The organism is Streptomyces sp. TRM68367 (assembly GCF_014495685.1).
Lineage (GTDB): Bacteria > Actinomycetota > Actinomycetes > Streptomycetales > Streptomycetaceae > Streptomyces.
Genome location: NZ_JACTVI010000049.1, coordinates 1,635 through 59,305, shown reverse-complemented (window position 1 = coordinate 59,305; position 57,671 = coordinate 1,635). Strand labels below are relative to the sequence as shown.

At 70.8% G+C, this 57,671-nt stretch carries 44 protein-coding genes, 1 tRNA gene and 6 pseudogenes (1 of these 51 only partly in view); 26 read left to right on the top strand and 25 right to left on the bottom strand.

Annotated features, from left to right (window positions below; all coding sequences use genetic code 11):
• A protein-coding gene (gene dnaK, locus H8R17_RS27195) for a molecular chaperone DnaK (protein WP_187825847.1) crosses the window boundary here: on the top strand, window positions 1-335 show its 3' portion. The gene continues 1,564 nt to the left of window position 1, outside the view; the window shows 335 of its 1,899 coding nt (coding positions 1,565-1,899); its start codon lies beyond the left edge, outside the window; the stop codon is at window positions 333-335.
• Between the two features lie 43 nt (window positions 336-378).
• Here dnaK and H8R17_RS27190 read toward each other — a convergent pair whose 3' ends face one another.
• The gene (locus H8R17_RS27190) at window positions 379-861 is read right to left on the bottom strand and encodes a nitrate reductase molybdenum cofactor assembly chaperone (RefSeq protein WP_187825846.1); all 483 of its coding nucleotides are present in this window, start codon (window positions 859-861) and stop codon (window positions 379-381) included.
• 104 nt (window positions 862-965) lie between these two features.
• Window positions 966-1,829 (bottom strand): Scr1 family TA system antitoxin-like transcriptional regulator, encoded by an 864-nt coding sequence (locus H8R17_RS27185; RefSeq protein ID WP_187825845.1) that lies wholly within the window; start codon window positions 1,827-1,829, stop codon window positions 966-968.
• 226 nt (window positions 1,830-2,055) lie between these two features.
• Between H8R17_RS27185 and H8R17_RS27180 the strand changes: the two are divergent.
• A pseudogene (locus tag H8R17_RS27180) lies at window positions 2,056-2,464 on the top strand (hypothetical protein).
• Here the strand turns inward: H8R17_RS27180 and H8R17_RS47450 are convergent.
• Window positions 2,427-2,549, bottom strand: a pseudogene (locus H8R17_RS47450) (transcriptional regulator); the annotation flags it as partial. The pseudogenes H8R17_RS27180 and H8R17_RS47450 sit on opposite strands and share 38 nt — an antisense overlap.
• A gap of 123 nt (window positions 2,550-2,672) precedes the next feature.
• On the opposite strand from H8R17_RS47450, the gene H8R17_RS27175 reads away from it, so the two are divergent.
• From H8R17_RS27175 to H8R17_RS27165, 3 genes are all read left to right on the top strand, one after another.
• Window positions 2,673-2,978 (top strand): 4a-hydroxytetrahydrobiopterin dehydratase, encoded by a 306-nt coding sequence (locus H8R17_RS27175; protein ID WP_187825844.1) that lies wholly within the window; start codon window positions 2,673-2,675, stop codon window positions 2,976-2,978.
• A 4-nt stretch (window positions 2,979-2,982) separates the two neighbouring features.
• Window positions 2,983-3,732 carry a class I SAM-dependent methyltransferase gene (locus H8R17_RS27170; protein WP_187825843.1) on the top strand — a complete coding sequence of 250 codons (750 nt, stop codon included), beginning with the start codon at window positions 2,983-2,985 and terminating at the stop codon, window positions 3,730-3,732.
• Window positions 3,733-4,048: 316 nt separating this feature from the next.
• Complete coding sequence (locus H8R17_RS27165) at window positions 4,049-5,923, top strand: rhamnogalacturonan lyase (RefSeq protein ID WP_187825842.1); 1,875 nt, start codon at window positions 4,049-4,051, stop codon at window positions 5,921-5,923.
• A 72-nt stretch (window positions 5,924-5,995) separates the two neighbouring features.
• On the opposite strand, the gene H8R17_RS27160 is transcribed toward H8R17_RS27165, so the two are convergent.
• Together H8R17_RS27160 and H8R17_RS27155 are read right to left on the bottom strand one after the other, a co-directional pair.
• Entirely contained in the window at window positions 5,996-8,644 is a 2,649-nt protein-coding gene (locus H8R17_RS27160) for a cellulose binding domain-containing protein (protein WP_187825841.1), read from the bottom strand.
• Between the two features lie 274 nt (window positions 8,645-8,918).
• Window positions 8,919-11,834: a glycoside hydrolase family 48 protein gene (locus H8R17_RS27155; protein WP_187825840.1), complete on the bottom strand. Its 2,916-nt coding sequence runs from the start codon at window positions 11,832-11,834 to the stop codon at window positions 8,919-8,921.
• A gap of 400 nt (window positions 11,835-12,234) precedes the next feature.
• On the opposite strand from H8R17_RS27155, the gene H8R17_RS27150 reads away from it, so the two are divergent.
• Together H8R17_RS27150 and H8R17_RS27145 are read left to right on the top strand one after the other, a co-directional pair.
• On the top strand, window positions 12,235-13,953 hold the full coding sequence (locus H8R17_RS27150) for a glycoside hydrolase family 6 protein (protein WP_187825839.1): 1,719 nt from the start codon (window positions 12,235-12,237) through the stop codon (window positions 13,951-13,953).
• 245 nt (window positions 13,954-14,198) lie between these two features.
• On the top strand, window positions 14,199-15,065 hold the full coding sequence (locus tag H8R17_RS27145; protein WP_187825850.1) for a trans-aconitate 2-methyltransferase: 867 nt from the start codon (window positions 14,199-14,201) through the stop codon (window positions 15,063-15,065).
• Window positions 15,066-15,100: 35 nt separating this feature from the next.
• On the opposite strand, the gene H8R17_RS27140 is transcribed toward H8R17_RS27145, so the two are convergent.
• From H8R17_RS27140 to H8R17_RS27125, 4 genes are all read right to left on the bottom strand, one after another.
• Window positions 15,101-15,784 carry a glycoside hydrolase family 75 protein gene (locus H8R17_RS27140; RefSeq protein ID WP_187825838.1) on the bottom strand — a complete coding sequence of 228 codons (684 nt, stop codon included), beginning with the start codon at window positions 15,782-15,784 and terminating at the stop codon, window positions 15,101-15,103.
• A gap of 169 nt (window positions 15,785-15,953) precedes the next feature.
• Window positions 15,954-16,790 (bottom strand): aldo/keto reductase, encoded by an 837-nt coding sequence (locus tag H8R17_RS27135; RefSeq protein WP_187825837.1) that lies wholly within the window; start codon window positions 16,788-16,790, stop codon window positions 15,954-15,956.
• A 105-nt stretch (window positions 16,791-16,895) separates the two neighbouring features.
• Window positions 16,896-18,722, bottom strand: a complete 1,827-nt coding sequence (locus H8R17_RS27130) for a long-chain fatty acid--CoA ligase (protein WP_187825836.1) — start codon at window positions 18,720-18,722, stop codon at window positions 16,896-16,898.
• Between the two features lie 335 nt (window positions 18,723-19,057).
• Complete coding sequence (locus tag H8R17_RS27125; RefSeq protein ID WP_187825835.1) at window positions 19,058-19,936, bottom strand: LysR substrate-binding domain-containing protein; 879 nt, start codon at window positions 19,934-19,936, stop codon at window positions 19,058-19,060.
• A 175-nt stretch (window positions 19,937-20,111) separates the two neighbouring features.
• Here H8R17_RS27125 and H8R17_RS27120 point away from each other — a divergent pair, with 175 nt between their 5' ends.
• Window positions 20,112-21,155 (top strand): bile acid:sodium symporter family protein, encoded by a 1,044-nt coding sequence (locus tag H8R17_RS27120; RefSeq protein WP_316959546.1) that lies wholly within the window; start codon window positions 20,112-20,114, stop codon window positions 21,153-21,155.
• On the opposite strand, the gene H8R17_RS27115 is transcribed toward H8R17_RS27120, so the two are convergent.
• Together H8R17_RS27115 and H8R17_RS27110 are read right to left on the bottom strand one after the other, a co-directional pair.
• Window positions 21,091-22,323, bottom strand: a complete 1,233-nt coding sequence (locus tag H8R17_RS27115) for a DUF4185 domain-containing protein (protein ID WP_187825833.1) — start codon at window positions 22,321-22,323, stop codon at window positions 21,091-21,093. The genes H8R17_RS27120 and H8R17_RS27115 overlap by 65 nt on opposite strands.
• An 11-nt stretch (window positions 22,324-22,334) precedes the next feature.
• Window positions 22,335-22,580: pseudogene (locus tag H8R17_RS27110) on the bottom strand (LamG-like jellyroll fold domain-containing protein); the annotation flags it as partial.
• Between H8R17_RS27110 and H8R17_RS27105 the strand changes: the two are divergent.
• Complete coding sequence (locus tag H8R17_RS27105; RefSeq protein ID WP_187825832.1) at window positions 22,501-22,734, top strand: hypothetical protein; 234 nt, start codon at window positions 22,501-22,503, stop codon at window positions 22,732-22,734. The pseudogene H8R17_RS27110 and the gene H8R17_RS27105 sit on opposite strands and share 80 nt — an antisense overlap.
• 116 nt (window positions 22,735-22,850) lie before the next feature.
• Here the strand turns inward: H8R17_RS27105 and fdhD are convergent, their stop codons facing one another.
• The 5 genes from fdhD to H8R17_RS27080 are packed head-to-tail and all read right to left on the bottom strand — an operon-like array spanning window position 22,851 to window position 29,335.
• Window positions 22,851-23,735 carry a formate dehydrogenase accessory sulfurtransferase FdhD gene (gene fdhD, locus H8R17_RS27100; protein ID WP_187825831.1) on the bottom strand — a complete coding sequence of 295 codons (885 nt, stop codon included), beginning with the start codon at window positions 23,733-23,735 and terminating at the stop codon, window positions 22,851-22,853.
• Between the two features lie 17 nt (window positions 23,736-23,752).
• Window positions 23,753-24,613: a 2Fe-2S iron-sulfur cluster-binding protein gene (locus H8R17_RS27095; RefSeq protein ID WP_187825830.1), complete on the bottom strand. Its 861-nt coding sequence runs from the start codon at window positions 24,611-24,613 to the stop codon at window positions 23,753-23,755.
• Window positions 24,610-26,442 carry an NAD(P)H-dependent oxidoreductase subunit E gene (locus H8R17_RS27090; protein ID WP_187825829.1) on the bottom strand — a complete coding sequence of 611 codons (1,833 nt, stop codon included), beginning with the start codon at window positions 26,440-26,442 and terminating at the stop codon, window positions 24,610-24,612. Before H8R17_RS27090 ends, H8R17_RS27095 begins: the two co-directional genes overlap by 4 nt.
• Before the next feature lie 5 nt (window positions 26,443-26,447).
• On the bottom strand, window positions 26,448-28,367 hold the full coding sequence (locus tag H8R17_RS27085; RefSeq protein WP_187825828.1) for a molybdopterin oxidoreductase family protein: 1,920 nt from the start codon (window positions 28,365-28,367) through the stop codon (window positions 26,448-26,450).
• Window positions 28,364-29,335, bottom strand: coding sequence for a 2-dehydropantoate 2-reductase (locus tag H8R17_RS27080; protein WP_187825827.1), 972 nt, complete (start codon window positions 29,333-29,335; stop codon window positions 28,364-28,366). The genes H8R17_RS27085 and H8R17_RS27080 overlap by 4 nt, the downstream gene beginning before the upstream one ends.
• A gap of 205 nt (window positions 29,336-29,540) precedes the next feature.
• On the opposite strand from H8R17_RS27080, the gene H8R17_RS27075 reads away from it, so the two are divergent.
• The 4 genes from H8R17_RS27075 to H8R17_RS27065 all read left to right on the top strand — a co-directional run bounded on the left by H8R17_RS27075 (window position 29,541) and on the right by H8R17_RS27065 (window position 32,902).
• Window positions 29,541-30,878 carry an OFA family MFS transporter gene (locus tag H8R17_RS27075; RefSeq protein WP_187825826.1) on the top strand — a complete coding sequence of 446 codons (1,338 nt, stop codon included), beginning with the start codon at window positions 29,541-29,543 and terminating at the stop codon, window positions 30,876-30,878.
• Window positions 30,847-30,981 (top strand): hypothetical protein, encoded by a 135-nt coding sequence (locus tag H8R17_RS47445; RefSeq protein ID WP_262505539.1) that lies wholly within the window; start codon window positions 30,847-30,849, stop codon window positions 30,979-30,981. Before H8R17_RS27075 ends, H8R17_RS47445 begins: the two co-directional genes overlap by 32 nt.
• A gap of 160 nt (window positions 30,982-31,141) precedes the next feature.
• Window positions 31,142-32,089: a beta-ketoacyl-ACP synthase III gene (locus H8R17_RS27070; protein ID WP_187825825.1), complete on the top strand. Its 948-nt coding sequence runs from the start codon at window positions 31,142-31,144 to the stop codon at window positions 32,087-32,089.
• 135 nt (window positions 32,090-32,224) lie between these two features.
• Window positions 32,225-32,902 carry a GntR family transcriptional regulator gene (locus H8R17_RS27065; protein WP_187825824.1) on the top strand — a complete coding sequence of 226 codons (678 nt, stop codon included), beginning with the start codon at window positions 32,225-32,227 and terminating at the stop codon, window positions 32,900-32,902.
• Between the two features lie 81 nt (window positions 32,903-32,983).
• On the opposite strand, the gene H8R17_RS27060 is transcribed toward H8R17_RS27065, so the two are convergent.
• Complete coding sequence (locus H8R17_RS27060) at window positions 32,984-33,400, bottom strand: PaaI family thioesterase (protein ID WP_187825823.1); 417 nt, start codon at window positions 33,398-33,400, stop codon at window positions 32,984-32,986.
• A 257-nt stretch (window positions 33,401-33,657) separates the two neighbouring features.
• Here H8R17_RS27060 and H8R17_RS27055 point away from each other — a divergent pair, with 257 nt between their 5' ends.
• The 7 genes and pseudogenes from H8R17_RS27055 to H8R17_RS27025 form a co-directional block, all read left to right on the top strand.
• A complete protein-coding gene (locus H8R17_RS27055) occupies window positions 33,658-34,839 on the top strand; it encodes an ROK family transcriptional regulator (RefSeq protein WP_187825822.1) in 1,182 nt (393 codons plus the stop codon).
• A 138-nt stretch (window positions 34,840-34,977) separates the two neighbouring features.
• Window positions 34,978-36,495, top strand: a complete 1,518-nt coding sequence (locus H8R17_RS27050) for a sugar ABC transporter ATP-binding protein (protein WP_187825821.1) — start codon at window positions 34,978-34,980, stop codon at window positions 36,493-36,495.
• A complete protein-coding gene (locus tag H8R17_RS27045) occupies window positions 36,492-37,511 on the top strand; it encodes an ABC transporter permease (protein ID WP_187825820.1) in 1,020 nt (339 codons plus the stop codon). The genes H8R17_RS27050 and H8R17_RS27045 overlap by 4 nt, the downstream gene beginning before the upstream one ends.
• A 17-nt stretch (window positions 37,512-37,528) precedes the next feature.
• Window positions 37,529-38,581 (top strand): substrate-binding domain-containing protein, encoded by a 1,053-nt coding sequence (locus H8R17_RS27040; protein WP_187825819.1) that lies wholly within the window; start codon window positions 37,529-37,531, stop codon window positions 38,579-38,581.
• A 51-nt stretch (window positions 38,582-38,632) separates the two neighbouring features.
• Window positions 38,633-39,925 carry a Gfo/Idh/MocA family protein gene (locus tag H8R17_RS27035; RefSeq protein ID WP_187825818.1) on the top strand — a complete coding sequence of 431 codons (1,293 nt, stop codon included), beginning with the start codon at window positions 38,633-38,635 and terminating at the stop codon, window positions 39,923-39,925.
• 13 nt (window positions 39,926-39,938) lie between these two features.
• Window positions 39,939-40,937, top strand: coding sequence for a sugar phosphate isomerase/epimerase (locus H8R17_RS27030; RefSeq protein ID WP_187825817.1), 999 nt, complete (start codon window positions 39,939-39,941; stop codon window positions 40,935-40,937).
• 171 nt (window positions 40,938-41,108) lie between these two features.
• A pseudogene (locus tag H8R17_RS27025) lies at window positions 41,109-41,926 on the top strand (ThuA domain-containing protein); the annotation flags it as partial.
• A 136-nt stretch (window positions 41,927-42,062) separates the two neighbouring features.
• Here the strand turns inward: H8R17_RS27025 and H8R17_RS27020 are convergent.
• From H8R17_RS27020 to H8R17_RS27000, 5 genes are all read right to left on the bottom strand, one after another.
• Complete coding sequence (locus tag H8R17_RS27020; RefSeq protein ID WP_187825816.1) at window positions 42,063-43,463, bottom strand: OFA family MFS transporter; 1,401 nt, start codon at window positions 43,461-43,463, stop codon at window positions 42,063-42,065.
• Between the two features lies 1 nt (window position 43,464).
• On the bottom strand, window positions 43,465-44,853 hold the full coding sequence (locus H8R17_RS27015) for an OFA family MFS transporter (protein ID WP_187825815.1): 1,389 nt from the start codon (window positions 44,851-44,853) through the stop codon (window positions 43,465-43,467).
• A gap of 123 nt (window positions 44,854-44,976) precedes the next feature.
• Entirely contained in the window at window positions 44,977-47,121 is a 2,145-nt protein-coding gene (locus H8R17_RS27010) for an acetate--CoA ligase family protein (protein WP_187825849.1), read from the bottom strand.
• A 4-nt stretch (window positions 47,122-47,125) separates the two neighbouring features.
• Entirely contained in the window at window positions 47,126-48,367 is a 1,242-nt protein-coding gene (gene frc / locus H8R17_RS27005; RefSeq protein ID WP_187825814.1) for a formyl-CoA transferase, read from the bottom strand.
• 12 nt (window positions 48,368-48,379) lie between these two features.
• Complete coding sequence (locus tag H8R17_RS27000) at window positions 48,380-50,062, bottom strand: thiamine pyrophosphate-binding protein (protein ID WP_187825813.1); 1,683 nt, start codon at window positions 50,060-50,062, stop codon at window positions 48,380-48,382.
• 167 nt (window positions 50,063-50,229) lie between these two features.
• On the opposite strand from H8R17_RS27000, the gene sucC reads away from it, so the two are divergent.
• From sucC to H8R17_RS26985, 3 genes are all read left to right on the top strand, one after another.
• Window positions 50,230-51,360: an ADP-forming succinate--CoA ligase subunit beta gene (gene sucC, locus H8R17_RS26995; RefSeq protein ID WP_187825812.1), complete on the top strand. Its 1,131-nt coding sequence runs from the start codon at window positions 50,230-50,232 to the stop codon at window positions 51,358-51,360.
• Window positions 51,361-51,374: 14 nt separating this feature from the next.
• Window positions 51,375-52,271 carry a succinate--CoA ligase subunit alpha gene (gene sucD, locus H8R17_RS26990; RefSeq protein WP_187825811.1) on the top strand — a complete coding sequence of 299 codons (897 nt, stop codon included), beginning with the start codon at window positions 51,375-51,377 and terminating at the stop codon, window positions 52,269-52,271.
• A 191-nt stretch (window positions 52,272-52,462) separates the two neighbouring features.
• Window positions 52,463-54,004: an aldehyde dehydrogenase family protein gene (locus tag H8R17_RS26985; RefSeq protein ID WP_187825810.1), complete on the top strand. Its 1,542-nt coding sequence runs from the start codon at window positions 52,463-52,465 to the stop codon at window positions 54,002-54,004.
• A 171-nt stretch (window positions 54,005-54,175) separates the two neighbouring features.
• Here H8R17_RS26985 and H8R17_RS26980 read toward each other — a convergent pair whose 3' ends face one another.
• Window positions 54,176-55,507: a DUF2254 domain-containing protein gene (locus tag H8R17_RS26980; RefSeq protein WP_187825809.1), complete on the bottom strand. Its 1,332-nt coding sequence runs from the start codon at window positions 55,505-55,507 to the stop codon at window positions 54,176-54,178.
• Between the two features lie 141 nt (window positions 55,508-55,648).
• Here H8R17_RS26980 and H8R17_RS26975 point away from each other — a divergent pair.
• Together H8R17_RS26975 and H8R17_RS47440 are read left to right on the top strand one after the other, a co-directional pair.
• A tRNA-Leu gene (locus tag H8R17_RS26975) sits at window positions 55,649-55,733 on the top strand.
• A gap of 57 nt (window positions 55,734-55,790) precedes the next feature.
• Window positions 55,791-55,922, top strand: coding sequence for a hypothetical protein (locus H8R17_RS47440; protein ID WP_262505538.1), 132 nt, complete (start codon window positions 55,791-55,793; stop codon window positions 55,920-55,922).
• A 232-nt stretch (window positions 55,923-56,154) separates the two neighbouring features.
• Here the strand turns inward: H8R17_RS47440 and H8R17_RS47435 are convergent.
• Window positions 56,155-56,340: pseudogene (locus H8R17_RS47435) on the bottom strand (mini-circle protein); the annotation flags it as partial.
• Window positions 56,341-56,378: 38 nt separating this feature from the next.
• Window positions 56,379-57,008 carry a cyclopropane-fatty-acyl-phospholipid synthase family protein gene (locus H8R17_RS26970; RefSeq protein WP_187825808.1) on the bottom strand — a complete coding sequence of 210 codons (630 nt, stop codon included), beginning with the start codon at window positions 57,006-57,008 and terminating at the stop codon, window positions 56,379-56,381.
• A 124-nt stretch (window positions 57,009-57,132) separates the two neighbouring features.
• On the opposite strand from H8R17_RS26970, the pseudogene H8R17_RS26965 reads away from it, so the two are divergent.
• Window positions 57,133-57,671, top strand: a pseudogene (locus H8R17_RS26965) (IS256 family transposase); the annotation flags it as partial.

The window sequence follows — 57,671 nt, the reverse complement described above, 5'->3', positions numbered from 1 at the left end:
CCGAGAGGTTCCTCCGGGACAACGAGGAGCGCGTCCCCGCCGACACGAAGTCCGAGGTCGAGTCGGCCGTCGCCGAGCTGAAGTCCCAGCTGGAGCAGCAGGCCGACACCGCCGCCCTGCGCACGGGCGTCGAGAAACTCGCCTCGGTCAGCCAGCGCATGGGCCAGGCCATGTACGAACAGGCCCAGCAGACCCCCACCGAGGGCACCGGGCCACAGGAACAGCACACCCCGCCACAGGAAGAGGAGGGCGTGGTCGACGCGGAGATCGTGGACGACGAGAAGGACGCCAAGGACGCCAAGGACTCCAAGGACTCCAGGGGCGGCGCCGCGTAGCGCCCCCACCACGAGAACTACGCGCGTCCACGGGGCGATCGGCTCACGGCGGTGTCTCTCCGGGGTCGGTGTGTGCGGCCGGCAGCGTGGCGCATACGGCGTCCAGGACCGTTGCGTACGGTGTGCCGTAGTCGGTGAGCCGGGTGCGGAGCTGCTTCAGGGGCTCGCGGTGCTCGGTGAGCAGGGCGGTCTCGCCGGTGCGGGACGTGAACTCCAGCACCGCGGGCAGGAAGTCGGGCCGCTCGCCGTCGGTGAACGCGAGGCCGTGCGCGCGGTACAGGTCCTCGAAGGAACTCAGTGATCTGCCGCCCCACCGGCACAGGTACAGACTGTGCCGGTCCCCGGACTCGAAGACCCGCACGTAGTGGGCGGCGAGTTCGCGCGGCGGGGTGACGGCCGCGTGGTCGGTGAACTCCCGCAACTGCGGGGCGGCTTCCCGCAGCAGCGGCAGCCGGGCGCGCAAGTCCTCACCGGGGTACGTCAGGCACAGCGCGGCCGCCTGGTACAGCACCTCGAAAACGGGCATCAGGCCTCCTTTGCTCGCCCCGTCCCTCGACGCTAGGGGCGAGCGCGGAAGCGCACCTTCCGGCGGCGCCCGTACGGGTCAGGGCCCTCGCCGGCCGGTACGGCTCAAAAGCCGTCGCGGCACTCCAGCAGCAGCTCCTGGGTGCGCTGCACGGAGGCGGCGCGGGCCGTCATGTGGTCCAGGACCTCCAGGTGCGCGGAGACCTCCCTGCGCGAGTCCAGGTACAGGGCGCCGCTCAGGTACTCCGTGAAGACCATGTCGGGCAGCTCGGGCTCGGCGAAGCGGAACAGCGTGAACGGCGCGTACGTCCCCGGATGCGGACCGTCCGCGAACTCGGCGACCTGGAGAGTGACGCGGTCGCGCGCGGCGTACTCCAGGAGCTTGTCCATCTGGTCGCGCATGACCTTGCCGCCGATGCTCACCGGGCGCCGCAGCACCGTCTCGTCCATCACCACCCACAGGTGGGGCGGGTCGTCCCGGTCCAGCAGGCGCTGCCGCTCCATGCGCAGCGACACGTGCCGCTCCACCGACTGCGACCCCGTCTGCCCGACGGTCCCGGCCTCCAGCACGGCACGCGCGTACTCCTCGGTCTGCAGCAGCCCCGGCACGAAGTGGGGCTCGTAGGAGCGGACGATCCGGGCGGCGCCCTCCAGGCTCACGTACAGGCTGAACCAGTCCGGCAGCACGTCGTGGTACCGCTGCCACCAGCCCGGCCGGTTCGCCTCCTCGGCGAGGTCGACGAACGCCGTCACCTCGTCCTCGGCCACTCCGTACGCGGTCAGCAGGATCTGCACGTACGGGATCTTCAGCGCGACGTCGGCCGTCTCCATGCGCCGCACGGTCGCGGGCGCCACCCGCAGGACCCGCGCGGCCTCCTCGCGGGACAGGCCGACCGCCTCCCGCAACTCCTGCAGCCGCTTTCCCAGCACCACCTGGCCCACGGTGGGCGCGGCCCGCCGCTCACTCACGCCACGCCTCCCCAACGCGCCTAAGCCTGCGTGCAGTCTGTCATGTTCCGGCGGCAGTCTCACGGTGTCGGAGGGGAGGAGCTCGCCCCGGGGGGCTTACGTCCGGGGTAATCGACCGGTCAGGCCGTGGGCGCGATCGTGGACGTACCGGGGTCCGGGCCGGCGCACTCCGGCCCGGACCCCGGGCAGCACGCCGCATCCCGATCCCGACGGAGGGTGATTCGTCATGTCCGCGACCCAGCTTGCCGCGCTCGCCCGCACCTCGGAGCCGCAGTCGAGGCTGCGCCGCTTCCTGGCCCTCGACGCGGTGGTGACCGGCGCCAACGCGCTCGCCTACCTCGCCGCCTCGGACCCGCTCGGCCGCCTCCTCGGAACCAGCCAGCGGCTGCTGCTGATCCTCGGCGCGTTCCTCGCCGTCTACGCGGCGCGGTCGGTGGCTGGCCTCGCGGCGCCGCCCGCCGGCGCTCGGCGTGCGGGCCGTCGTGGAGGCCAACCTCGCCTGGGCGGCGCTCAGTTGCCTCGCCCTCGCGCTGTGGCTCACGCCGACCGCCGCGGGCGCGGTGTGGACGGTGCTCCAGGGGCTGGCCGTGGCCGACTTCGCCGCGCTGAGTCCGCGCGCAGCGCCAGCTGGCTGACCCGCCGCTGCTCCCGCCAGGCCCGCAGCAGGGGACCCACGCCCTGACCGGCGGAGGCTGCGGCGGCGGAGGGGTGAGTGGTCATGGGACGACCGTAGCCGACCCGGGGTGCGTGCCGGGCAGGCGCACGCCCCTGACCAGGGCCCCGGGCCGCCTGCTGTGGCACGCTGAAAGGGGGAGACCCGGTACGAGCGAAGGAGTGCAGCCCATGCCCGTCGAACCGCTGGCCCAGAAGGAGATCGAGGAGCGGCTGGCCGAGCTGCGGGGCTGGTCACTGGACGGCGACCGCCTCACCCGCTCCTACCGGCTCGGCTCGCACGTCGCGGCGGCGGCGATGGTCGTGCACATCGCCCAGGTGCAGGACGAGCTCGACCACCACTCCGACCTCACCCTCGGCTACAACACCGTGTCGCTGTCCGTGAACACGCACAGCGTCGGCGGCGCCGTCACCGCACTCGACGTCGAGCTCGCGCAGCGCGTCGAGGCCCTGGCGCCCGCGCACGGAGCGAGCTGAGCCGGTGCTGGACTACGACAAGGAGGCCGCGGCGTACGACGCCCTGCGCGGCGGCGAGCCCCGGGCCGCGGCCGCCGCCGAGTCCGTCCTCGGTCTCGTCCCGCACGGCGCCCGCAGCCTGCTCGACGTCGCCTGCGGCACCGGCATCGTGACGCGGCGGCTCGCGGCCGGGCGCGAGGGCCTGCGGGTGACCGGCGTCGACCGCTCCGCGGGCATGGCCCGCCAGGCGGCCGTACGCCTGCCCGGCGCGGTCGTCCTCGCCGACAGCCGCCGGCTGCCGTTGCGGGACAGCCAGTTCGACGCGGTGACCAGCGTCTGGCTGCTGCACCTGTCGCGCAGCGCCGAGGACGCGCGAACCCTCGTCGCCGAGTGCGCCCGCGTGCTGCGCCCGGGTGGGGTCTACGTCACCACCGTCGACAAGGGCCCCTCCCACAATGTGGGAAGTGACATCGATGCCATCCTCGCCACCCGCCCGCCGAGCCCCGTCCGGGACGCCTCCGCGGTCGTCGAGGCCTACGCCCGCGCCCACGGCCTGCTACCCGCCGGCCAGACCCGCTTCCGCGGCCACGGCCAGGGCCGCAGCCCCCGCCGCACGATCGCCGACCTCAGACGCGGCTGGTTCATGACGATCCCCGCCCGCGGCCCTCAGGCGGACCACTACACCGACCGCCTGGCCGAACTCCCCGACCAGGACCGCCCGCGCCCCGACCCCGTGTTCACACTCAGGGCGTTCAGAAAGCCGACGGGTACCTAACAAAGCCCTACTAGTGCCCCCGGCAGGCAACGTTCGCCCCGTCGCGACGCCCGGCACGCCCTCTCGCCGCACCGGCCGAAAGCCCAAGTACGTCCAGTACGAGGGCTTCCGGCCGGCACGCCGAGAGCACGCACCGGACGCCGCTCCTTGACGGGCAAACGTTGCCTGCCGGGGCATTAGGAGCGCCGGTGGGCACATCGCCGTTCAGGCCGATCGGGGGCCTGGGGCGGAGCCCCCAGAGACGGCAACCGTGCACGCCGTCCGCGGCAACTGAGGGGATGGAACCCCCGTCCGTCCTCCCAGGAGGTACGTCTCCGTGAAGCACCCGCACAGGCACCGCAGACGCCGGGGCGTCATCCTCACCTCCCTGCTCGCGACAGCGACCCTGACCGGCGCCGGCCTGACAACCCTCGGCACCGACACCGCCGACGCGGCCACCGCCCGCCAGGTCGAGGGCCTCGACCGCGGCGTCGTCAGCGTGCACACCGGCAGCGGCAACCTGATCAGCTGGCGCTGGCTCGGCACCGACCCGGACAACGTCTCCTTCAACGTCTACCGGGCCGGCACGAAGGTCAACTCCGGCCCGATCACCGGATCCACCAACTACTTCCACGCCGGCGCCCCCAACTCCGCCGACTACACGGTCCGGGCCGTCGTCAACGGCACCGAGCAGGGCGACTCGGTCCACGCGATCCAGTTCCGCAGCGGCTACAAGGACGTCCCCCTCCGCCCACCCGCCGGCGGCACCGCCCCGGGCAACTCCCCGTACACCTACGAGGCCAACGACGCCTCCGTCGCCGACCTCGACGGCGACGGCGCCCTCGACATCGTCCTGAAGTGGCAGCCCACCAACGCCAAGGACAACGCCCACGAGGGCTACACCGGCAACACGATCATCGACGGCATCAAACTCGACGGCACCCGCCTGTGGCGCATCGACCTGGGCCGCAACATCCGCTCCGGCGCGCACTACACGCAGTTCCAGGCGTACGACTACGACGGCGACGGCAAGGCCGAGGTCGCCATGAAGACCGCCGACGGCACCCGGGACGGCACCGGCGTCGTGATCGGCAGCGCGTCCGCCGACCACCGCAACTCCGACGGCCGGGTCCTGACCGGTCCGGAGTTCCTGACCATGTTCAACGGGCAGACCGGCAAGGCGATGCAGACCGTCGACTACGTCCCGGCGCGCGGCAACCTCGCGCGCTGGGGCGACAACTACGGCAACCGCGCCGACCGCTTCCTCGCCGGCACCGCCTATCTGGACGGCTCCCGTCCGTCGCTGATCATGGCGCGCGGCTATTACACGCGCTCGGTGATCGCCGCCTGGGACTGGCGAGGCGGCCAGTTCACCCGCCGCTGGACCTTCGACACCAACTCCTCCACCAACAGGGGCAAGGGCTTCGACGGCCAGGGCTCGCACAGCCTGTCCGTCGGCGACGTCGACAACGACGGCAAGGACGAGATCGTCTACGGTGCGATGGCCGTCGACGACAACGGCGGGGGCCTGTGGACCACGAAGACCGGGCACGGCGACGCGCAGCACCTGGGCGACCTCGACCCGTCGACCTCCGGCCTTGAGTACTACAAAGTCTCCGAGTCCAGGAGCCAGCCCGCCGCGCTGTACATCAACCCGGCGAACGGCGCCGTCCGCTGGAAGCTGGGCGCGTGCTGCGACAACGGCCGCGGTGTCGCCGGCGACATCCACGCGGGCAACGCCGGCCCCGAGATGTGGTCCGCGTCGGACACCTCCGTCCGCGACCGCTCCGGCGCCACGAAGGGCCGCGAGCCGTCGTCGGCGAACTTCCTGGCCTGGTGGGACGGCGACACCACCCGCGAGCTCCTCGACGGCACCCGCATCGACAAGTACGACACCTCGGGCGACACCCGCCTGCTGACCGGCTCCGGCGTCTCCTCCAACAACGGCACGAAGTCCACGCCCGTCCTGTCCGGCGACATCCTCGGCGACTGGCGCGAGGAGGTCATCTGGCGCACCAGCGACAACCGGGCGCTCAGGATCTACTCGACGCCGCACGAGACGAAGACGAGGATCACCACGCTCCTCCACGACCCCATGTACCGCACGGCCCTGGCCTGGCAGAACACCGCCTACAACCAGCCGCCGCACACCAGCTTCTTCATCGGCGACGGCATGTCGGCGGCCCCCAGGCCGACGGTCCGCACGCCCTGACCCGGTGACACCGGCGAGGTGAGGTAGCGCCCGGAGGGCGTGTGCCGGAACCCGGCACACGCCCTCCGGGTGTCAGGCGACCGTGCAGGACTGGTCACCCAGACGGAAGGCGGTCGGCCTCGCGCTCGTGCCCGGCCCGCTCCCGGTGAAGCCGAAGGTCACGGACGAACCGGCCGCCACGGTGCCGTTCCAGCCGACGTTCTTCGCGGTCACCGACGCACCCGACTGGGTGTGCTCGGCGTTCCACATCTGCGAGATCTTCTGACCGTCGGGGAAGGACCAGGAAAGGCTCCAGCCGTTCCACGCGCCCGCTCCCGAGTTGGTCAGCCGCACCTCCGTCTGGAAGCCGCCCGACCACTGGTTGGTCACCTTGTACGTCACCGCACAGGCACCCGTGGGGTCCGGCGGGTCGGTGGGACCGGGGCCGCCGGTGCCGGTTGTGTCGCCGTAGATCACGCCGCGGCCGTTGGTCGAGACGTACACCCGCCCGTACACCCGCGGGTCGCCGGTGATGGCCGCGCCCGTCCAGCCCCACTGGTGGGCGTCGTCGTTGATGCGGGTCCAGGTCGCGCCCTTGTCCGTGGAGCGGAAGATGCCGCGTACGCCGCCGATCTTCGCGCTGGTGTAGAGCGTCTGGTACGAGGCACCGGCCGCCGCCTTGCCGAAGCCGATGGTGTCGGCCTGCTCGACGTTCGAGAGTTTCGTGAAGCCAGCTCCGCCGTCCGTCGAGTGCCACAGGCCGTACGCCCCGTCGCTCGCGCCGCCCGCCAGCCACACGTCGCCCTTGGCGCCGGGCAGCGCCTTGAAGCGGACGCTGTCGCCGCTCGGGAGGCCGGTGGCCGGGGACTCCTTGAACGTCGCGCCGCCGTCCGTACTGACGTAGAACTTCCCGGACTTGAAGCCGTAGAAGGTCTTGGGGGCGACCCGGTCGGACTCGACGATCGCGCCGGCCGGGATGCCGCTGGACGCCGACCAGGAGGTGCCGAACCCGGTCGCGTACTGCACCCCGGTGCCCTCGGGGCTCCACACGAACCGCCTGCCGTCGGCGGCCGCCGCGACCGTGCCGCCGCCGCTGACGCCCGAAGGGTCCGTGCCCGCGAACCAGTTGGCGCCGTTGTCCGTCGAGAACGCGATGTGCGGGCCCGAGTCGAGGTTGCCGACCCGGACGACCGTGTTGGGGTTCGTCTCGGCGAAGTCCAGGCTCGTCGTCGAGGTGAAGTTCGGCTGGGTGTACATGATCGGCGGGACCTTCGTCAGGTCCGTGTGCCGGAACCCGCCGATGTCACCGAGCGCGCTGAGCAGCGGGGCGCCCGACGGGGGAGAGGCGAGGTCGTTGACCGCGGTCTCCTCCAGCCCTTGCACCATCGGCTTGATGGTGAACTTGCTGCCGCTGTCCCAGTTCGTGAGGTTCTCGGTGCCGTAGATCGTTGCGCCCGTCCCGTACATCATGCGGTTGGAATCGAACGGGTCGATCTCCAGCGCTTCCGTCATCCAGCCCAGTTTCGGGGTCTGTTCGGGCGGTGACGGGTTCGCGCCCCAGGTCAGCCACGGCGAGGACGAGACGTCCATGGTGTAGCGGTTCTCGCGGTTGGGATACGAGGAGTAGTCCCACGCCTTCGTCCAGGTCGCTCCGCTGTCCGTGGAGCGGAAGAGCTGGGTGTCCGGCCACCAGGAACTGTATGCGGTAGCCATGACCGTGCCCGGCTTCTGCCGGTCCACCGTCAGTCCGCTGAAGCCGTAGTAGGTGTCGGCCTCCGCGACCGGGCTGACGTTCGTCCAGGTGCCGGTCGCGGTCGCGTACCGCCACAGCTGGCCCTTGCCGCCGTCGTACGGCCCGCCCTTGTCGCTGTATGCGATGTACAGGTAGCCGTTTTCCGTATCCAGGACGCCCTTGTGGGCGAGGTATCCGGTGGGCTGTCCCGCCAGCCGCTGCCACGTCGCTCCCGCGTCCGTCGAGCGGTACACCGCGTTGTCCTTGTCGGCGACTCCGACGTAGATCGTCCTGGTCGCGTTGCCGGACGTGCCCGTGGACTCGTCGAAGGTGACCCACACGATGCCCTGGTTGTCACTGGCGTACCCGGACGTGTCGCTCGGATCCTGCACGTAGTTGCCGACGTTCGGGAAGTTCGCCACCTGCGACCAGGTCACGCCCGAGTCGGTCGACCGCCACAGGCCCTTACCGCTGGGCGCGCCCAGGTACAGCACGCTGTTCTTGTTCGGGTCGACCGCGAGGCGTTCACCCATCCCGCGGCCGGGCATGTTGCCGCCCAGCTTGAACGGCAGGTCCGCCTTCCGCCAGCTCGCGCCCCGGTCGGAGGAGCGCATGATCGCGCCGTTCTTCGGGTCCCAGCTGTTGGTGTACGTGCCGACGGCCGCGTACACCTTGCCGGGGTCCACCGGGTCCGACGCCAGGCTCACCACCCCGGTGTGCCCCCAGTCGTCCCAGCCGACGTGGTCCAGCAGCGGCGTCCAGGTCTTCGTGGACTCCTGCCAGCGGTAGGCGCCGCCGATGTCGGTTCGGGCGTACGCCAGGTTCTTCTCGGTGCGGTTGAAGACGATGCCGGGCACGAAGCCGCCGCCGTCGATGCGGGCGTTCTTCCAGGTGTAGCTGTCGGCGGCGATCGCCACCTGCGCGCTGTCGGCGGCCAGCGCGGGCGGGGTGCCCGCGAGCAGGCCGGCCGCGAGCGCCAGCACGGCCGTGAGGATGCGGGTTCTTCGCACGGTGGGGGTCCTTCCGTGAGCCTGCGTGAACTTCCGTGAGGAGACGCGCCTTGCTTTGGGGAACGTGCGACGACCGGGCGGCCCCCTGTGCGGGTGGGGGCCGCCCGGCGCGGTACGCGGAGCCTTCAAGCGGTTCCGGGGAAACGCCGTGCACTGGAGCGCCCCTTCAGGGGCGCGGGACTGCATCGATGTGCGGCTCCGCCGCGCGGGCGCGACCAGCCACAACGAACCCGCAGTCGAACACGGCCCGACCCGCGGAGCGCTTGGCGGGGACTTATTCGAGAAGCTCCGCGTACGAGCCCATGGCCAGGGCTATGTCGGCCTGGGCCCAGAACCGGTGATACGTGAACGTGGGCACGGCCCCGCCCGCGAGATAGCTCTCGATCTTCGACCAGGCCGGGTCGTCCTCGTAGAAGGAGCGGATCGAGTCGAACGTGGACGACGAGTTGATCGCGTCGCCGCCCGGCATCGTGCCGGTCCAGCCGCTCGGGATGTAGATCGCGTCGTCGAACCGGTTGTAGTCGGCGCGGGTCTCCGGGACGGCGATGCCGAGCGCGTCCTGGTGGTTGGTCCACATGCCGTCCAGCAGCGCCTTCGCCGTGCTCGCCGCCTGCGTGTCACCGGAGCGGTCCGCGTAGTACGTCAGGGTCTTGGCGTACGCGGCCGCCACACCGACGTCGTTGGTGTAGTCGACGACGGAGACGTGCAGTGAGCTGTTGGCGCCCGGGTTGGCGGCGTTCCAGGTGTCGGGCTGGCCCGACCACCGGAGCGTCGACGGGATGCGGAAGGTGCCGTCCGGGTTGACCGTGGTCTCGGACAGCGCCCAGTCGACCCACTTGTCGAGGACCGTCTTGGCCTGCGCGTTGCCCGTCTGCTGGTAGTACTCGGCGACCCGCTCCATGGACCACGCCTGGAAGCCGAACCACTGGTTGGACGGCGGGTCGTGGTACACGGGCTTCTCGTCGTAGTACATGCCGTAGAACGTCGACTTGCCGGCCGGCGGGGTCGCGTAGCGGCCCTGCCAGCTGTTGGTCGCGCCGCCCGCGATCGCGCCCTCGTCGGACTGCAGCCAGCGGTAGAACTCCATCTGCCGCTGCAGCGACTTCGCCCAGTCCGCCTGCCCCGTCGACGACTTGGGCTTCAGCGGGGCGTGGTTGGCGAGCGCGTACGCCGCGAGCGGGTTCTGGTAGCCGCCGTGCGCGTGGCTGGAGCCGATGCGCCAGGCCCAGCCCGCCGAGGTGTCGGTGGCACCGCCCCAGGCGTAGTACCAGGACAGCAGGTAGTGCGAGGCGTCCTTGCCGGTGCCCGCCGGGCAGGACGAGGGGCCCACACAGTTGCCGACCTTCTTGAAGTACTTGTCGTACATGGCGTAGCGCAGGTAGTCGCCCATCTTCGCGGCCTTGTTCACGGTCGCGGAGACGTCACCGCCCTTGCCCTGCTCCTTCGCCCACAGGTCCGCCCAGTACGCCGCCTGCACGGCGCGCGCGTCGGCGTCGGGCGCGTTGGTGAACTTCCACTGCTTGGCGTAGGAGGCGTCGTCGGTGAACAGGTCCAGGTACCCGTTCTTGCCGCCGTACTTGAAGGCGTCACAGGTCGGCTGCGGCACCGTCTCCCACACCGACTCCTGCGCACCGCGCTGGAAGGTGTTGATGTACGACGGCCCGGTGTCCGCCGGACCCGCCTCGCACTTGCCGGGCGAGTTGCCGTAGCCGTAGGTGTTGTCCACGTCCTGCAGCCAGTGCATGCCGTAGACGTCGTCCGTGCCGTACGCGCTCTTCAGCTCACCCGCGATCGGGTCCGAGCCGACCGGGACCCCGCTGTCCAGCTTCGCCGGGTACTCGTTGGGGGTGTCCAGCTCGGGCGCGTAGGTGGCCGGCTTCGAGGCGTTGTAGAAGGAGTTCGTCGGCTGGTCGGCGTGGGTGGGGATCATGTACTTCTCCATGATCTCCCACGCGTTGTTGAACCTGGACCAGTCGCCGGACACCTTGCCGTACATGGCCTGCAGCCAGAGAAGGTAGCTGTAGGCCTCCGAGGTGGTCTCGTGACCGTGGTCCGGCGCCTCGACGATCAGCGTCTCGACCGAGTGGTAGGGGATGCCCTCGGGCGAGAAGTAGCCGTTCGCCGGGTTGGTGATCTTCCCGTAGAGCTCCAGGAAGCGCGCGTCGAACGCCTTCGTGGCCGCGAGCTGCGTCACGGTGACCGCGGACTTGGCATGGCCCGGTGCCGACGACTCGAAGGTGGCCGAGCCGGTGCCGGAGGAGGCGGCCGTGATGGTGACCTTCTGCGCCGTGTTCCAGTTCTGCGGGGTGAAGGTGAGCTTCGCGCCGCCGGTGACCGACAGGCCCGTGTTGCCGCTCGCGCGGGCCGTCGTGACGGTCACGTCGGCCGAGGGCTGCTTGGACAGCTTCACCTCGTACGTGCCCGTCTTGCCCGACTGGACGCCCAGTTGGACCGGCGAGGCGACCACGGTGGGACCCGCGGCGACCGTGATGCCGACCGGCGTGGAGTCCGCGGAGGCGCCCAGGCTGTCGTACGCCTTCGCCACCAGGGAATGATTGCCCACGGTCAAGCCGGAGCCCGAAAGCGAGTAGGGGGCGCTGGTGTCCGTGCCGAGCAGCCTCGTGTCGTCGTAGAACTCGACCTTGCTGATCGTGGCGTTGTCCGCGGCCGCGGCGGTGGCCGCGAGCGGCACCGTCTCGCCCTGGGTGTAGACCGCGCCCGCGGCGGGGCTGGTCAGCACGGTGATCGGCGGCTGGTGCGCGCCGTTACAGGGGGTGCCGTTGACGGCGAAGGACGTGGGGGCGGCGTTGGTGCCGCTGTAGGTGAACTGCGCACCGGTGGAGACGGCGGAGCCCGCGGCGATCCGCGCGTTGAACGAGGCGCTCTTGACCGTGACCGTCCGGCCGGACTGGGACCAGATGCCGTTCCAGCCGCCCGTCAGCTTCTGGTTGCCCGAGTAGGCGTACGTCAGGGTCCAGTCGTCGATGGGGTCCGTGCCGCGGTTGGTGAGGGTCAGGTCCGCGGTGAAGCCGGAGCCCCAGTCGTTGGTCTTGTAGTCGACGCTGCACTGAACCGCCGCGGCCCGCGCGGGAGTTCCCGTGGACAGCATCGTCAGCGGAAGCGCGAGAGCCGCGACGGCGGCGGTCCACAACCGCCGCACGGCTCTGCGTCTCCGGGGTGGGGGATGCATGGTGCTGGTCCCTCCTTGCGGCTCGGAGAAAGTCAAGGCCTGAACCAGTGGGAGCGCTCCCATAGTGGGGACGAGGCCGGAAGGGGTCAAGGTGCTTGAAGAGTCGAAAAGATTCGATGTGCCGTGTTGAGCGAAAGTCAGTGACTCCCCTGTTCTTTACCGTCACTTGGCGCTAGCGTCATTGACACCAGTGGGAGCGGTTCCATCAGTCGACGCGTCCGTACGACGGCGCGCGAACTGCAAGGAGTCGCTCATGCGCCACCCCCCGTGTTCAGGTCTTTTAGCCGCGCACGCCGCCCCCCTGTGCGCGTTGCGCTCCTTGCCGTACGGATCCACCGGGCCGCGCGTGTGTCCGCGCGCCCTCGACGGACAGTCCCCTACGGATAGGAAAACCGCACTCATGAGTCGCACGAGAACCGCGCTCTTCGCCGCCCTGGCGCTGGTCGCCGGGGCCTCCGGAACGGCGGTGGCCGCCTATCCGGCCGACGTCGGGCCGGCCGCGGTCCCCTGCACTGTGGACTACAAGGTGCAGAACCAGTGGAGTACCGGATTCACCGCCGCCGTCACCGTCACCAACCACTCCGCCGCCAAGAACGCCTGGTCGGTGAAGTGGTCGTACGCCGGAAACCAGAAGATCACCAACGGCTGGAACGCGAAGCTCGCCCAGAGCGGCAGCGCCGTGACCGCCTCCAACGAGACCTACAACGGCACGCTGTCCAGCGGCGGTTCGATCAGCTTCGGCTTCAACGCCACCTACAGCGGCAGCAACGCGATGCCCGCGACGTTCACCCTCGACGGCGTCACCTGCAACGTCGACGACGGCAGTGGCCCCGGCGGACCCACGGACCCGCCGGGCCCGGTCGGTCCGAAGGTGGACAACCCCTACTCGGGCGCCAAGGTGTACGTGAACCCGGAGTGGTCCGCGAAGGCCGCCGCCGAGCCGGGCGGCAGCCGGATCGCCAACCAGCCGACCGGTGTGTGGATGGACCGGATCGCCGCCATCAATGGCGCGAACGGCAATATGGGCCTGCGCGCCCACCTCGACGAGGCGCTGAAGCAGAAGGGCTCCGGAGAGCTCGTCTTCCAGGTCGTCATCTACAACCTGCCCGGCCGCGACTGCGCCGCGCTCGCCTCCAACGGCGAACTCGGCCCGACGGAGCTCGGCCGGTACAAGACGGAGTACGTCGACCCGATCGCCGCGATCCTCGCCGACCCGAAGTACGCCGACCTGCGGATCGTGACCACGGTCGAGATCGACTCGCTGCCCAACCTCGTGACCAACACCGGCAGCCGGCCCACGGCCACGCCCGAGTGCGACGTGATGAAGGCGAACGGCAACTACGTCAAGGGCGTCGGCTACGCCCTGAACAAGCTCGGCGACGTGCCGAACGTCTACAACTACGTCGACGCCGGCCACCACGGCTGGATCGGCTGGGACGACAACTTCGCCGCCAGCGCCACCGTGATGAAGGAGGCGGCCACCGCCGAGGGCGCGACCGTCAACGACGTGCACGGCTTCATCACCAACACGGCGAACTACAGCGCCCTGAAGGAGGACAACTTCAGCATCAACCAGTCGGTCGGCGGCAAGTCGGTGCGCGATTCCGCGTGGGTCGACTGGAACCGGTACGTCGACGAGCTGTCCTTCGCCCAGGCCTTCCGCCAGCAGCTGGTGTCGACCGGCTTCAACTCCGGCATCGGCATGCTGATCGACACCTCCCGCAACGGCTGGGGCGGCAGTGCCCGGCCCACCGGCCCGGGCCCGATGACGGACGTCGACGCGTACGTCGACGGCGGCCGCTACGACCGCCGCATCCACGTCGGCAACTGGTGCAACCAGTCCGGAGCCGGCCTCGGCGAGCGGCCGCAGGCCGGCCCGGCGGCCGGGATCGACGCCTACGTCTGGATGAAGCCGCCGGGGGAGTCCGACGGTTCCAGCAAGGAGATCCCGAACGACGAGGGCAAGGGCTTCGACCGGATGTGCGACCCGACCTACACGGGCAACCCGCGCAACGGCGACAACCTGTCCGGTGCCCTGCCGGACGCGCCGATCTCCGGACACTGGTTCTCCGCGCAGTTCCAGCAGCTGATGCAGAACGCGTTCCCGCCGCTGTCCTGAGCCACCGGTGACGGTCCGCCGGGGTTGGGGCCCCGGCGGACCGTACACCCCACAGCCGGACGGTCGCCGTCCGGCCGCAGTACGGCACCACGGGGCGCAGCGGCGGCTGCGCCCCGCCCCCGTCGTTCACCGGGTCGTCGACCGGCGGTCCAGCCGTGCGCTATTTGCCGCCTCCGCAACATCGGTTGCCGCACCGCAGTGCGTCGGCGCACGCTGGCGGCACACCGGACGAGAGGCTCATGACCATGGCGCACCCGCACAACCACCACACCGACATCGACTGGGCCGAGATGGCCGCGCACCTCGAAACCCAGGCGGAACTGTTCACGCCGCTGTACGAACGGGCCCTGGCCTGGCTCGGCAAGGAGGTGACCGAACCGGGCCTGATCGTCGACGCCGGCAGCGGACCCGGCGTCGTCTCCTGCCTGTTCGCCGAGACCTTCCCGGGCGCGCGGGTCGTCGCGGTGGACGGCTCCGAGCCGCTCCTGGAGCGGGCCACGGCCCGGGCGGCGCGCCTGGGCTGCGCCGACCGCTTCGGCACCCTGGCCGGCGAGCTGCCCGGCGTCCTCGACGACCTGGACTACCCGGCCGACCTGCTGTGGGCCAGCCGCAGCCTGCACCACCTGGGCGACCAGCGCGCGGCACTCGCCGCCTTCGCCGCCCGCCTGGCGCCCGGCGGCACACTGGCGCTGCTGGAGGGCGGTCTGCCCACACGGTTCCTGCCGCGTGACATCGGCATCGGGCGGCCCGGCCTGCAGGCGCGGATCGACGTGCTGGAGGAGGAGTGGTTCGCGCAGATGCGGGCCGACCTGTCGGACAGCGTCCCCGAGACCGAGGACTGGCCCGCGCTGCTGGCCGCCGTCGGCCTGAAGCACACCCGCACCCGCAGCTTCCTGCTCGACCTGCCCGCACCGGCCTCGGCCCGGGCCCGCGCCCATGTCGCCGGCTACCTGTCCCGCATCCGCGAAAACCGCGGCGAGCACTTGGATGCCGAGGACCGTGCCACCCTGGACCGCCTCCTGGACCCGGAGGATGCGGCGAGCGTGCACCGCAGGCCGGACGTCTTCATCCTGGCGGCCCACACCGTGCACACAGCGGTCCGGACGGCATGACCCCGCCCGGACCGCACCGGCGCCGGCCTCCCTGATCAGGTGCCGCGCACGAACTCCCGGGCCAGGCGATCGCCCAGCGTGACCGCCGCGTCGTGGTTCTCGATGGGGGACACCCGCGAGCCCGTGAACAGGATGTACGTCACCTCGGAGCCGGTGCCGCCGGTGGCCGGGTCGGGGTCGATGCCGAGGGCCTCGGCGGTGGCGTACGAGGCCTCGCCGATGATCTGCGAGGGTCCGGCGTCGCCGACGACCGCGTACCGGACCCTGCCCCGGTAGACGACGGCCACCACACCGCCGCCCTTGATACCGGCCCCGGCGTAGTCCCAGATGCCGCTGGGGGCGGGCACGACGACGTACGGCAGCGTGTCGGAGCGCAGCGGCCTGCCGTCGGACCGGTGGAACGCGGTGTCGTCCTGGAACCAGGGGTTGGTGCGCTCGTTGCACTTCGCGGTGCGCTGTCCGTCGCAGTCGATGTCCATGTCGGCCTTCCAGAACACGGCGCCGTCCGCGCCGCACACGGGGACGGTGGCCGAGCTGTTCGCGTCGGTGCGGTACCTGCCGTGGGAGACCCGCGTGCAGGACCGCACCTTGGCGAGCAGTTCGGCCGCGCCGACCGAGCCCTCCGCGGGAGCGGCGGGGGAGGCGGTGGCGGGGAGGGCCGCGGCGGCGAGCAGGGCGGCGGCGGAGGCCGCGGCGAGGGCCGGTGGTCGGATGCGCACGGTGGGACCCTTCTGTCAGGAAAGCTTCCTTACCTCGGGGTCAACCTGCGCTGACGCCATGATCGCGTCAACCAGGCGCGCTCGAACGGACGTCGGCGACACCCGTGTACAGCAGTGCGCCCCGGGCCCGTGGGGTCCCGGGGCGCACGGACGGCGCGGTGGCCGTGGCTCAGCCGATGTCGAGCGTCGCCGGGTCCGGACCGATCCGCCGGTCCTCGTTCAGCGCGCTGATCGCCGCGAGGTCCTCGGTGTCCAGGCTGAAGTCGAACACGTCGATGTTCTCCTTGATCCGGGACGGCGTCACCGACTTCGGGATCACGACGTTGCCGAGCTGGAGGTGCCAGCGCAGCACGACCTGGGCCGGGCTGCGGCCGTGCTTCTGCGCGATGGCGACGATCGCCGGGACCTCCAGCAGGCCCTTGCCCTGGCCGAGCGGCGACCAGGCCTCGGTGGCGATGCCCTGCTCCGCGTGGTACTCGCGGGCGGCGTGCTGCTGCAGGTGCGGGTGCAGCTCGATCTGGTTGACCGCCGGAATGACCGAGGTCTCGCCGATCAGGCGGTCCAGGTGCTCCGGGAGGAAGTTGGAGACGCCGATCGCGCGGACCCGGCCGTCCGCGTGCAGCTTCTCGAACGCCTTGTACGTGTCGACGTACTGGTCGCGGGCCGGGCGCGGCCAGTGGATCAGGTACAGGTCCACGTACTCCAGGCCGAGTTTGGCCAGGGACGTGTCGAAGGCGCGCAGTGTGGAGTCGTACCCCTGGTCGCTGTTCCACAGCTTCGTGGTGACGAAGAGCTCCTCGCGGGGGATGCCGGAGGCGGCGATGGCCTTGCCGGTGCCCTCCTCGTTGCCGTAGATCGCCGCGGTGTCGATGCTGCGGTACCCGGCCTGAAGCGCCGTGGCTACGGCGGTCTCCGCCTCTTCGTCCGGCACCTGCCAGACACCGAAGCCCAACTGGGGCATCTCGACGCCGTTGTTCAGGATGGTCGGGGGGACCTTGCTGCTCACGAGCTCATCGATCCTTAGGTTGCTGTCAGGTGGTACTCATATCGTCAACGATCAACGGCCCCGATGCATTCCGCACGGGAATCCGGGCGCCGCGCACGGGAGACCTCAGGCACGGTAGAGGGCCTCGACCTCGTTGGCGTACGCATTCTCGATCGCCTTGCGCTTCAGCTTCAGCGACGGCGTCAGCAGCCCGTGCTCCTCGGTGAACGGCTGCGCCAGGATGCGGAAGGTGCGGATCGACTCGGCCTGCGAGACCAGGGTGTTGGCGGCGACCACCGCACGCCGCACCTCCGTCTCCAGGTCGGAGTCGCGCACCAGTTGGGCCGACGGCAGTGCCGGTTTGCCGCGCATCTGCAGCCAGTGCTCGACGGCCTCGCGGTCGAGGGTGACCAGGGCGGCGACGTACGGGCGGTCGTTGCCGACCACGATGCACTGGTTGACCAGCGGATGGTCGCGCACCCGCTCCTCCAGCTGCGAGGGCGAGACGCTCTTGCCGCCGGAGGTGACCAGGATCTCCTTCTTGCGGCCGGTGATGGTGAGGTAGCCGTCCTCGTCGAGGGAGCCGATGTCGCCGGTGGCCAGCCAGCCGTCGTGCAAAGTCTGGTCGGTGGCCTTGGGGTTGTTGAGGTAGCCCTGGAAGATGCTGTCGCCGTGCAGCCAGATCTCGCCGTCGTCCGCGATGTGCACGGTGACGCCCGGAATGGGCGGCCCGACCGTGCCGTAGCGGGTGTGCTGGGGCGGGTTGGCGGTCGCGGCGGCCGTCGACTCGGTCAGGCCGTACCCCTCGTAGATCTGCACGCCCGCGCCCGCGAAGAACAGGCCGAGCCGCCGGTCCATCCCCGAACCGCCGGTCATCGCGTTGCGGATGCGCCCGCCCATCGCGGCGCGGAGCTTGACGTAGACGAGCCTGTCGAACAGCTGGTGCTGCATGCGCAGCCCCACCGACGGGCCGGGCCCGGTGCCCCAGGCCTTCGCCTCCACCGCGTCCGCGTACTTCACGGCGATCTCGACGGCCTTCTCGAACGGCCCCGACCGGCCCTCCTTCTCGGCCTTGCGGCGGGCCGCGTTGAAGACCTTCTCGAAGATGTACGGCACCGCGAGGATGAACGTCGGCCGGAATGCAGCCAGGTCGGGCAGCAGCGCCGCCGCGCTGAGCTGCGGCTGGTGGCCGAACTTGACCTTGCCGAGGATCGCGGCGACCTCCACCATCCGCCCGAGGACGTGTGCCAGCGGCAGGAACAGCAGTGTGGAGGCCTGGTCGCCCTTCTTCGAGTGGAACACCGGCTCCCAGCCCACGCGCATCGTCTCGGCCTCGAACATGAAGTTGCCGTGGGTGATGACGCAGCCCTTGGGGCGGCCCGTGGTGCCGGAGGTGTAGATGATCGTCGCGACCGAGTCGGGGGTGACGGCCTGCCGGTGCCGGTGCACGACCTCGTCGTCGAGAGGGGCGCCGGCCTCGTACAGATCCTGCACGGCGCCGGTGTCCAGCTGCCACAGATGGCGCAGTTGCGGCAGCCGGTCGATGACGGTGGCGATCGTCATCGCGTGGTCCTCGTGCTCCACGACCGCCGCGCTGACCTCGGAGTCGTAGAGCGTCCAGAAGCACTGCTCCGCCGAGGACGTGGGGTAGAGGGGCACCACCTGGGCGCCGATCGTCCACAGCGCGAAGTCGAACAGCGTCCACTCGTAGCGGGTACGGGACATGATCGCGACGCGGTCGCCGAAGCGGACCCCACGGGCCAGCAGGCCCTTGGCGAGGGCGAGCACCTCGTCGCGGAACTCGGCACAGGTGACGTCCCGCCACCGCCCCGTCTCGTCCTTGCGGCCGAGCGCGACGTACAGCGGATCCTCCTGGGCATGCCGGAAGACCGCGTCGGCCAGGCCGCCCACCGGAGGTGCCAACGCCAATGGAGGGTTGGTGTACTCGCGCAAACCCCGCTCCCCGCTCCTCAGCGCTTCAACTCGTGACGCTCCGCACAGCGCCGTGAAAGCTACCCCACCATCACATGCGCCGGGAGGGGGGCCGAAATGGAAGAACGCCTGAGGACGCGCAGGTCAGCGGGGGGAAAATGCGCTCACATGCGGAAGGGTCGGACAGAATCCTGACGGTTGGACAATTTTCGGTGCCCTAATCTCCACCGAATCTGTACGACGCGATTACCGCCCTCGGCAGTCTCGCACAAGGGCGCCGGCGCCGTGTCCTCTTCCGTCAGCGCGGGCGGATCGGAATTCGTTACTCCGGTTTCTGCCGACGTCGGCCCGGCCGTTCAGCCGCGCTCGCGCTGTGCGCGGTGCAGGCGGTCGCCGCCGGCCAGAACGGCCGCCGCCAGGGCGTCGGCGGCCTCCTGGGCGGAGGTGCGGCGCGGGCCGTGCACCAGGACGAAGTCGACGCGGCCCAGTTCCGGCAGGCCCGCCCGGTCCGGCACCCGCACCAGGCCCGGCGGGATCAGGCCGCGGGAGTGTGCCATCACGCCCAGTCCCGCGCGGGCCGCCGCGATCAGGCCGTTGAGGCTGCCGCTGGTGCACGCGATGCGCCACGGGCGGCCCTGCCGCTCCAGCGCCTCCATGGCGAGCGCCCGGGTGATGCCGGGCGGCGGGTAGACGATGAGCGGCACCGGGCGCTCGGGGTCCAGGCGCAGCCGCTCGGCGCCGATCCACACCAGCCGGTCGTGCCACACCAGTTCGCCGCGCCGGTCCTCGGGGCGCCGCTTGGCCAGCACCAGGTCCAGCTTCCCGGCGGCGAGCTGCTCGTGCAGCGTGCCCGACAGCTCGACCGTCAGTTCCAGATCGACCTCGGGGTGGTCGTGCCGGAAGCCCTCCAGGATCTCCGGCAGCCGGGTCAGCACGAAGTCCTCCGACGCGCCGAAGCGCAGCCGGCCGCGCAGCCGGGTGCCGGCGAAGAACGCCGTCGCCTGCTCGTGCACCTCCAGGAGCCGACGCGCGAAGCCGAGCATCGCCTCGCCGTCCTCGGTCAGCTCCACGGAGTGGGTGTCCCGGGTGAACAGCGTCCGCCCGGCGGCCTCCTCCAGGCGCCGCACGTGCTGGCTCACGGTCGACTGGCGCAGCCCGAGCCGCCGGGCGGCCTGCGTGAAGCTCAGCGTCTGGGCCACCGACAGGAACGTGCGCAGGTGCGAGGGGTCGTACATCGCCCCAGGTTATCGCGGATCGTGATGACAGTGAGAGCGGTATGCAGGATTCCTGATCGCCGGGTGGAGGAGGACGATGACGGGGGGACCCCCGTCCCCGGTACCGCCAGGGCCGCGGCTGGGCCGTCCTGGTCCCGCCGACGCGACATCGCAACGAACGAGCACGTGGAGCACCGTGAAACGCCTGCACTGGCCGAGCTGGATCCCGGTCGACCCGTACATCCTCCTGCTGCTCGGGACGGTGGGCCTCGCCGCGCTGATCCCGGCGCGCGGCACGGCCGCCGACGTCACCTCCGCAGCCTCCACGGCCGCGATCGCCTTCCTGTTCTTCCTGTACGGCGCCCGCCTGTCCACCCGTGAGGCGGTGGACGGCCTGCGGCACTGGCGGCTCCACCTCACCGTCCTGGCCTGCACCTTCGCCGTCTTCCCGGCGCTCGGCCTGGCCGCCCGCGGACTGGTCCCGGTGATCCTCACAGACCCCCTCTACCAGGGCCTGCTCTTCCTCACCCTCGTCCCGTCGACCATCCAGTCCTCGATCGCCTTCACCTCGATCGCCCGCGGCAACGTGCCCGCCGCGATCTGCGCGGGCTCCTTCTCCTCGCTGACCGGCATCGTCCTGACCCCGCTGCTCGCGGCCTCGTTGCTCGGTAACAGCGGCGGCGGCTTCTCCGCCGACTCCCTGGTCAAGATCGTGCTGCAGCTGCTGGTGCCGTTCCTCGCCGGGCAGCTGCTGCGCCGCTGGATAGGCGGCTTCGTCACGCGGCACAAGAAGGTCCTGGGACTCGTCGACCGCGGCTCGATCCTGCTGGTCGTCTACACGGCGTTCAGCGCGGGCATGGTGCAGGGCATCTGGCAGCAGGTCAGCCCGCTCCGGCTGGCCGGCCTGCTGGGCGTGGAGGCGGTCCTGCTCGCCGTGATGCTGACGCTGACCTGGTACGGCGGCAAGGCGCTGGGCTTCAGCCGCGAGGACCGGATCGCGATCCAGTTCGCCGGCTCGAAGAAGTCCCTGGCCGCCGGGCTGCCCATGGCGAGCGTCCTGTTCGGCGCGCACGCCTCGCTGGCCGTGCTGCCGCTGATGCTGTTCCACCAGATGCAGCTGATGGTGTGCGCGGTGATCGCCAAGCGCCGCTCGCGCGACTCCCGCGCGCAGGAGGTCACCGCGGCTCCGCCAGCCGCAGCGTCACGAACCGCGGTCGGTACAGGGACACGTTCCGGCTGAGCTGCGCCTGCGCGCCGGTGGGGTCCAGCCAGTTGACGTCGTAGCTGAGCACCAGGCGGCCGTCGCCGCTCAGCTCGGGATGCGTCTGCGGGTTGTACGCGGCGACCTGGCCCTGCGGCAGCGAGGGGCTGAACTGCTTCGTCGGTCCCTGCCAGGGCCCGGCGGGCGAGCAGGCCCAGTACGACGTCACGGTGGTCAGCCCCCCGGTGCCCGCGGCCATGGTGAACAGCACGTACGTCCCCTTGTCCCGCACCACCGAGAACGCGCTGCCCACGCCGGCGCGCCGCCCGTCCCCGAGCACCGGGCGCGGGCGGGCGGTACCGGCCGCCGCCCACGCCGAGCCGTTCCAGTACTGCCAGGCGCCCGCCTCGGCCAGCCGCCCCTTGGGCACCCGTGCCACGTACGCGTGCGAGACCGGACGCGCCGCCGCCCGGCCGTCGTCGCCGCCGTACACATACGTCCAGCCGTCCTCCTCCACCAGCGTCGTGCCGAACAGGACGCGCCGGGACGGGTCGGGGACCAACTGCTGGTCGAGCACCTTGGTGATCGACTCGACCCGCAGCCCGGGCAGGGTGAGGGTGGCGACCTCGGTGGCGGTGGGCACGCCGTAGATCCACGGGGCGGCGCCGACCGTGCGCACCCACAGCAGCACCCGCAGCACCTGCTCCGACGAGCCGGGGGAGCGGGGCTCCACGCGGGCGGCGACCGGCCAGCGCCACTGGTTCGGGGCGGGGTCGGGGAAGAGCGGCGCGGGCAGGGTGGACTCCAGGCGGCCGTCGCGCATCACCACGGCCGAGTTGCGCACCAGGGGCGCGGTCGTCTCCCGCCAGGCGTACGACTCGCCGACCGGGTTGGGCGGGCCGTGCACCTGGCCGAGGTAGGTGTCGGAGAACAGCCACAGCAGGCGGCCGTCCGGGAGGCGCACGGAGTGGGTGCCGTCGCCGCCCGTCCAGTCGTCGGTGCGGGACGGGTCGTCGCCGTAGCGGGCGAACTCGGTGGTGAGCCGGTCGTCCGCCGACCATTCGGCGACCGTGTGCGGCTTGCAGTCGTCGCCGTCCTGTTCCTCGTCGTCCGGGAGGGCGGTGAGCAGCACGGCCGCGAGGACCAGGGCCAGCAGCAGGCCCAGCCCGGTCCCCGCGCGCTGTCGTGCTCGTGCGTCGTCGGGCACGCTCCGGGACGTTAGTGGCTGCCGCTCACCCGGTCCATGGGCAGCCACAGGACGGTGCCGCGGGTGGCCGAAGCCGTCGCCGCGGTGGCCGGTTCCGACTTCCCGAGGGCTCGGTCCCAGACCCGTACGTCGTCGATCGCGCCGGTGAAGAGGGCCCGGCTGTCCATGCGCTGCCCGATGTGCACGCCGAAGGGGGAGTTCCGGCTGACCGAGCCGGGCACGTCCGCCGCGGCGACGGCAGGCGTATCCGGGGTCCCGGTCGGCCCTGAAGAGGACCTGTTGCTCGAACGGTGGGGCGGCGGAGGGGAGTTGGGTGTCGGCGGGCTCGGTGAGGCGTCGATGACGCTCGACTTCCCGCGGCTGGGGTCGGTGGTGACGGCGTCCGCGGTGGCCTTCGCGGCGGGAGGATGAGGCCGGGGAGGGGCGGCGGGCCGGAGTCCGCCCGGGCAGGGCGAGGCGGGGCCCCGCGGCGCAGGGGGCGCTCCCCGCCGGCCGGGGCCCCGCCGCCGTGTAGCGGGGAACCGCCGTCAGCCCCGGGCGGCCGCGGTCCGCAGGGCGATGCGGTCCTCGCCCGCGTACACGTTCATGGAACTGCCCCGCAGGAAGCCCACCAGCGTCAGGCCCGTCTCCGCGGCCAGGTCCACGGCCAGCGACGAGGGCGCCGACACCGCCGCGAGCACCGGGATCCCCGCCATGACCGCCTTCTGCGCCAGCTCGAACGAGGCCCGGCCCGACACCAGCAGCACGCACCGGGACAGGGGCAGGTCCCCGTTCTGCAACGCGCGGCCGACCAGCTTGTCGACCGCGTTGTGCCGGCCCACGTCCTCCCGGACGTCCAGCAGCTCCCCGTCCTCGCTGAACAGGGCCGCCGCGTGCAGCCCCCCGGTCCGGTCGAAGACCCGCTGGGCTGCGCGCAGCCGGTCGGGGAGGCTCGCGAGCAGTCCGGGTTCCAGCCGGACCGGGGGAGTGTCGGCGATGGGCCAGCGGGCCGTCGTACGCACCGCGTCCAGCGATGCCTTGCCGCACAGGCCGCAGGACGAGGTCGTGTAGACGTTGCGTTCGAGGGTGATGTCCGGGACGGCGACACCCGGCGCCGTCTTCACGTCCACGACGTTGTACGTGTTCGAGCCTCCCCCACTCTCGACTTCGCTCGAGCGGGAGGTGCCCGAACCCGTCGCTCCCGCGCAGTAGACGATGTTCTGCAGATCGGATGCCGCACCCAGCACACCCTCACTCACCAGAAAACCGGCGGCGAGCGCGAAGTCGTCGCCCGGGGTGCGCATGGTGATCGCGAGCGGCTTGCCGTTCAGCCGGATTTCCAGGGGCTCCTCGGCGACGAGCGTGTCCGGGCGGGCCGAGACCGCGCCGTCCCGGATGCGGATCACCTTGCGTCGTTCCGTGACTCGTCCCATGTCCCCATCAGCCCCGATCAGTCCCGGTTCTGTACGTGCTGGTAGCCGAAGCGGCCCTTGATGCAGAGGTTGCCGTGGGTCACCGGGTTGTCGTGCGGCGAGGTGACCTTCACGATCTCATTGTCCTGCACGTGCAGGGTGAGGTTGCAGCCCACGCCGCAGTACGCGCACACCGTGGTCGTCTCGGTCTGCCGCGACTCGTCCCACGTACCCGCCGCCCGCATGTCGAACTCCGACTTGAACGACAGGGCCCCCGTCGGGCACACCTCGATGCAGTTCCCGCAGTACACGCACGCCGAGTCGGTCAGCGGCGCGTCGTGCTCCACCGCGATCCGGGCGTCGAAACCGCGCCCGGCGACCGAGATCGCGAAGGTGTTCTGCCACTGGTCGCCGCAGGCGTCCACGCACTTGTAGCAGAGGATGCACTTGTCGTAGTCGCGTACGTACAGCTCGTTGTCGATCTTCGGCTCTTCGTCGAGGCGGGCCGCGTCGGGGCCGAAGCGGTCCGGCTTCGCCTCGTACTCCTTGATCCACTCCGCGGCCCCCGGCGTCGTCGACAGGTCGGCCGAGGAGGCGAGGAGTTCGAGGACGATCTTGCGGCTGTGCCGGGCGCGCTCGGTGCCGGTCTGCACGACCATGCCCGGCTCCGCCTTGCGGGAGCAGGCCGGGACCAGCGTCCTGGACCCCTCGACCTCGACGACGCAGACGCGGCAGGCGTTCTTGGGGGTGAGCGTGTCGCCCTGGCAGAGGGTCGGGATGTCCTTCCCGGCGGCCCGGCAGGCGTCGAGGATCGTCGAGCCTTCCGGGACCCTCGCCTCCTCGCCGTCGATGGTGAATTCCAGCAGCCGACGCGGGATCCCCAGCGGTGTCACGGTCATTCGTACGCCCCCAGACGGTCGATGGCGGATTCCACGGCGTTCCACGCGGTCTGCCCCAGACCGCAGATCGAGGCGTCCCGCATCGCGCGGCCGACCTCTCTGAGCAGGACGATGTCGTCGGCGGCAGCGGCACCCGTGCGCTCGACGATCCGGTGCAGCGCCTCCTCCTGGCGCACGGTCCCGACCCGGCACGGCACGCACTGCCCGCACGACTCGTCCCGGAAGAACTCGGCGATGCGCAGCAGCAGCCGGGGCAGCGGCACCGTGTCGTCGAAGGCCATGACGACCCCCGAGCCGAGCGTGGTCCCCGCCTGCCGGGTGCCTTCGATGGTGAGCGGGACATCGAGTTCGTCGGGGCGTACGAAGCCACCCGCCGCGCCGCCCAGGAGGACGGCCCGCAGGTTCTCCTTCGCTTCGGCCAGCGACAGCAGTTCGCCCAGCGTCGCCCCGAACGGCAGCTCGTAGATGCCGGGCCGCGCCACGCTCCCCGACACGCAGAACAGCTTCGGTCCGGTGGACTTCCCGGTGCCGATCGCCGCGTACGCCGGGGCGCCCATGGTCAGGATCGGCAGCACGTTGACCAGCGTCTCGACGTTGTTCTCGGCCGTCGGCTTGCCGAACAGGCCCTTCTCCACCGGGAACGGCGGCTTCGAGCGCGGTTCACCCCGGTAGCCCTCGATGGAGTTGAAGAGCGCGGTCTCCTCGCCGCAGATGTAGGCGCCCGCGCCCCGGCGGATCTCGATGTCGAAGGCGTAGCCCTGGCCGAGGATGTCGTCGCCGAGCAGCCCACGGGCCCGTGCCTGGTCGATCGCGTGTCGCATACGGCTTGTCGCCCTCGGATACTCGCCGCGCAGGTACAGGTATCCCTGGTGCGCGCCGATCGCATACGCCGCGATGGTCATCGCCTCGACGAGCGCGTACGGGTCGCCCTCCATGAGCACGCGGTCCTTGAAGGTGCCCGGCTCGGACTCGTCGGCGTTGCAGACGAGGTAGTGCGGGTGGTCGGGCTGGGACGCCGTGGCCTGCCACTTGCGGCCGGTGGGGAAGGCGGCGCCGCCGCGCCCGGCCAGAGCGGAGTCGGTGACCTCGCGGATCACCCCGGCGGGGCCCAGCTCGAAGGCCCGACGCAGGGCGGCGTAACCGCCGTGGGCGCGGTAGTCGTCCAGCGACGACGGGTCGACCACGCCGATGCGGCGCAGCAGGATCAGCTCCTCGTGACCCGCCTGGGGTACGGCCATCGCCGCGGGCGGCTCCTCAGAGGCCGAGTCCGGCGCGCTCGCCGCGAGGACGGCGTCGTGCACGGTCGCCGGCGCCGACACCGCCGTACGCGCCGGATCACCGGCCTTGATCGCCAGCGCCGCCGGAGCCCGCTCGCACAGCCCCAGACAGGGGCTGCGCTCGACGGACACACCACTGCCCGGCCCGAGCCGGGACTCGATCCCGGCGCACAACTCACTCGCCCCGGCGGCCGCGCACGCGAGGTCGGTGCAGACGTGCAGCACGGTCGCGGGACGGGGCTTCACCGAGAACATCGCGTAGAAGGTCGCGACGCCGTACGCCTCCGCGGGCGGCACCGTCAGCCGCCGGCACAGGTAGTCGAGGGCGCCGTCGCTGATCCAGCCGACCCGGTCGTTGATCGCGTGCAGCCCCGGCAACAGCAGGTCGCGGCGGTCCCGGGCCTCGCGTCCGCCGCGGGCCCACCGCAGGTCGGCGGCCTCCGTCTCATCTCGGGCGGCGCCTTCCCAGGAGGACTCCGGCGGGCCGAGCAGCGCGTCGATGGCCGCCCGCTCCTCGTCCGTCGGTTTGCTGTCGCCGAAGTGCAGGTCCACTTACGTCACCTCACGATGGTCGCGACGGGGAGCTTCTCGATCCGGATCGCCGACGCCTTGAACTCCGCCGTGCCCGCGATCGGGCAGTTGGCCTCGATCGTCAGCTGGTTGGTGTCCACCTCGTCGGGGAAGTGCATGGTCATGAAGGCCAGCCCCGGCCGCAGCGCGGTGTCGATCCACACCGGCGCCACCACGGATCCCCGCCGGGACGTGACCTGGACCTCCTCGCCCGCCACGACCCCGTAGCGCTCCGCGTCCTCCGGGCACAGCTCGACGTACTCGCCGCGCCGCAGCGGGGAGGCGAAACCGCCGCTCTGCACACCGGTGTTGTAGGAGTCGAGCCGTCGGCCGGTGGTCAGCCGGACCGGGTACTCCTCGTCGGTGAGGTCGACCGGCGGATCGTGCTGGACGATCCCGAAGGGCGCGGGCCGGCCGCGCCTTGCGGTGTCCGTCTCCCACAACCGCCCGTGCAGATAGGTCGGTTCGAGCCGGTTGATGCTCGGGCACGGCCACTGGATGCCCTGGTGCTCCGCCAGGCGGTCGTACGTCATCCCGTAGTGGTCCGGCGAGACGGAGCGCAGCTCGTTCCACACGGACTCGGCGTCGGCGTACTTCCAGTCGTGGCCCAGGCGCGCCGCCAGCTCGCAGATGATGTCGATGTCCTCGCGCGCCTCGCCGGGAGGGGTCATGGCACGGCGTACGCGCTGCACCCGCCGCTCGCTGTTGGTGGTGGTGCCGTCGGTCTCCGCCCACCCGGCGGTCGCGGGCAGCACGACGTCGGCCAGCTCGGCCGTCTTCGTCAGGAAGATGTCCTGGACGACGAGGAAGTCCAGGGCGCTCAGCCGCCGTACCGCCTGTTCGCTGTCCGCCTCCGACTGCGCCGGGTTCTCGCCGATGCAGTAGACGGCCTTCAGGGCACCCTCCTCCATCGCCTCGAACATCTCCGTCAGGTTCAGCCCGTAGTGCGGCTGAATGAAGGTGTCCCAGGCCGACTCGAACTTCAGCCGGGTGTCCGGGTCGAGGATGTCCTGGAAGCCCGGGAGGCGGTTGGGGATGGCACCCATGTCGCCGCCGCCCTGCACGTTGTTCTGCCCGCGCAGGGGCTGCAACCCCGAGCCGTACCGCCCCACATGCCCGGTCAGCAGGGACAGGTTGATCAGCGCGCGGACGTTGTCGGTGCCGTTGTGGTGCTCGGTGATGCCGAGGGTCCAGCACAGCTGGGCGCGTTCGGCGCGGGCGTAGGCGTGCGCCAACTGCCGTATGGCGGCGGCCGGTACACCCGTCACCTTCTCGGCGAGGGACAGCGTCCAGGGCTCGACGAGCGCCTTGTACTCCTCGAAGCCCGTCGTCGCCCGCTCGATGAACACCTCGTTGGCCAGGCCCGCGTGGATGATCTCGCGGCCGATCGCGTGCGCCATCGGGATGTCCGTGCCGACGTTCAGGCCGAGCCAGCTCTCCGCCCACTCGGCGGTCGACGTGCGGCGCGGGTCGACGGCGTACATACGGGCGCCGCTGTGGATGCCCTTCAGGACGTGCTGGAAGAAGATCGGGTGCGCGAAGCGGGCGTTGGAGCCCCACATCACGATGACGTCGGTGTGCTCGATCTCCTCGTACGAGGACGTACCGCCGCCGGAGCCGAAGGCGGCCGAGAGCCCCGCGACGCTCGGGGCGTGGCAGGTGCGGTTGCAGGAGTCCACGTTGTTGGTGCCCATCACCACCCGCGCGAACTTCTGCGCCACGTAGTTCATCTCGTTGGTGGCGCGGGCGCAGGAGAACATGCCGAACGCGCCGCGCGCCGCCCCGATGCCCCGGGCCGCCCGGTCCAGGGCCTCCTCCCAACCGGCCTGTCGGAAGGGCTCGTCGCGCGAGTCGCGCACCAGCGGGTGGGTGAGCCGGGTGTAGGTCTTCGGTTGCCGTTTCCTCATGCGGCGCTCCTCAGCGCGAGCAGGTCCGAGATGGCGTGCACGGTGCGCAGGGTGGGCACCTCCACGCCGGTGATCTCCGCCAGCTCGACGACGGCCGCGAGCAGCACGTCGAGTTCCAGCGGTTTGCCGCGCTCCAGGTCCTGGAGCGTGGAGGTGCGGTGGTCGCCGACCCGTTCCGCGCCGGCGAGACGGCGTTCGATGGATACGCCGACCTCGCAGCCGAGGGCCGTGGCGACGGCGAGCGTCTCGGTCATCATGATCTCGATCACCTGGCGCGTGCCGCCGTGCAGGCACATCTGCCGCATCGTCGCGCGGGCCAGCGCGCTGATCGGGTTGAAGGAGATGTTGCCGAGCAGCTTGAGCCAGATGTCGCTGCGCAGAGCGGGCTCGACTGGGCACTTCAGGCCGCCCGTCCGCATCGCCTCGCTGAACGCCAGACAGCGCGCCGACCGGCTGCGGTCGGGCTCGCCGATCGAGAACCGGGTACCTTCCAAGTGCCGTACGACACCCGGTCCTTCGAGCTCGGTGGCCGCGTAGACGACGCAGCCGACGGCCCGTTCGGGCGCGAGCACCGCACTGACCGCGCCGCCGGGGTCCACGCTCTCGACGCGGTGGCCGTCGTACGGGCCGCCGTGCCGGTGGAAGTACCACCAGGGGATGCCGTTCTGGGCCGCGACGACCGCCGTGGTGTCGTGCAGCAGTGGCGCGATCAGCGGCCCGCACGCCGCGTACGCGTTGGCCTTCAGGCCCAGGAAGACGTAGTCGACCGGGCCGACCTCGGCCGGGTCGTCGGTGGCACGGGGATGCGCGGTGAAGTCGCCGCGCGGGCTGAGCACACGTACTCCGTGCCGCCTCATGGCCGCCAGATGCGGTCCACGGGCGATGAGATGCACGTCGGCGCCCGCTCGGTGGAGCGCGGCACCGACATAGGCGCCGATGGCACCGGCGCCGAGGACTGCGACTTTCACGGGAACACTCCGTTCGGTTTGAGGGATACCGCGGAGGTGGTGGAGGCTGTCTCGAAAGTGTCGACGAAATATTGTCTACAGTATGGAGGTTGGGTCGACAAGGGTCCGCACACGGACCGTTCGGCGCATCCTGGATACCGCTCGTCGCATACGGTCGACGCGCCGCCTTCTCAACTCACGCGCCGCTGCCTACCGTCCGGGTCCTATGAGTCCCCCAGTAGCACCCGCGGGCTGGAGCCGCTGGCTCGTCCCGCCCGCCGCTCTCTCGGTCCACCTCTCCATCGGCCAGGCCTACGCGTGGAGCGTGTTCAAACCGCCGCTCGAATCCGCGCTCGGCCTGAACGGCACCGAGAGCGCCCTGCCGTTCCAGCTCGCCATCGTCATGCTCGGCCTGTCGGCCGCCTTCGGCGGCACGCTCGTGGAGCGCAACGGGCCGCGCTGGGCGATGACCGTCGCCCTGGTCTGCTTCTCCTCCGGCTTCCTGCTGTCCGCGCTCGGCGCGGCCACGCAGCAGTACTGGCTGATCGTCCTCGGCTACGGCTTCGTCGGCGGGATCGGCCTCGGCATCGGGTACATCTCGCCGGTCTCGACACTCATCAAGTGGTTCCCGGACCGGCCCGGCATGGCCACCGGCATCGCCATCATGGGCTTCGGCGGGGGCGCGCTGATCGCCTCGCCGTGGTCGGCGCAGATGCTGGAGTCGTTCGGCAGCGACAGCGGCGGGATCGCCACCGCGTTTCTCGTCCACGGGCTGTCGTATGCGGTGTTCATGCTGCTCGGCGTACTGCTGGTGCGGGTGCCACGGACCGGGAAGCCGGTCGACCGCGGGCCGAGCGTCCTCGAGGGGCCGCAGGTCTCCGCCCGCGGCGCCGTGCGCACCCCGCAGTTCTGGTGCCTGTGGATCGTGCTCTGCATGAACGTCACGGCCGGCATCGGCATCCTGGAGAAGGCCGCCCCGATGATCACAGACTTCTTCGCGGACACCTCGACGCCGGTGTCGGCGACGGCCGCCGCCGGGTTCGTCGCGCTGCTGTCCGCGGCCAACATGGCGGGCCGGATCGGCTGGTCGTCCACCTCCGACCTGATCGGGCGCAAGAACATCTACCGCGTCTACCTCGGCGTCGGCGCGCTGATGTACCTCGCCATCGCCCTGTTCGGCGACTCCTCCAAGCCGCTGTTCATCCTGGCCGCGCTGGTGATCCTGTCCTTCTACGGCGGCGGCTTCGCCACCATCCCGGCCTACCTGAAGGACCTGTTCGGCACCTACCAGGTCGGCGCGATCCACGGGCGGCTGCTCACCGCCTGGTCCACGGCCGGCGTCCTCGGGCCGCTGATCGTGAACTGGATCGCCGACCGGCAGGAGGAGGCCGGCCGGCACGGGGCGTCCCTGTACGGGCTGTCGTTCGCCATCATGATCGGGCTGCTCGTCGTCGGCTTCGTCGCCAACGAACTCGTCCGCCCCGTCCACCCCCGCCACCACGTCCCCGTTCCCGCGCCGAAGGAGGCCGCCGATGACCGGCGACAGCAGCCAGAGTCCGCCTAGCCGGCGCGGGCTGATTACCTTCGCCTGGCTGTGGGTGGCCGCGCCGCTCGCCTACGGGCTGTACGAGCTCGTGCGCAAGGCTACGCAGCTGTTCACGGGGTAGGTGTTCGGGCGATCACCCACGAGAGACACGGGCGTCCGGGAGTCTGACAGAAGCCGACAAGCCGGGTGTCCGTTTCCTGTCGCATCACCTGCCGCCGTACCCGTGAGTCACTGATCAGACTGGTGAATCCCGCTACCCACGGCAACGAGGGGATCCACCAATGAACGGCTCGCGCATCGCCGCCGTCGGCCACTACCAGCCCGCCAGGGTGCTCACCAACGAGGACCTGGCGGGCCTGGTCGACACCAGTGACGAGTGGATCAGGAGCCGGGTGGGCATCAGCACCCGGCACATCGCCGGACCCGACGAGCCGGTCGACGAGCTGGCCGCGCACGCCGCCGCCAAGGCGCTGGCCGCGGCCGGGCTCGCGTCCGGGGACATCGACCTGGTCCTCGTCGCCACGTCCACCGCGATCGACCGCTCGCCGAACACCGCCGCCCGGGTCGCAACCCGCCTCGGCATCCCCTCGCCCGCCGCGATGGACGTCAACGTCGTGTGCGCCGGATTCACCCACGCCCTGGCCAGCGCCGACCACACCGTGCGGGCGGGCGCCGCGAGCCGCGCACTTGTCATCGGCGCCGACAAGATGTCCGACGTGACCGACTGGACCGACCGCACCACCTGCGTGCTCGTCGGCGACGGGGCGGGGGCCGCCGTCGTGGAGGCCTGCGCACCGGGCGAGGAGCCCGGGATCGGGCCGGTGCTGTGGGGTTCGGTGCCCGAGATGGGGCGGGCGGTGCGGATCGAGGGCACGCCGCCGCGGTTCGCGCAGGAGGGGCAGAGCGTCTACCGCTGGGCCACCACCCAGCTGCCGCCCATCGCGCGCCGGGCCTGCGAGCGGGCGGGGCTGGCGCCGGCGGACCTGGCCGCGGTCGTGCTGCACCAGGCCAACCTGCGCATCATCGAGCCCCTCGCGGTCAAGCTCGGCGCGGTGAACGCCGTCGTCGCCCGCGATGTCGCCGAGTCCGGCAACACTTCGGCCGCCAGCATCCCGCTGGCCTTCTCCAAGCTCGTCGAACAGGGCCGGATCTCCACCGGGGACCCGGTGCTGCTGTTCGGCTTCGGCGGGAACCTGTCGTACGCCGGGCAGGTCGTCCGCTGTCCGTGACCTGCCCGTACGACCGAGTGTGACGAGTCCAACTCCCCGTTTCCCTGGCGTTTGTGCACCGTAGACTGTAGACGAAAGACAATCGATACTGGCATTTCACAAGCTGCTGCGCACGGACCTGCCCAGGAGGGACCGATGTTGTCGACAGGACTGCCGCAGGGTGCGGTGCCCAAGCTCGAACGTCCCGGCCCGCTCCGTGACCGCGTCTACGAGGCGCTGCTCGAACTCATCACCACGCGCGCCCTCCAGCCCGGCCAGCACCTCGTCGAGAGCGAACTCGCCGGGTACCTCGGCGTGTCCCGGCAGCCGGTGCGCGAGGCGTTGCAGCGGCTGAACACCGAGGGCTGGGTCGATCTGCGGCCCGCCCAGGGCGCGTTCGTGCACGAGCCGACGGAGGAGGAGGCCGACCAGCTCCTCACGGTCCGTACGCTGCTGGAGGCGGAGGCGGCCCGGCTCGCGGCCGCCCATGCGAACGCCGAGGGCGTCAAGGTCCTGCAAGAGCTGTGCGCCGAGGGCGAGCGCGCGGTGGACGCCGACGACGTGGACGGCGCCGTCGCGCTGAACGCCCGCTTCCACGCCAAGGTCATGGAGCTCGCCGGCAACGCGGTCCTCGCCGAACTCGCGGGGCAGGTCGACCGGCGCGTGCGCTGGTACTACACGCCGGTGGCCCGGCAGCGCGGGCAGCAGTCGTGGATCGAGCACCGGGAGCTCATCGCCGCGATCACGAACCGCGACGAGGGGCGGGCGACCCAGCTCATGCGCGAGCACACGGAGCACACGCGGCGCTCCTACCACGCGCGTTCGCGGTCGTAGGCCTGCGGGCCCGGAGCGCTCATGACTCCGGGCCTCGACCGTTGCGCGGGGCCGCTCACCCGGCAGGTTCCGCTGGGCCGCTCAACGTGCGGCCAGTACCGCCTGCGTCTGCGTGGTCACTCCCACCATGTCGCCGGAGTCGTCGTACAGGTCCGTCCGCACCGCGACGAAGGATCGGCCCACGTGCAGGGGCCGTGCCTCGGCGTGGACGGCACCGGAGGGCACGGCGCGGAAGAAGTTGGTCTTCGTCTCGACCGTCGACGGGCTCGCGCCCGGCGGCAGGTTGAGGAAGGCGCACACCGCACCGGCCGTGTCAGCGAGCGTCATCAGGACCCCGCCGTGCAGCACGCCGCCCGCCGTGCACAGCTCGGGAGCCCAGGACAGCACCGCCCTGACGCGTGCCGCGCCGGCCTCCTCCAGGCCGATGCCCAGTTCTCCGGCGAAGGGGACGGCGGCCAGCAGGGCCTCGGGGCCGGGGATGTCGGGGGTGGCGGTCATATGACGGCCTGCCTCTCGGTGCGGTGACACGGGCGACCATCACCTTGCCCTCGGTCCCCGGTCCGGTCGATTACCCGGGAGGTAAGGCAGGCGCCCGGATCTTTGTCCTGTGAGTGGAAAAAGTTATGGGCAATTCTTGCATGACTTCTTCCCACTCCCGGCAACCGCTGCTACGTTCCCTCCGAAAGCAAGCCACGCAAGTGACCGGAAACCGGCGCGCAGAGGCCGATTGAGGCGGGGAGGGGCTCGTGAGACGCATGACGGCACGCCCCGCGAACGCCCACCAGGCCAGGCTGCTCACGCTGTTGCGCGACGGCGGCCCCAACTCCCGCGCCCAGCTGGGCGACCAGGTCGACCTGTCCCGGTCGAAGCTGGCCGTGGAGGTGGACCGGCTGCTGGAGACCGGGCTGGTGGTGGCCGACGGACTCGCCGCCTCGCGCGGCGGCCGCCGCTCCCACAACATCCGGCTCGCCCCGAATCTCCGCTTCCTCGGCGTCGACATCGGCGCGACGTCGGTCGACGTCGCCGTCACCAACGCCGAACTGGAGATCCTCGGACACATCAACCAGCCCATGGACGTGCGCGAGGGCCCGGTCGCGGTCTTCGAGCAGGTCCTGTCCATGGCCGCGAAGCTGAAGGCCTCCGGGCTCGCGGAGGGCTTCGACGGCGCCGGTATCGGCGTCCCCGGGCCGGTCCGCTTCCCCGAGGGCGTCCCTGTGGCCCCGCCGATCATGCCGGGCTGGGACGGCTTCCCCGTGCGGGAGGCGCTCAGCCAGGAACTCGGCTGCCCGGTCATGGTCGACAACGACGTGAACCTGATGGCGATGGGGGAGCAGCACGCGGGCGTCGCCCGCACCGTCGCCGACTTCCTCTGCGTCAAGATCGGCACCGGCATCGGCTGCGGCATCGTCGTCGGCGGTGAGGTCTACCGCGGTACGACGGGCAGCGCCGGCGACATCGGGCACATCCAGGCCGTGCCCGACGGGCGGCCGTGCGCCTGCGGCAACCGGGGCTGCCTGGAAGCCCACTTCAGCGGGGCGGCCCTCGCCCGTGACGCCACGGAGGCCGCCCAGCAGGGGCTGTCGGCGGAACTCGGCTCCCGGCTGGAGACGGGCGGCGGCCTCACCGCCGTCGACGTCGCCGCCGCGGCCGCCGCGGGCGACGCCACCGCCCTCGACCTGATCCGTGCGGGCGGCAACCGCACCGGCCAGGTCATCGCCGGGCTGGTCAGCTTCTTCAACCCGGGCCTGGTGGTGATCGGCGGCGGGGTGACCGGCCTCGGCCACACCCTGCTCGCCGCGATCCGCACCCAGGTCTACCGCCAGTCGCTGCCGCTGGCGACCGGCAACCTGCCCATCGTGCTGGGGGATCTGGGCCCCACCGCCGGAGTGATCGGCGCGGCCCGGCTCATCAGCGACCACCTGTTCTCACCCGCGTAGGCACGCGCTTCAGTACGTCGCACCAGTACCACGCAATACACAGTGCCCTGCTCCGCTTCGCTTCGCCCTGCCCGAAAACACCCGCCCCGCCAGGGGCCCGCCCTGACCCGGCCCGCACGCCCGCCGAGGGGAATCCGCATGGCATCAGAACCACCGCTGCTCAGCATGTACCGCATCACCAAGTCGTTCCCCGGCGTCAGGGCCCTAGACGGCGTCGACCTCGACGTCCAGGCCGGCGAGGTGCACTGCCTGCTCGGCCAGAACGGCGCGGGGAAGTCCACCCTCATCAAGGTCCTGGCCGGCGCCCACCAGCCCGACGACGGCACGATTCGGTGGCGAGGCGAGGCGGTCACGCTCCGCTCGCCGATCGCCGCCATGCGCCTCGGCATCGCCACCATCTACCAGGAACTCGACCTGGTGGAACACCTGTCGGTGGCTGAGAACGTCCACCTCGGCCACGAGCCGACCACCGCCGGCTTCGTCGTCCGCGGAAAGGCGGCCAAGGCGTCAACGGCCCAGCTGCTCAGCCGACTTGGCCACCCGGAGATCGACCCGGGCCGCCTGGTCGGAGAGTTGTCGGCGGCGCAGCGGCAGATCGTGTCGATGGCGCGGGCGCTGTCCCACGACGTACGGCTCATCGTGATGGACGAGCCGTCCGCCGCCCTCGACCCGGACGAGGTCGACAACCTGTTCCGCATCGTCGGCGACCTCACCGCCGACGGGGTCGCCGTCGTCTACATCTCGCACCGCCTGGAGGAGATCCGCCGCATCGGCGACCGGGTGACGGTGCTGAAGGACGGCCGGGCCGTCGCGGGCGGGCTGCCGGCGAAGACGACGCCGACCCGCGAGGTGGTCGCGCTGATGACGGGACGCAACGTCGAGTACGTCTTTCCCGACCGGCCCGCGGCGGCGCCCGGCGGCGAGCCGGTCCTGAACGTGCGCGGGCTGGCCCGCGAGGGCGAGTTCGCGCCGCTCGACCTTCAGGTGCGGCCCGGCGAGATCGTCGGCCTCGCGGGGCTCGTCGGCTCGGGCCGGTCCGAGATCCTGGAGACGGTGTACGGCGCACGGCAGCCGACGTCAGGTCAGGTGCTGGTGGACGGGCGGCCCTTGAAGCCCGGCAGCGTGCGCGCGGCGGTCCGCGCCGGACTCGGGCTCGCCCCCGAGGAACGCAAGGCCCAGGCCCTGCTGATGCTGGAGTCCGTCACCCGCAATGTGTCCGTGTCGTCCATGTCCCGCTTCTCGCGCGGCGGCTGGATCGACCGGGGCGCCGAACTGGGCGCCGCGCGGTCCGCGACGCGCGAGCTGTCGCTGCGGCCCGACAACCCGTCCGTGCCGGTGCGCACCCTGTCCGGCGGCAACCAGCAGAAGGCGGTCCTCGCCCGCTGGCTGCTGCGCGGCTGCCGGGTGCTGCTGCTCGACGAACCCACCCGCGGCGTCGACGTCGGCGCCCGCGCCGAACTGTACGCGGTCGTGCGCCGACTGGCCGACGAAGGCCTCGCCGTGCTGCTGGTCTCCAGCGAGATTCCCGAGGTCCTGGGGCTGGCCGACCGGGTGCTGGTGCTGCGCGAGGGCCGCGTCGTCCACACGGCACCCACCCGCGAACTCGACGAACACTGCGTCCTCGACCTCGTCATGGAAGGAAGCCCGGCGACATGACGCAGCACGTGTCCCCGCCCCGGGACGGCACCGACAAGGTGGCACAAGCGGGCCAACCGCCCCCGTGGCGCTCCCTCCTGGCGCGCGCCGACGTCCGCACCCTCTCGCTCCTCGGGGTGCTCGCCGTCCTCGTCGTCATCGGCGGCGTCACCAGACCTGACGAGTTCCTCGACACCCGCAACCTCCAGCTGGTCCTCACTCAGGCCTCGGTGATCGGTGTCGTCACCGTCGGCATGACCTTCGTCATCACCTCCGGCGGCATCGACCTGTCCGTCGGCGCCATCGTCGCCCTCGCCTCGGTGTGGGCGACCACGGTCGCCACCCAGGAGTACGGCTTCGGCGGCATCCTCCTCACTGCGGTCCTCGTCGGGGTGGGCTGCGGCCTGGTGAACGGAGTGCTCATCGCGTACGGCGGGATGGTCCCGTTCATCGCCACGCTCGCCATGCTGGCCTCGGCGCGCGGACTGGCGCTGCAGATCACCGACGGCCGGACGCAGATCGTCACGGTCGACGGCGTCCTGGACCTGGGCGAACGCGACGCATACGTCCTCGGCATACCGCCGCTGGTGCTCGTCTTCGCCGTCGTCACCGTCATCGGCTGGCTGGTGCTCAACCGCACCACCTTCGGGCGCCGCACGGTCGCCGTCGGAGGCAACGCGGAGGCCGCCCGGCTCGCCGGCATCGACGTCCGCCGCCAGCGGCTGTACCTCTACCTGCTGTCCGGGCTGTGCTGCGGCATCGCCGCCTTCCTGCTGATCGTCCTGTCCGGCTCCGGCCAGAACACCAACGGCAACCTCTACGAACTCGACGCCATCGCGGCCGCGATCATCGGCGGCACCCTGCTCAGCGGGGGCCGCGGCACCATCACCGGCTCCGTTCTCGGCGTCCTGATCTTCACCACGATCACCAACATCTTCGCCCTGAACAACCTGCAGAGCGACGTCCAGCAGATCGCCAAGGGCGCGATCATCGTCGCCGCCGTGCTGGTCCAGCGCCGTACCGCAAGCACGACCTGAGGAAAGGGTTCACCGCCATGCCACACCGCACGAGCCGCTTCACGAGTCGCAGAGGACTGCTCTTCGGGACCGCCGCCGTCGGGGCCGGTGCCCTCCTCGCAGGCTGCACGAGCAACGAGCCGAGCGACAGCGACGAGGCCGCCGACAGTCGGCCCGCCGCCGACGACACGCCGGGCAAGAAGGTCACCATCGGCTTCGCCGGCCCGCAGGCCGACCACGGCTGGCTCAACGCCATCAACGACAACGCCAAGAGCCGCGCGAAGAAGTACTCCGACGTCACCCTGGAGATCACCGAGGGTTCCAACGACACAGCCCAGCAGATCGGCCAGATCGAGACCCTGATCAACAAGAAGGTCGACGTGCTGGTGGTGCTGCCCGCCGACGGCAAGGCCCTCACCCAGGTCGGCCTGAAGGCGATGCGCGCGGGCATCCCGGTCGTCAACCTCGACCGGATCTTCAACACCCCGCAGGCCTACCGCTGCTGGATCGGCGGCGACAACTACGGCATGGGCCTCAACGCCGGCCACTACATCGGCGAGAAGCTCAAGGGGAAGCCGGGCGCCACGGTCATCGAGCTGGCCGGGCTGGACAACCTGGAGCTGACCAAGCAGCGCACCCAGGGCTTCGACGACGCCCTGAAGAACTATCGCGACATCAAGAAGGTGGCCCGCCAGGCCGCCGAGTTCACGGTGGAGTCCGGGCAGGCCAAGATGGCCCAGCTGCTCCAGGCCCAGCCCACGTTCGACGCGCTGTGGAACCACGACGACGACCAGGGCGTCGGCGCGCTGCGCGCCATCGAGCAGGCCGGACGCGACGACTTCCTCATGGTCGGCGGCGCGGGCGCCCTGTCCGCCTTCCAGGCCATCAAGCAGGACAACGGCGTCCTGAAGGCGACCGTCCTGTATCCGCCGACGATGGCCGCCTCCGCGATCGACCTCGCCCGCGCCCTCGGCCAGGGCAAGGGCATCGGCGGCATGGCCGAGTTCGAGATCCCGGCGTCGATCACGCTCTACTCGGCCGTCGTCGACAAGACCAACGTCGACCAGTACATGCCCACCGGCTTCAAGTAACCCTTCGCGCCCGCACTCCCACCGCGCCACGACGACGAGGAGGACATCTCCATGGGACAGCCGCAGCAGTCCGACGGGGCCGAGACCAAGGCAGGTGCTGCCGGGTCCGCCGCCACGGCCGGAGCCCGGACCAGGGCCGAGGGCGCGCCCGCCGGACCCGCGCCCGGGGCCGCGAAACCGTCGCTCCGCGTCGGCATGGTCGGCTACGCCTTCATGGGCGCCGCCCACTCGCAGGGCTGGCGCACCGCGGGCCGCGTCTTCGACCTGCCGCTGGACCCCGAACTCACGGCGATCTGCGGCCGGGACAGGGCCGCCGTGCGCGCGGCGGCCGGCCGGCACGGCTGGGCGTCCGCCGAGACCGGCTGGCACGCCCTGGTCGAACGGGACGACATCGACCTCGTCGACATCTGCACCCCCGGCGACAGCCACGCCGAGATCGCGCTGGCCGCGCTCGCCGCCGGCAAGCACGTCCTGTGCGAGAAGCCCCTCGCGAACACCGTCGAGGAGGCCGAGTCCATGACACGGGCGGCCGAAACGGCGTACAGGAGCGGCCAGTTGACGATGGTCGGCTTCAACTACCGCCGGGTGCCGGCCACCGCGCTCGCCCGCCGCATGGTCGCCGAGGGCCGCCTCGGCGCCCTGCGCCACGTGCGGGTCACGTACCTCCAGGACTGGCTCGTCGACCCGGAGTTCCCGCTCACCTGGCGGCTGCGCCGGGAACAGGCCGGCGCCGGCTCGCTCGGCGACCTCGGCGCGCACATCGTCGACCTCGCCCAGCACCTGGCGGGGGAGCGGCTCGCGGGGGTGTCCGCCCTGACGGAGACCTTCGTACGGCAGCGGCCGCTGCCCGGCGGGGCGACGAGCGGCCTGTCCGCGGTGTCCGCCGCCGGCACCGGGACGGTCACCGTCGACGACGCCGCCCTGTTCACCGGCCGCTTCGCCTCCGGCGCCCTCGCCTCCTTCGAGGCCACCCGGTACGCCACCGGCCGCAAGAACGCCCTGCGCATCGAACTCAACGGCGAGCACGGCTCGCTCGCCTTCGACCTGGAGCGGCTCAACGAACTGTCGTACCACGACGGCCGGGAACCCGGGACGCACGCCGGCTTCCGCCGCATCCTCGTCACCGAACCCGACCACCCCTACCTGGACGCCTGGTGGCCGCCCGGCCACGGCCTCGGCTACGAGCACACCTTCGTCCACCAGGCCCGCGACCTGGTCCACGCCATCGCCGAGGGCCGCCGCCCCGACCCCTCCTTCGCCGACGGGCTGCAGGTGCAGCGCGTGCTCGCCGCGGTGGAGGAGAGCGCCGAGAAGAACTCCGTCTACACGCCGATAGCGGCCTGAGGAGGCTGAACGGATGCCCCGCAACTTCACGCTGTTCACCGGCCAGTGGGCGGACCTGCCCCTGGAGGAGGTCTGCCGGCTCGCCCGCGACTTCGGCTACCACGGCCTCGAACTCGCCTGCTGGGGCGACCACTTCGAGGTCGACAAGGCGCTGAGCGATCCCTCCTATGCTCGGTCGAGGCACCAGCTCCTCGACAAGTACGGGCTCAAGTGCTGGGCGATCTCCAACCACCTGGTCGGCCAGGCCGTCTGCGACGCCATCATCGACGAACGCCACCAGGCCATCCTGCCGGGCGGGATATGGGCCGACGGCGACCCGGAAGGCGTACGGCAGCGGGCCGCCGACCGCATGAAGGACACCGCGCGCGCCGCGGCGGCCTTCGGCGTCGACACCGTCATCGGCTTCACCGGCTCCGCCATCTGGCACCTGGTCGCCATGTTCCCGCCCGCGCCCGAGTCGATGATCGACCGTGGCTACGAGGACTTCGCCGAGCGCTGGAACCCGATCCTGGACGTCTTCGACGCCGAGGGCGTGCGGTTCGCGCACGAGGTCCACCCCAGCGAGATCGCGTACGACTACTGGACGACTCAGCGGGCCCTGGAGGCCGTTGACCGACGGCCCGCGTTCGGCCTCAACTTCGACCCCTCGCACTTCGTGTGGCAGGACCTCGACCCGGTCGGCTTCCTGTGGGACTTCCGCGACCGGATCTACCACGTCGACTGCAAGGAGGCCCGCAGGCGCCTCGACGGACGCAACGGGCGCCTCGGCTCCCACCTGCCCTGGGGCGATCCACGGCGCGGCTGGGACTTCGTCTCGGCCGGGCACGGCGACGTCCCCTGGGAGGACGTCTTCCGGATGCTGCGCTCCATCGGCTACCAGGGCCCGATCTCGGTCGAGTGGGAGGACGCCGGCATGGACCGGCTCCAGGGCGCACCGGAGGCCCTGGACCGCCTCAAGGCGTACGACTTCGAGCCGCCGTCGGCCTCCTTCGACGCGGCGTTCGGCAACTGAGCCTCTCTGCGAACTCTCCGGGATGACGGCGCATCCCGGCGTACGCACCCGCCCGTACAACCCGCCCCATTCTGGAGGCACTCGTGCACGTGAACGACCGCACCACCACCGGCGCGTTGTACGACGTGGACGACTTCACATTCACCACCGGATGAGAGGGACATACACAGCATGCGATCGATCAACCGACTGACAACGTCAGTCGTCGGAGCGGCCGTGCTCCTGGGCTGCGTCTCGGGACCGGCCGTGTCACAGGCGAAGTCACAGGCGAAGCAGGACGGCACACGGGTGCTGGTGTTCTCCAAGACGGCCGGCTTCCGCCACGGCTCGATCTCCGCCGGCATCGCGGCGGTGAAACAGCTCGGCGAGACGGGCGGCTTCACGGTCGACGCGACGGAGGACGCCGGAGCCTTCACGGCCGACAACCTCGGGCGCTACGACGCGGTCGTGTTCCTGTCGACGACCGGTGACGTCCTGAACGCCGCCCAGGAGACGGCCTTCGAGGGCTACATCCGCAGTGGCGGGGGCTACGTCGGCATCCACGCGGCCGCCGACACCGAGTACGACTGGGCGTTCTACGGCGGGCTCGTCGGTGCCTACTTCGAGTCGCATCCGTGGTGGCCGATGCGCGCCACGGTGCACGTCGAGGACCGCGCCCACCCGGCGACCGCCAACCTGCCCACCACCTGGAACCGCACCGACGAGTGGTACAACTACCGCTCGAATCCCCGGGAACGGGTCCGCGTCCTGGCCTCCCTCGACGAGTCCTCGTACTGGGGCGGCACCATGAACGGCGACCATCCGATCGCCTGGTGCCAGAACTACCAGGGCGGCCGCTCCTTCTACACCGGCGTCGGCCACAGCAAGGAGTCGTTCGCCGAACCCGCCGTCCGTCAGCACCTGTTGGGCGGAATCCAGTGGGCCACCGGCGCCGTCGCGCCTTCGAACTGAGCGACGACGGAACACTGACGTCGGCCGGCGGCCTCGGGCCCACCACCTCGACCATCCGCGTTCCGGATCGGCTACCGGAACCTGGTGGCGCTGCGCCCCAAGGAGCAGGGGACACGAGGAGGCCCTCCCCGGCTCGGCACATTCCAGGGGAGGGCCTCCTCGTATCGTGGCCGGTCAGCCCGCGGGCTGCGGCAGGCGCCGTACGTCCCTGCCGCGGCCCGGCTGCCGCAGTAGCAGCGCGAGCGCAGCCGCCAGCATCGACACCCCGCCGGCCAGTGCGTACGCGCCGTAGTAGCCCCAGGCCGCGACCACCATCGAGCCGAGGCCGCCGCCGAACAGGCCGCTGATCAGCTTGCCGCTGTACACCAGCCCGTAGTTGGTGGCGTTGTAGTTCTCCCCGAAGTAGTCCGGCGTGAGCGCCGCGAACAGCGGATAGAACGCGCCGCCGCCGAAGCCGGAGAGGAACGCGAAGAACAGGAACAGCCACTCGCTGCGGACCTCGCCCGCCCAGATCACCCCGAACTGGGCAAGACCCAGGACGACGATGACGAAGACCAGCGTCGGCTTGCGGCCCCACCGGTCCGACAACCAGCCCACGACACCGCGCCCGATGCCGTTGATGACCGCCATGACGCCCATCGACGACGCCGCCACCAGCGGGCCGAAGCCCACCTCCTTGGCGAAGTCGACCTGGAAGGAGATGCCGAAGATGGACACCCCGGCGGTCATCACGACCGAGATCCACATCAGCGGCAGCATTCCCGTCCGGATGGCTTCCCGGGGCGTGTACTGCCGTACCGCCGGAGGGTTCTTGGAGAGGCCCGCGGTGTTCTTCCGGCTGCCCGCGTGGGTGAGCGGGTCGATGTCCGCGGGCCACCAGTTCTTCGGCGGGTCCTTGAAGAAGAACGCGGACGCCAGGATCACGATCATGATGTAGCAGCCGATGAGGTCCAGGACGCGGTGGTAGTTCGCGGTGTCGAAGCCGTAGTTGAAGATGAAGATGAATGGCAGCGACCCGTAGGCGAATCCGCCGTTGACGAACCCGGTGCGCGCGCCCCGCCGCTCCGGGAACCACTTGCCGACCATGTTGATGCAGGTCGCGTAGACCAGGCCGGAGCCGAGTCCGCCGATGACGCCGAACCCGAGGATCGCGAGCCATACGTTGCTCATGTGCGACAGGGCGAGGAATCCGATCAGGCACATACCGGACCCCGCATACATGGCCCGGCGGGCGGTCAGGATGCCCTTCTCGCGGAGCCAGCCCGCGGGGAAGGCGATGCCGGCCTGGAAGAACACCCAGACGCTGAGGATCCAGAAGGTGTTGGACTGCGTCCAGCCGTGCGCGTGGGACAGGGTGTCCTCCGCGGAGCCGTACGCGTATTCGAAGACGCTGATGGCCATCATGGCGATCCACGGCAGATACACCATGAGGGTGCGCGAGTGGCCCAGGATGTCCCGGTCGGTCTCGCCGATCCGGTAGACGCGGCCGTGGGCATCGGTCACTTCGCGGTAGGGACGGTGTGCGGCGTCGGGCTGCTGGGACGAGCTGTTCGCGGCGATGCGATCCGCCGTCATGTCACGCCATCTCCTCGCCGAGCGGGTGCGGGTTGGGAACGATGTGCTTGGACTTCGGGCGCCCCGGAGGGTGCAGGAACAGGGCCATGAAGCCCGCGAACAGGGAGATCGAACCGGCCAGGATGAACGCCCCGGCGTAGTCCCAGGCGCCCACCACGACGGCGCCCATGCCGGACCCGAGCAGGCCGGAGACCAGCTTCGAGGAGTACACGAGGCCGTAGTTGGAGGCGTTGTTGTTCTCGCCGAAGTAGTCGGCGCTCATCGCCGCGAACATCGGGAAGATGGCACCGCCGCCGAAGCCGGAGATCGACGAGAACAGCAGGAACAGCGGCAGGTTGCCGATGTTTCCGGAGAACAGGATGCCGTACTGGGACAGGCCCAGGACGACGCAGACGAAGATCAGGCACTGCTTGCGGCCGTACCGGTCGGACAGCCAGCCGATGACCCCGCGGCCCGTGCCGTTGACGATCGCCTTCAGGGACATCGCGGTCGCCACGATGCCGCCCGCGAAGCCCGCCTCGTCACCGAAGGGCACCTGGAAGGCGATACCGAAGATGTTCACGCCCGAGGTGCACAGCAGACAGAACCACATGAGGGCCACGCGGCCCGTCCGCCAGGCCTCCATGGGTGTGTACTGGTGCACGGCCGGCGGGTTCTTCGCCAGCGCGCGCCGGGCGCGCGGGTCGTCGGGCTTCTTCAGCGGGTCGACGTCGGCCGGCCACCAGTTCTTCGGCGGGTCGCGGAAGAAGTAGCCGGCGACCGCCACGACCGACGCCAGGAAGATGCCCACCGCGACCAGCACCCAGCGGAAGTTGGTGAGGTCCATGTAGCCGGTGAAGATGAAGACGAACGGCACGGAGCCGTACGCGAAACCGCCGTTCACGAAGCCCGTCTTGCCGCCCTTGCGCTCCGGATACCACTTGGCGACCATGTTCACGCAGGTCGCGTACACCATGCCCGCGCCCATGCCGCTGAACATGCCGAAGCCGATGTAGGCGACGATCACATGCGGTGCGAAGGCGAGCGACAGATAGCCCAGCAGCGTGCCGACCGCGCCGAGCATCATCGCCCAGCGGGCCGGGAGTTTGCCGCTCTCGCGCAGCTTCCCGGCGGGGAAGGCCACCGCGGCCTGGAAGAACACCCAGACGCCGAGCATCCAGAAGATGTGTGCGCTGCTCCAGTGGTGGGCCGTGTGCAGGGTGTCCTCGGCGGACGCGAAGGCGTACTCGGCCGAGCTGATGCCCATCATGCCGACCCACGGCAGGATGACCATCCACTTGCGTTTGCGGCCCATGATGTCGATGTCGGTCTCGCCGAGGCGGTAGACGCGTCCGTTCGCGTCGGTCACCTCTCGGTAGGAGACCGATGTCGGCAGATCGGTCGTAGTCATGTCGTGTTGCACCCCTTGCGTTCGAAAGTTCTGGCCAGCGCCCCCTGTCCAATGCCTTTCGTGCGCGCGCGGGTCCTGGGGCCGGCCGACGCGCACCGTCGGGCGGCCCCGCTCCCCCTCACCTCATGTACCGCCCCCCAGCAATCCGGCCGCCCGCGCCCACCGGTACTTCGCGCCGAGTACGGCGACGGGCTTCTCGGTCGTGTACGGGTACGCCACGACCCCCCGCTCGAACAGGTACTGGCTGGCCTCCTCGACCTCCACGTCACCCGCGAGCGAGGCCACCACTGGCTTGGCGATGCCGCGCTCCCGGAACTCGGCCACCACGCGCGCGGTGAGCTCGGCGAAGACCATGGGAGGCGTGACGATGGTGTGCCAGTAGCCGAGGACGAGCGCGTGGATGCGCGGATCCTCCAGGCCCAGCCGGATGGTCGCCTCGTACGTGGACGGAGGCTCGCCGCCGGTGATGTCCACCGGGTTGCCCGCCGCCCCGAAGGGCGGGATGAACTTCCGGAACGCCTCGTCCAGATCCGGCGGGATCTCCATCAGGGACAGGCCGTTGTCGGTCACCGCGTCGGACAGCAGCACGCCGCTGCCCCCCGCCCCCGTGATGATCACGACGTTGTCGCCCTGGGGTGTGGGAAGCACCGGCAACGCGCGCGCGTACTCCAGCATGTCGTTCAGGCCGGGCGCCCGGATGACCCCGGCCTGCCGCAGGATGTCGTCGTACACGGCGTCGTCGCCGGCAAGGGCACCGGTGTGCGAGCCGGCGGCCTTCGCGCCCGCCGCCGTACGCCCCGCCTTCAGCACCACGACCGGTTTCTTCGGTACGGTCGCCCGCGCGGCCTCGACGAAGGCGCGCCCGTCCTTGAGGTCCTCCAGGTGCATGGCGATGCACTCGGTGTGCGGGTCCTCGCCGAACCAGGTCAGCAGGTCGTCCTCGTCCAGGTCCGACTTGTTGCCGAGGCCGACGATCGCCGACACACCGGTCTTCGTGGTGCGCGCGAAGCCCAGGATGGCCATGCCGATGCCCCCGGACTGCGAGGTCAGCGCCACGCCGCCCTTGACGTCGTACGGCGTGCAGAACGTGGCGCACAGGTCCTGCCACGTCGAGTAGTAGCCGTAGATGTTGGGGCCCAGCAGGCGGACGCCGTACCGCTCGGCGATCGCCACGATCTCCGCCTGGAGCTCGTGCTCGCCGGTCTCCGCGAAGCCGGAGGGGATCAGGACGGCGTTGGGGATCTTCTTGCGTCCCACCTCCTCCAGGGCCGAGGCGACGAACTTGGCGGGGATCGCGAAGACCGCCACATCCACCTCACCGGGCACGTCGGTGACACTCTTGTACGCCTTGCGGCCGAGAATGTCATCGGCCTTGGGGTTCACCGGGTGGATGTCGCCCGCGAACCCGCCGTCGACGAGGTTGCGCATCACCGAGTTGCCGATCTTGCCGGGCTCGTTGGAGGCACCGATCACGGCGACCGACGACGGCTGCATCAGCCGCCGCATGGAGGTGAGGATCTCGTCCCGCGTGTACGTGCGGCGCTTGCGGGGGGCCTCGGTCGTGAGGATCACGCGGATGTCGGCGGCGACGGCCCCTTCCGCCGTGGCGATCACCGGATTGAGGTCCACCTCGGCGATCTCCGGGAAGTCCGTCACCAGTTGGGACACCCGCCGGATCTGCTCGGCGACCGCCCACCGGTCCACGCCCGCCGCGCCGCGCACCCCGCGCAGGATCTCCGCCGACCGGATCGAGTCCAGCATGGACAGCGCCTCGTCGGCGTCCACGGGCGCGAGCCGGAACGTCACGTCCTTGAGGACCTCGACGAGCACCCCGCCGAGCCCGAAGGCCACCACCTTCCCGAACGTCGGGTCCGTCACCGCGCCGACGATGACCTCCTGCCCCTTCGGCAGCAGCTCCTGGACCTGCACACCCTCGATGCGCGCGCCGGCGTCGTACGCGCGCGCGTTGTCGATGACCGTGTGGAACGCGGTCCGTACGTCCGTCGCGCCCTCGACCCCGACGATCACACCGCCGGCGTCGGTCTTGTGCAGGATGTCGGGCGAGACGATCTTCATCACGACCGGCCCGCCGAAGCGCGCCGCGTACGCGACCGCCTCGTCGACGTCGGTCGCCAGCTCCTCACCCGGTACGGCGATCCCGTACGCGTCGGCGATCACCTTGCCCTCGGGCGCGGTGAGCGCGGTGCGCCCCTCGGCCCGCACGGTGTCGAGCAGCGCCCGCACCCTCAGCAGCCGGTCCTCGGCCATCACGTCAGATCACTCCGTTCGACTTGAGCAGGCGCAGCTCCTCGTCGCCGAGGCCGAGCTCGCCGACGTAGACCTCTTCGTTGTGCTCGCCGAGCAGCGGTGAACTGTTCACTTCCACGGGGGAGTCGGAGAGCTTCAGCGGGCTGCCGACGGTCGTGAACTCGCCCCGCTGCGGGTGGGGGACGGTGACGACCATCTCGTTGGCGACCAGCGAGTCGTCCTCGATGATCTCCTTGGTGGACAGGATCGGCCCGCACGGGATGTTGTGCGCGTTGAGCCGCTCCAGCACCTCCCACTTGGGCAGCGTCGAGGACCACTCCTCGATCAGCTGGAACATCTTGTTGAGCTTGGGCAGCCGGGCCTGAGGCGTCGCCCACTCGGGGTCGTCGGCCAGTTCGGGCCGCCCGATGAGCTCGGTGATCGGCTGCCAGCCGACCGGCTGCACGATGACGTACACGTAGTCGTTCGGCCCGCCCGGCGCGCACTTGACCGCCCAGCCGGGCTGGCCGCCGCCGGACGCGTTGCCCGATCGGGGAACTTCCGTGCCGAAGTCGTCGTTGGGATATTCAGCGAGCGGCCCGTGTGCCAGGCGCTGCTGGTCCCGCAGCTTCACCCGGCACAGGTTGAGTACAGCGTGCTGCATTGCCACGTTGACCCGCTGCCCACGCCCGGTTTTCTCGCGCTGGAACAGCGCCGCGAGAATCCCCGCCACGGCGTGCACACCCGTCCCCGAGTCCCCGATCTGGGCCCCCGTCGCCAGCGGCGGCCCGTCCTCGAAACCGGTGGTCGACATCGACCCGCCCATGGCCTGCGCGACGACCTCGTACGCCTTGAAGTTGGTGTACGGGCCATCGCCGAACCCCTTGATGGAGGCATAGACGATCCGCGGATTGATCTCCTGGATGCGGTCCCAGGTGAACCCCATACGGTCGACCGCGCCCGGTCCGAAGTTCTCGACCATGACGTCCGAGCGCCGGATCAGCTCGGTGAGGAGTTCCTTGCCGCGCTCGGTCTTGGTGTTGAGGGTGATGCTCCGCTTGTTGCAGTTGAGCATCGTGAAGTAGAGGGAGTCGGCGTCCGGCAGGTCACGCAGCTGCCCCCGCGTGATGTCACCGGTCGGCGCCTCCAACTTGACTACGTCCGCGCCGAGCCAGGCGAGCAGCTGGGTCGCGGACGGCCCGGACTGGACGTGCGTCATGTCCAGCACGCGGATGCCGTCGAGAGCCCTGGTCGGGGTGTGAGTCATGCCAAGCGCTCCTCACTTGTACATGGTCTGGTTCATGGTTCCGGGGGCGTACGCGTCCGGGTCGACCCAGACGTTGATCAGCGAGGGCTTGCCGGACTCCCGGGCACGGCGCAGCGCGGGGCCGATGTCGGCGGGGTCGCGCACCTCCTCGCCGTAACCGCCCAGCATCTGGGCGAACTTGTCGTAGTGGACGTCGCCGAGGGTGTTGCCGACCCGCTCGCGCTCCTCGCCGTACTTGGCCTTCTGGCCGTAACGGATCTGGTTCATCGAGGAGTTGTTGCCGACGATGCCGACGAACGGCAGGTCGTAGCGGACGAGGGTCTCGAAGTCCCAGCCGGTCAGGGAGAACGCGCCGTCGCCGAAGAGGGCGACGACCTCCTTGTCGGGCCGCGCCTGCTTGGCGGCCAGCACGAAGGGGACGCCGACGCCGAGCGTGCCCAGCGGGCCCGGGTCCATCCAGTGGCCGGGCGACTTGGGCTGCACGACCTGCCCGGAGAAGGTGACGATGTCGCCGCCGTCGCCGATGTAGAGCGAGTCCTCGGTGAGGAAGTCGTTGATCTCGCTGACCAGGCGGTAGGGATGGATGGGGGAGGCGTCCGACTTCAGGCTGGGCAGCCGCTTCTCCAGGGCGGTCTGCTCGGCCGCGCGCAGCTCGTCGAGCCACTCCTTGCGCTTGGACGCGCCGCCGTTCACCCGTCCGGAAGCCGCCTCGGTGACGGACTTCAGCACCAGTCCCGCGTCACCGACGATCCCGAGGTCGATGTCGCGGTTCTTGCCGACGGTGCGGTAGTCGAGGTCGATCTGCACGACCGTCGCGTCGGGGGAGAGTCGCTTGCCGTAGCCCATGCGGAAGTCGAAGGGGGTGCCGACGATCACGATGACGTCGGCGTTCGAGAAGGCGTACCGGCGCGAGAGCTGGAAGTGGTGCGGGTCGCCCGACGCCAGGGTGCCGCGCCCCGCGCCGTTCATGTAGGCGGGGACGTTGAGGGTGCGGACGAGTTCGACGGCGGCCTCGGTGCCCCGGGTCGTCCACACCTGGCTGCCCAGCAGGATGGCGGGCTTCTCGGCGTGCACCAGCAGGTCGGCGAGCTTCTCGATGGCCTCGGGGTCGCCGGCCGAGCGGGTCGAGGCGCGGTAGGCCCCGGCCTGCGGCACGCGCGCCTTGGCCGCGGGCACCTTGGCGTCCAGCACGTCGCGCGGGATCTCCAGGAAGGACGGTCCGGGCGCGCCGTGGTAGCACTCGCGGAACGCCATCGACACCATGTCCGCCGCGCGCGCCGTGTCCGGCACGGCCGCCGCGAACTTGGTGATCGGCGTCATCATGTCGACGTGCGGCAGGTCCTGCAGGGACCCCATCTTGTGCTGGGTGAGGGCGCCCTGACCGCCTATCAGCAGCATCGGGGACTCCGCGCGGAAGGCGTTGGCGACACCGGTGACGGCGTCGGTGGTGCCGGGGCCGGCGGTGACGACCGCGCAGCCGGGCTTGCCGGTGATGCGCGCGTAACCGTCGGCGGCGTGGGCGGCGACCTGCTCGTGACGGACGTCGACGACATCGATGCCCTCGTCGACGCAGCCGTCGTAGATGTCGATGATGTGGCCGCCGCACAGCGTGTAGATGCGGTCGACCCCCTCTGCTTTGAGGGCCTTGGCTACGAGATGGCCACCGGAGATCACGTCCTGGGTGTCGTCGGGCATGGCGAAGTCCTGTCCCTTCGTAGGGGGTTGGAACGCACTCAGCGCTACACCGTCGGCCGTAGACAGTACATTGCATACAGTCGACGAATACTGTATGAACCTTGTTATCCCGCATCCGGTGGGTGGTGTCCAGGGGGCGTGCGGCACTTTTGAGTCAGGAGCCGGTAATGGACCTGTACGAACACCAGGCAAGGGAACTCTTCGCAGAACACGGCATCGTGGTGCCGCGGGCCGAGGTGACGGACTCACCCAAGAAGGCCCGTGAGATCGCCCGCTCCCTCGGCGGGCGGGTCGTCGTCAAGGCCCAGGTGAAAACGGGAGGCCGGGGCAAGGCCGGGGGAGTCAAGCTCGCAGCGGACCCGGCCGCCGCCGAGTTGACCGCACGTCAGATTCTCGGCATGGACATCAAGGGCCACCCGGTCCGCACGGTGATGCTGGCCCAACCCGTCGACATCGAGCGCGAGTTCTACGTCTCCTACGTCCTCGACCGCGCCGCGGGCCGCTTCCTCGCGATCGCCTCCGCGGAGGGCGGCATGGAGATCGAGGAGGTCGCCGCCACCCGGCCCGAGGCCGTGGCCCGCATCCCCGTCGACCCGGCAGAGGGCATCACCTCGGCCAGGGCCGGCGAGATCGCGGACGCGGCCGGACTGCCGCCGCAGAGCGTCGACGTCCTGATGCGGCTGTGGGAGGTGCTGGTCCGCGAGGACGCCCTCCTCGTCGAGGTCAACCCCCTGGTGCGCACCGCACAGGGACAGATCACGGCCCTCGACGGCAAGGTCACCCTCGACGACAACGCCCGCTTCCGGCAGGCCCGTTGGGGCATCGAGGACACCGCGCACGACGACCCGCTGGAAGCCGCGGCAGCGGCAAAGGGCCTCAACTACGTCAGGCTCGACGGCGAGGTCGGCATCATCGGCAACGGCGCCGGCCTGGTCATGTCGACCCTCGACGTGGTCGCCGGCTGCGGCGCCCGCCCCGCCAACTTCCTCGACATCGGCGGCGGAGCGAGCGCCCGCATCATGGCCGACGGACTCTCGCTCGTCCTGTCCGACCCGGCCGTGAAGTCGGTTTTCGTCAACGTCTTCGGCGGCATCACCGCGTGCGACGCGGTCGCCGACGGCATCGCGCAGGCGGTGGACAGCATCCGGTTGACGAAGCCGCTCGTCGTGCGGCTCGACGGCAACAACGCGGCCCGCGGCCGGGCCATCCTGGACGAGCATGCCCACCCGCTGGTCCAGCAGGTCACCACCATGGACGGCGCCGCCCTCCGCGCGGCCGAACTCGCCACCGCGGCCTGAGAGGACGGGACGGTATGGCCATCTACCTCACCAAGGAGAGCAAGGTTCTCGTCCAGGGCATGACCGGCGGCGAGGGCATGAAGCACACCCGCCGCATGCTCGCGGCCGGCACCAACGTCGTCGGCGGTGTCAACCCGCGCAAGGCGGGCCGCACGGTCGACTTCGATGATCGGGCCGTCCCCGTCTTCGGATCGGTCGCCGACGGCATCCGGTCGACCGGCGCCGATGCCACGGTCGTCTTCGTACCGCCCGCCTTCGCCAAGGCCGCCGTCACCGAGGCCGCCGACGCCGGCATCGGTCTCGCGGTCGTCATCACCGAGGGCATCCCCGTCCACGACTCCGTCGCCTTCACCGCGTACGCGCGGCAGAAGGGCACCCGGATCATCGGCCCCAACTGCCCCGGACTGATCACTCCCGGCCAGTCCAACGCGGGCATCATCCCCGCCGACATCACCAAGCCCGGCCGGATCGGCCTGGTGTCCAAGTCCGGCACGCTGACGTACCAACTCATGTACGAACTCCGCGACATCGGCTTCTCGACCTGCGTCGGCATCGGCGGCGACCCCGTCGTCGGCACGACCCACATCGACTGCCTCGCCGCCTTCCAGGACGACCCCGACACCGACCTCGTCGTCCTCATCGGCGAGATCGGCGGCGACGCGGAGGAACGCGCCGCCGCGTACATCCGCGACCACGTCACCAAGCCGGTCGTCGGCTACATCGCCGGCTTCACCGCACCCGAGGGCAGGACCATGGGGCACGCGGGCGCGATCGTCTCCGGCTCGGCCGGGACGGCACGGGCGAAGAAGGAGGCGCTGGAGGGCGCAGGCGTACGGGTCGGAAGCACGCCCACGGAGACGGCGCGGCTGGTGCTCGCCGTACTGGAGGAAGAGAGGGGACGTCACCCATAGCCGGGGCGAGGCCCCTCGCAGCAGCGACACGACAGCCGACGACGCCGAGCAAGGCACTCGCAAGCCGCGCGCCCACGGCGCCGCAAGCGACGACGGCGGCTCGCCGGGCCGTCCAGCCGGGCAACCGGCGACGCGGTCCAGCCGACGCAGTCACCCCGCCCCCGACTGTGCACCGAGAGCGGAGTTCACCGATGGCATCCACCCTCACCCTCAAATCCGGCACGTCCTGGACCGATGCCTGGCGGCGCTGCCTCGCCGCCGCGCCCGAGGCGTTCCGGGACGACCGTGTCCTCAACCTCTGGAACGCCGCCTGGCAGGCTGACGGCAGGACCCTGCCCGCCGTCAGCCCCGTCGACGGCAGCCCCGTCGCCGGCCCGCCGCGCCTGGACGCGGAAAGCGCCCACCGGGCCGTACGCGCCTGTCTCGACCAGCACCGCGCCTGGCGGCACATCCCCCTGCCCGAACGCCGGGCCCGCGTCGCCGCCACCCTCGACGCCCTCACCGCACACCGCGAACTGCTCGCACTCCTGCTCGTCTGGGAGATCGGCAAGCCCTGGCGGCTCGCGCAGGCGGACGTGGACCGGGCCATCGACGGCGTGCGCTGGTACGTCGACGGCGTCGAGCCGATGCTCGCCGGCCGGGCCCCGCTGGACGGCCCGGTGTCCAACATCGCGAGCTGGAACTACCCGATGAGCGTGCTCGTGCACGCCATGCTGGTCCAGGCACTGGCGGGCAACGCGGTCATCGCCAAGACCCCCACCGACGGCGGCGTCGCCTGCCTGACCCTGGCCTCGGCGCTCGCCGCCCGCGAGGGAATCCCCGTCACCCTCGTCAGCGGCAGTGGAGGCGAGCTGTCCCGGGCGCTGGTGCGGGCGCCCGAGATCGGCTGCGTCTCCTTCGTCGGCGGGCGCGACACCGGCGCCGCGGTGGCCACGGCCGTCGCCGACCTCGGCAAGCGGCACATCCTGGAGCAGGAGGGCCTCAACACCTGGGGCATCTGGAACTACTCGGACTGGGACGCGCTCGCAGCCGTCGTCCCCAAGCTCTTCGACTACGGCAAACAGCGCTGCACGGCCTACCCGCGCTTCGTCGTCCAGCGGCAGCTGTTCGACGCGTTCCTGGCGGCCTACCTCCCGGCGGTCCGCACGCTCAGGGTCGGCCACCCGCTGGCGGTCGAGCAGCCCGACGACCCGTACCCGCGGCTGGACTTCGGGCCGGTGATCAACGCAGCCAAGGCCAAGGAACTGCACGACCAGGTCGCCGAGGCCGTCGACCGCGGCGCCGTCCCGCTGCACCGCGGCGACCCGGCCGACGCGCGCTACCTGCCCGGCCAGGACACCTCCGCGTACGTCCAGCCGATCACGCTCCTCGGCCCGCCCCCGTCCTCGCCCCTGCACCACGCGGAACCCTTCGGCCCGGTCGACACCATCGTCCTGGTCGACACGGAGGCGGAGCTGCTGGCCGCCATGAACGCGTCCAACGGCGCGCTGGTCGCCACCCTGTCCACCGACGACCGGGCGACGTACGACAGGCTCGCCCCGCAGATCCGCGCGTTCAAGGTCGGCCACGGCAGGCCACGCTCCCGCGGCGACCGCGACGAGCTGTTCGGCGGATTCGGCGCGAGCTGGCGAGGCGCGTTCGTCGGCGGCGAACTCCTGATACGGGCCGTGACCCGCGGCCCGGCAGGGGAACGGCTGCCCGGGAACTTCCCGGAGTACCACCTCGTGCCGTAGACGACGGGGCCACCGGCTGCCGGAACCGACGGTCCCGGCTGCGCCCGCGGCGTGCACCGTGCCGAGGCCGCCGGTTTGCCCGGTCCACTGCCGGCCTGCTGATCGGCGGCGTCGGCCGCGTGCCGCTCTCCGCGGCCAGTACGACGGCGCGAGCCGCGGTGAGCCGTACCGTCAGCCGATGCCCTGGCGGTCCGGTGCCAGGGCGAAGGCGCGGTCCGCTGCCTCCGGGACGTCCCGCTCGACGGCCTGACGCAGCAGCTCCCGATGCCGTACCAGCGGCTCGCGCCGTTCCTCGGGAGCCAGCAGCATCAGGTCGTCGAGGCCGGCCAGCAGGCGCCGCGACACCTGCGGACTGCCGGGGGCGCACCCCCGGATCTCCGCGAACCCCAGATCCACCAGCTGCGTCCACCCCGGCACCGGCCGCACCAGCCGCACGGCACCCCGCCGGTCGCGGTGCACGGCCGCGTCCAGCGGCCGCCGGGACACGGACGCCAGGAACTGCACGATGCGGTCGAGGGCCTGTACGGCCGTCGTCGGATCGTTGACCGCGGGGGACAGGGCACGCAACGCGATGTCGGCCAGCTGCCGCAGCCCGAAGCCGAGATCCTGGTGGAAGGTGCGTTCCACGCCCACCGACATCGAGTAGCGCAGCGCACGACGCGGCGGAGCCTGGCCGCCGTGCACCGCCAGCACCGGCGTGCCGGGTACGACGAAGTCCCCGATCCGCGGCACCAGCCGCAGTACGACGCCGTACTGCCGTGCCACCCGCACCAGCCGGGCGACGTGCACGTCACGCAGGACCCCCGCACGCCCGTCGTGCGCGATCCACCCGGTCACCGGCCCGAGCACCGCCCCGTGATCGGCGGGCGCCCCCACAGGTGTGAGGGCCGCCACCCGGAACGACTCCCCGGTGATCCGGTCGATCACATGGCTGATCCGCATCAGCCGCAGGGTCGCGTTCACGTACAGCACGAACAGCAGCAGGCTCAGCCCGACCATGATCAGCGTCAGCGCCGACTGCACCAGCGGGACCGAGCTGACCAGGCGGGGGTCGGGGACGCTGTCGTACGCGGTCAGGACGAGCAGCGTGAGCAGGAAGGTCGACAGGAACACGGCGAAGGTGGCCTTCGTGATCCGGCTCCGTACGAAGATCCGCACCACTCGGGGACTGAACTGCCCGCTCGCCATCTGCACGGCGACCAGCGAGATGCTGAAGACCACGCCGATGAAGGTCATCATCGCCGAGCCCACCGCGGTCACCACGGTCCTCGCGTCCTGCGCGAACCGCAGCAGGTCCTCGACCGTGTCGTAGTCGCGTTCGTCCTGCAGCGCCCCGACGATCGCGGCGTCGAGCTCGCTCGCCGCCGCCCACACCGCGAAGACGGACACCATCGCCGCGGTGGGTGCGAACCAGAACGTGTCCCGCAGATGCTCCCTGAGCGGCGACAGCTCCCGCTGCCGCCGCCCCGCTGCCGAGCTGTACGCAATCATCCAGTCACCCATGCTGAGACCCTAGGCCCACCGGGGCGGCACCCCCGGGAGCGCCGCCCGGCGACGGAAACGCAGGTGAAAGCCACTCCGAAACCTTGGTATTGTTGTGGCTGTCGCCGCGAGGGGCACCCCTGGCAAGGCGGCAGACACCTGGTCCGGGTGGCGGAATGGCAGACGCGCTAGCTTGAGGTGCTAGTGCCCTTTATCGGGCGTGGGGGTTCAAGTCCCCCCTCGGACACAACCACTGACGATACGGAGACGAGGGCCTCGACCTTGCGGTCGCGGTCCTCGTGGCGTGTTCGTAGCTGATGGTGATGCCCAGGGCTTCGTACAGCGGGCCTTTCTGCTCGGCGTCGGTTCTCTGGATTCGCTGCGCAATGTCTCCAAGACTCTCAGCGATCTCTCGGATCTGTTGCGCGTCGAGTGATTCCTTCTTCCGGGTGACGGTGGGGAGCGCGTCGCGTTTCCTGCGTGCCGCCTCCTTGTCTCTCTGTGTCTCGTTGATCCACTGGGTGACGACGGCTGGGTCGGCTCCGGCTTCGAGGGCTGCTTGGTAGCGGGCGAGTCGTCGCTCGCAGTCCTTGATCGCCTGGCGTGCTTGAGCCTGCTCGGGTGTGTGAGTCTGTGCGGTGCTTGCTGCGGCGCTGGCGAGGGTGAGGGCCGAGCAGGTTCGTGCCCGACGGCACTCCGGCGGTTCGGACCTGTGGTTCGGGGGCGCCCTCGACCTTCGCGGCGATCGAGGTCCGTAGGTAGTCGAGGAAACCGCGCAGGGTTTCGATCTCGCTGCTTCCCGTCCGGGGCGGCGGGGTGTCGCGGCGGCGGTTGCGGCGGGAGGCGGTGGGCACAGTTGTCTCCTTCGCGGGGGAGCGGCTCTGGTGCCGGGTCAGGCGGCGGTGCGGCGGACGAGCAGGACGTGGTCGGTGACCTCGGCGGTGCGCCCGCCCGGTCCGGTCGCGATCCGGCGGGGTGCGTCAGCCCGTTCGACCGTCCAGGTCGCCGGGTTCAGGTCGATGTCCGCGGCGACCTCCTGCGGGGTCGGGTACCGGACGTCGGGATCCTGGTTCCACGACCACGGCGCGGTCGAGCCGTGGTCGACGACCAGCAGCCGCCCGCCCGAGCGCAGCGCGTGCGCGGCCGCGCGCAGGACGGCTGCCCTGTCCAGGTCGAAGGGGGTGTGCAGGTAGTGGGCGCAGATCACGTCGAACGTGCCCCGCGGGAAGGTCCCGCGCAGGTCGTGCCGCTCGGCGACGACCCGGTCGCCTAGGCCGTGTGAGCGGGCGAGGCCGGCGAGCCGCTCGACCGTCACGGCCGAGATGTCGACGGCGGTGACGTGCCACCCCCGGCGGGCGAGCCACAGTGCGTCGCCGCCGTCGCCGCATCCGAGGTCCAACGCGTCGCCGGGCGGCAGGCCCGCGAGCGTCTCGGTGAGTCGTACGTTCGGCCGCGGGTCGGTGACTGCCGGTCGGGCCGCGTAGACGCCGTCCCAGAACGTGCTCATATCGGTGGTGCTCATCGAGGCTCCTTCACTCGGGTTCACTCGGGACGCGCTCAGTCTTGCCAGGCCCGTCACGATCTGGCACGGATTCTTGCGGTTCTGGCAAGATGGGCTCGTGGACGGCGAAACGGAAGACCCAGTCGTCTTCATTGACGCCATCAACGTGAAGATTCGCGATGGCCAAGTAGCGAACAGGCCGATCTACGTGGCCCTGGCGGTCACCGCCGAGGGGCACCGCGACATCCTCGGCCTGTGGGCCGGCGACGGCGGCGAAGGCGCGAAGCACTGGCTGCGAGTGCTCTCCGAGCTCAAGAACAGGGGCGTTGAGGACGTCCTCATGCTGGTCTGCGACGGGTTGAAGGAGCTGCCCGACGCGGTCGGCGAGGTCTGGCCCCGAACTGTGGTGCAAACGTGTGTGGTTCACCTCATGCGGGGCGTCGTTCCGTTACGCGGCCCGGCAGGACTGGGACAAGATCGCGAAGGCACTCAAGCCCGTCTACACCGCGCCGACCGAGGACGCGGCCACGACACGGTTCCTGGAATTCGCCGAGACCTGGGGCAAGAAGTACCCGGCGATCGTCCGCCTCTGGGAGTCCAGCTGGGCCCAGTTCACGCCTTTCCTGCAGTTTGATGCGGAAATACGCCGGATTGTGTGCACGACCAACAGCATCGAGAGCGTCT

Bases quoted from the DNA above. Each gene is read 5' to 3' on its own strand.
- H8R17_RS27190 (WP_187825846.1), bottom strand. From the start codon at position 861: ATGCCCGTTTTCGAGGTGCTGTACCAGGCGGCCGCGCTGTGCCTGACG.
- H8R17_RS27175 (WP_187825844.1), top strand. From the start codon at position 2,673: ATGCCCGTCGAACCGCTGGCCCAGAAGGAGATCGAGGAGCGGCTGGCC.
- H8R17_RS27155 (WP_187825840.1), bottom strand. From the start codon at position 11,834: ATGCATCCCCCACCCCGGAGACGCAGAGCCGTGCGGCGGTTGTGGACC.
- H8R17_RS27150 (WP_187825839.1), top strand. From the start codon at position 12,235: ATGAGTCGCACGAGAACCGCGCTCTTCGCCGCCCTGGCGCTGGTCGCC.
- H8R17_RS27145 (WP_187825850.1), top strand. From the start codon at position 14,199: ATGGCGCACCCGCACAACCACCACACCGACATCGACTGGGCCGAGATG.
- H8R17_RS27125 (WP_187825835.1), bottom strand. From the start codon at position 19,936: ATGTACGACCCCTCGCACCTGCGCACGTTCCTGTCGGTGGCCCAGACG.
- H8R17_RS27105 (WP_187825832.1), top strand. From the start codon at position 22,501: ATGTGCACGCCGAAGGGGGAGTTCCGGCTGACCGAGCCGGGCACGTCC.
- fdhD (WP_187825831.1), bottom strand. From the start codon at position 23,735: ATGGGACGAGTCACGGAACGACGCAAGGTGATCCGCATCCGGGACGGC.
- H8R17_RS27095 (WP_187825830.1), bottom strand. From the start codon at position 24,613: ATGACCGTGACACCGCTGGGGATCCCGCGTCGGCTGCTGGAATTCACC.
- H8R17_RS27085 (WP_187825828.1), bottom strand. From the start codon at position 28,367: ATGAGGAAACGGCAACCGAAGACCTACACCCGGCTCACCCACCCGCTG.
- H8R17_RS27075 (WP_187825826.1), top strand. From the start codon at position 29,541: ATGAGTCCCCCAGTAGCACCCGCGGGCTGGAGCCGCTGGCTCGTCCCG.
- H8R17_RS47445 (WP_262505539.1), top strand. From the start codon at position 30,847: ATGACCGGCGACAGCAGCCAGAGTCCGCCTAGCCGGCGCGGGCTGATT.
- H8R17_RS27070 (WP_187825825.1), top strand. From the start codon at position 31,142: ATGAACGGCTCGCGCATCGCCGCCGTCGGCCACTACCAGCCCGCCAGG.
- H8R17_RS27065 (WP_187825824.1), top strand. From the start codon at position 32,225: ATGTTGTCGACAGGACTGCCGCAGGGTGCGGTGCCCAAGCTCGAACGT.
- H8R17_RS27060 (WP_187825823.1), bottom strand. From the start codon at position 33,400: ATGACCGCCACCCCCGACATCCCCGGCCCCGAGGCCCTGCTGGCCGCC.
- H8R17_RS27055 (WP_187825822.1), top strand. From the start codon at position 33,658: ATGACGGCACGCCCCGCGAACGCCCACCAGGCCAGGCTGCTCACGCTG.
- H8R17_RS27050 (WP_187825821.1), top strand. From the start codon at position 34,978: ATGGCATCAGAACCACCGCTGCTCAGCATGTACCGCATCACCAAGTCG.
- H8R17_RS27045 (WP_187825820.1), top strand. From the start codon at position 36,492: ATGACGCAGCACGTGTCCCCGCCCCGGGACGGCACCGACAAGGTGGCA.
- H8R17_RS27040 (WP_187825819.1), top strand. From the start codon at position 37,529: ATGCCACACCGCACGAGCCGCTTCACGAGTCGCAGAGGACTGCTCTTC.
- H8R17_RS27035 (WP_187825818.1), top strand. From the start codon at position 38,633: ATGGGACAGCCGCAGCAGTCCGACGGGGCCGAGACCAAGGCAGGTGCT.
- H8R17_RS27030 (WP_187825817.1), top strand. From the start codon at position 39,939: ATGCCCCGCAACTTCACGCTGTTCACCGGCCAGTGGGCGGACCTGCCC.
- H8R17_RS27020 (WP_187825816.1), bottom strand. From the start codon at position 43,463: ATGACGGCGGATCGCATCGCCGCGAACAGCTCGTCCCAGCAGCCCGAC.
- H8R17_RS27015 (WP_187825815.1), bottom strand. From the start codon at position 44,853: ATGACTACGACCGATCTGCCGACATCGGTCTCCTACCGAGAGGTGACC.
- H8R17_RS27010 (WP_187825849.1), bottom strand. From the start codon at position 47,121: ATGGCCGAGGACCGGCTGCTGAGGGTGCGGGCGCTGCTCGACACCGTG.
- frc (WP_187825814.1), bottom strand. From the start codon at position 48,367: ATGACTCACACCCCGACCAGGGCTCTCGACGGCATCCGCGTGCTGGAC.
- H8R17_RS27000 (WP_187825813.1), bottom strand. From the start codon at position 50,062: ATGCCCGACGACACCCAGGACGTGATCTCCGGTGGCCATCTCGTAGCC.
- sucC (WP_187825812.1), top strand. From the start codon at position 50,230: ATGGACCTGTACGAACACCAGGCAAGGGAACTCTTCGCAGAACACGGC.
- sucD (WP_187825811.1), top strand. From the start codon at position 51,375: ATGGCCATCTACCTCACCAAGGAGAGCAAGGTTCTCGTCCAGGGCATG.
- H8R17_RS26985 (WP_187825810.1), top strand. From the start codon at position 52,463: ATGGCATCCACCCTCACCCTCAAATCCGGCACGTCCTGGACCGATGCC.
- H8R17_RS26980 (WP_187825809.1), bottom strand. From the start codon at position 55,507: ATGGGTGACTGGATGATTGCGTACAGCTCGGCAGCGGGGCGGCGGCAG.
- H8R17_RS26970 (WP_187825808.1), bottom strand. From the start codon at position 57,008: ATGAGCACCACCGATATGAGCACGTTCTGGGACGGCGTCTACGCGGCC.